General features: G+C 45.3%; 48 protein-coding genes and 1 pseudogene (2 of these 49 running past the window's edge). 46 read left to right on the forward strand and 3 right to left on the reverse strand.

The annotated features are described in order from the left end of the window. The 11 genes and pseudogenes from secA to H0266_RS11855 form a co-directional block, all read left to right on the forward strand. On the forward strand, positions 1 to 943 hold the end of the coding sequence (gene secA, locus H0266_RS11805) for a preprotein translocase subunit SecA (RefSeq protein WP_181472576.1). Its footprint begins 1,571 nt before the window's first position; only the last 943 of its 2,514 coding nucleotides appear in the window; the start codon falls outside the window, past its left edge; the stop codon is at positions 941 to 943. Positions 944 to 1,011: 68 nt separating this feature from the next. Then, positions 1,012 to 2,116 (forward strand): peptide chain release factor 2 gene (gene prfB, locus H0266_RS11810; protein ID WP_181472577.1). Its coding sequence is split into 2 segments (ribosomal slippage): positions 1,012 to 1,083 and positions 1,085 to 2,116, totalling 1,104 coding nucleotides; the frame shifts between segments, so codons are not numbered across the junction. Positions 2,117 to 2,649: 533 nt separating this feature from the next. Beyond that, positions 2,650 to 3,534, forward strand: coding sequence for a UTP--glucose-1-phosphate uridylyltransferase GalU (galU, locus tag H0266_RS11815; protein WP_181472578.1), 885 nt, complete (start codon positions 2,650 to 2,652; stop codon positions 3,532 to 3,534). Positions 3,535 to 3,942: 408 nt separating this feature from the next. Further along, positions 3,943 to 4,782, forward strand: a complete 840-nt coding sequence (locus H0266_RS11820) for a YitT family protein (RefSeq protein ID WP_425484307.1) — start codon at positions 3,943 to 3,945, stop codon at positions 4,780 to 4,782. A 42-nt stretch (positions 4,783 to 4,824) separates the two neighbouring features. Further along, entirely contained in the window at positions 4,825 to 5,241 is a 417-nt protein-coding gene (gene cccB / locus H0266_RS11825) for a cytochrome c551 (RefSeq protein WP_181472579.1), read from the forward strand. Between the two features lie 171 nt (positions 5,242 to 5,412). After that, a complete protein-coding gene (ftsE, locus tag H0266_RS11830) occupies positions 5,413 to 6,099 on the forward strand; it encodes a cell division ATP-binding protein FtsE (protein WP_181472580.1) in 687 nt (228 codons plus the stop codon). Between the two features lie 248 nt (positions 6,100 to 6,347). After that, on the forward strand, positions 6,348 to 7,859 hold the full coding sequence (locus H0266_RS11835; protein ID WP_181472581.1) for a S41 family peptidase: 1,512 nt from the start codon (positions 6,348 to 6,350) through the stop codon (positions 7,857 to 7,859). Positions 7,860 to 7,935: 76 nt separating this feature from the next. Beyond that, positions 7,936 to 9,129, forward strand: a complete 1,194-nt coding sequence (locus H0266_RS11840) for a PDZ domain-containing protein (RefSeq protein WP_246363885.1) — start codon at positions 7,936 to 7,938, stop codon at positions 9,127 to 9,129. Positions 9,130 to 9,687: 558 nt separating this feature from the next. After that, positions 9,688 to 11,001 (forward strand): DUF2254 domain-containing protein, encoded by a 1,314-nt coding sequence (locus H0266_RS11845; protein WP_181472583.1) that lies wholly within the window; start codon positions 9,688 to 9,690, stop codon positions 10,999 to 11,001. 52 nt (positions 11,002 to 11,053) lie between these two features. After that, positions 11,054 to 11,532, forward strand: a pseudogene (locus tag H0266_RS11850) (GNAT family N-acetyltransferase). A gap of 86 nt (positions 11,533 to 11,618) precedes the next feature. Continuing rightward, the gene (locus H0266_RS11855) at positions 11,619 to 11,804 is read left to right on the forward strand and encodes a hypothetical protein (protein ID WP_181472584.1); all 186 of its coding nucleotides are present in this window, start codon (positions 11,619 to 11,621) and stop codon (positions 11,802 to 11,804) included. Between the two features lie 42 nt (positions 11,805 to 11,846). On the opposite strand, the gene H0266_RS11860 is transcribed toward H0266_RS11855, so the two are convergent. Then, positions 11,847 to 12,092, reverse strand: a complete 246-nt coding sequence (locus H0266_RS11860) for a hypothetical protein (RefSeq protein WP_181472585.1) — start codon at positions 12,090 to 12,092, stop codon at positions 11,847 to 11,849. Between the two features lie 190 nt (positions 12,093 to 12,282). On the opposite strand from H0266_RS11860, the gene H0266_RS11865 reads away from it, so the two are divergent. From H0266_RS11865 to H0266_RS11885, 5 genes are all read left to right on the forward strand, one after another. Beyond that, positions 12,283 to 12,432 carry a hypothetical protein gene (locus H0266_RS11865; RefSeq protein WP_181472586.1) on the forward strand — a complete coding sequence of 50 codons (150 nt, stop codon included), beginning with the start codon at positions 12,283 to 12,285 and terminating at the stop codon, positions 12,430 to 12,432. 437 nt (positions 12,433 to 12,869) lie between these two features. Further along, positions 12,870 to 13,511: a methanogen output domain 1-containing protein gene (locus H0266_RS11870; protein ID WP_181472587.1), complete on the forward strand. Its 642-nt coding sequence runs from the start codon at positions 12,870 to 12,872 to the stop codon at positions 13,509 to 13,511. A 77-nt stretch (positions 13,512 to 13,588) separates the two neighbouring features. After that, positions 13,589 to 13,765 (forward strand): hypothetical protein, encoded by a 177-nt coding sequence (locus H0266_RS11875; protein WP_181472588.1) that lies wholly within the window; start codon positions 13,589 to 13,591, stop codon positions 13,763 to 13,765. Between the two features lie 730 nt (positions 13,766 to 14,495). Beyond that, positions 14,496 to 15,332: an ABC transporter ATP-binding protein gene (locus H0266_RS11880; protein ID WP_181472589.1), complete on the forward strand. Its 837-nt coding sequence runs from the start codon at positions 14,496 to 14,498 to the stop codon at positions 15,330 to 15,332. Between the two features lie 357 nt (positions 15,333 to 15,689). Further along, positions 15,690 to 17,756: a sensor domain-containing diguanylate cyclase gene (locus H0266_RS11885; RefSeq protein WP_181472590.1), complete on the forward strand. Its 2,067-nt coding sequence runs from the start codon at positions 15,690 to 15,692 to the stop codon at positions 17,754 to 17,756. 55 nt (positions 17,757 to 17,811) lie between these two features. Here H0266_RS11885 and H0266_RS11890 read toward each other — a convergent pair whose 3' ends face one another. Next, positions 17,812 to 18,471, reverse strand: coding sequence for a haloacid dehalogenase type II (locus H0266_RS11890; protein WP_181472591.1), 660 nt, complete (start codon positions 18,469 to 18,471; stop codon positions 17,812 to 17,814). A 69-nt stretch (positions 18,472 to 18,540) separates the two neighbouring features. Between H0266_RS11890 and H0266_RS11895 the strand changes: the two genes are divergently transcribed. Together H0266_RS11895 and H0266_RS11900 are read left to right on the forward strand one after the other, a co-directional pair. Beyond that, complete coding sequence (locus H0266_RS11895; RefSeq protein ID WP_181472592.1) at positions 18,541 to 19,095, forward strand: zinc dependent phospholipase C family protein; 555 nt, start codon at positions 18,541 to 18,543, stop codon at positions 19,093 to 19,095. 98 nt (positions 19,096 to 19,193) lie between these two features. Beyond that, positions 19,194 to 20,075, forward strand: coding sequence for a COX15/CtaA family protein (locus tag H0266_RS11900; RefSeq protein ID WP_181472593.1), 882 nt, complete (start codon positions 19,194 to 19,196; stop codon positions 20,073 to 20,075). Positions 20,076 to 20,441: 366 nt separating this feature from the next. On the opposite strand, the gene H0266_RS11905 is transcribed toward H0266_RS11900, so the two are convergent. Beyond that, on the reverse strand, positions 20,442 to 23,642 hold the full coding sequence (locus tag H0266_RS11905) for a DEAD/DEAH box helicase (protein ID WP_181472594.1): 3,201 nt from the start codon (positions 23,640 to 23,642) through the stop codon (positions 20,442 to 20,444). A gap of 319 nt (positions 23,643 to 23,961) precedes the next feature. Between H0266_RS11905 and H0266_RS11910 the strand changes: the two genes are divergently transcribed. The 28 genes from H0266_RS11910 to hisF form a co-directional block, all read left to right on the forward strand. Further along, entirely contained in the window at positions 23,962 to 25,545 is a 1,584-nt protein-coding gene (locus H0266_RS11910; protein ID WP_181472595.1) for a peptide chain release factor 3, read from the forward strand. 386 nt (positions 25,546 to 25,931) lie between these two features. Continuing rightward, complete coding sequence (locus H0266_RS11915; RefSeq protein ID WP_181472596.1) at positions 25,932 to 27,569, forward strand: diguanylate cyclase; 1,638 nt, start codon at positions 25,932 to 25,934, stop codon at positions 27,567 to 27,569. Further along, entirely contained in the window at positions 27,566 to 27,925 is a 360-nt protein-coding gene (locus tag H0266_RS11920; RefSeq protein ID WP_181472597.1) for a response regulator, read from the forward strand. The genes H0266_RS11915 and H0266_RS11920 overlap by 4 nt, the downstream gene beginning before the upstream one ends. Beyond that, positions 27,922 to 31,137, forward strand: coding sequence for an ATP-binding protein (locus H0266_RS11925; protein ID WP_181472598.1), 3,216 nt, complete (start codon positions 27,922 to 27,924; stop codon positions 31,135 to 31,137). Before H0266_RS11920 ends, H0266_RS11925 begins: the two co-directional genes overlap by 4 nt. Before the next feature lie 148 nt (positions 31,138 to 31,285). Beyond that, on the forward strand, positions 31,286 to 33,268 hold the full coding sequence (uvrB, locus tag H0266_RS11930) for an excinuclease ABC subunit UvrB (RefSeq protein ID WP_181472599.1): 1,983 nt from the start codon (positions 31,286 to 31,288) through the stop codon (positions 33,266 to 33,268). 7 nt (positions 33,269 to 33,275) lie between these two features. Beyond that, a complete protein-coding gene (uvrA, locus tag H0266_RS11935) occupies positions 33,276 to 36,152 on the forward strand; it encodes an excinuclease ABC subunit UvrA (RefSeq protein ID WP_181472600.1) in 2,877 nt (958 codons plus the stop codon). 80 nt (positions 36,153 to 36,232) lie between these two features. Then, complete coding sequence (locus tag H0266_RS11940; RefSeq protein ID WP_181472601.1) at positions 36,233 to 36,604, forward strand: YojF family protein; 372 nt, start codon at positions 36,233 to 36,235, stop codon at positions 36,602 to 36,604. Next, complete coding sequence (gene bshB2, locus H0266_RS11945) at positions 36,597 to 37,256, forward strand: bacillithiol biosynthesis deacetylase BshB2 (protein ID WP_181472602.1); 660 nt, start codon at positions 36,597 to 36,599, stop codon at positions 37,254 to 37,256. Before H0266_RS11940 ends, bshB2 begins: the two co-directional genes overlap by 8 nt. Positions 37,257 to 37,440: 184 nt before the next feature. Then, the gene (locus tag H0266_RS11950; protein ID WP_181472603.1) at positions 37,441 to 38,463 is read left to right on the forward strand and encodes a DUF4097 family beta strand repeat-containing protein; all 1,023 of its coding nucleotides are present in this window, start codon (positions 37,441 to 37,443) and stop codon (positions 38,461 to 38,463) included. A 22-nt stretch (positions 38,464 to 38,485) separates the two neighbouring features. After that, positions 38,486 to 38,836, forward strand: a complete 351-nt coding sequence (locus H0266_RS11955; protein WP_181472604.1) for a phage holin family protein — start codon at positions 38,486 to 38,488, stop codon at positions 38,834 to 38,836. Between the two features lie 368 nt (positions 38,837 to 39,204). Beyond that, positions 39,205 to 40,137, forward strand: a complete 933-nt coding sequence (hprK, locus tag H0266_RS11960; protein ID WP_181472605.1) for an HPr(Ser) kinase/phosphatase — start codon at positions 39,205 to 39,207, stop codon at positions 40,135 to 40,137. A gap of 14 nt (positions 40,138 to 40,151) precedes the next feature. Beyond that, positions 40,152 to 40,988: a prolipoprotein diacylglyceryl transferase gene (gene lgt, locus H0266_RS11965; RefSeq protein WP_181472606.1), complete on the forward strand. Its 837-nt coding sequence runs from the start codon at positions 40,152 to 40,154 to the stop codon at positions 40,986 to 40,988. Positions 40,989 to 41,123: 135 nt separating this feature from the next. Continuing rightward, positions 41,124 to 42,077: a nucleoside recognition domain-containing protein gene (locus tag H0266_RS11970; RefSeq protein WP_181472607.1), complete on the forward strand. Its 954-nt coding sequence runs from the start codon at positions 41,124 to 41,126 to the stop codon at positions 42,075 to 42,077. Continuing rightward, the gene (ppaX, locus tag H0266_RS11975; RefSeq protein ID WP_181472608.1) at positions 42,052 to 42,690 is read left to right on the forward strand and encodes a pyrophosphatase PpaX; all 639 of its coding nucleotides are present in this window, start codon (positions 42,052 to 42,054) and stop codon (positions 42,688 to 42,690) included. The genes H0266_RS11970 and ppaX overlap by 26 nt, the downstream gene beginning before the upstream one ends. 4 nt (positions 42,691 to 42,694) lie before the next feature. Next, complete coding sequence (locus H0266_RS11980; protein WP_181472609.1) at positions 42,695 to 43,234, forward strand: acyltransferase; 540 nt, start codon at positions 42,695 to 42,697, stop codon at positions 43,232 to 43,234. Continuing rightward, entirely contained in the window at positions 43,231 to 43,776 is a 546-nt protein-coding gene (locus H0266_RS11985) for a glycerol-3-phosphate responsive antiterminator (protein ID WP_181472610.1), read from the forward strand. Before H0266_RS11980 ends, H0266_RS11985 begins: the two co-directional genes overlap by 4 nt. Positions 43,777 to 43,892: 116 nt before the next feature. Continuing rightward, the gene (locus H0266_RS11990; protein ID WP_181472611.1) at positions 43,893 to 44,696 is read left to right on the forward strand and encodes an MIP family channel protein; all 804 of its coding nucleotides are present in this window, start codon (positions 43,893 to 43,895) and stop codon (positions 44,694 to 44,696) included. A 28-nt stretch (positions 44,697 to 44,724) separates the two neighbouring features. Then, positions 44,725 to 46,221, forward strand: a complete 1,497-nt coding sequence (gene glpK, locus H0266_RS11995; protein ID WP_181472612.1) for a glycerol kinase GlpK — start codon at positions 44,725 to 44,727, stop codon at positions 46,219 to 46,221. A 222-nt stretch (positions 46,222 to 46,443) separates the two neighbouring features. Next, the gene (locus H0266_RS12000; RefSeq protein ID WP_181472613.1) at positions 46,444 to 48,111 is read left to right on the forward strand and encodes a glycerol-3-phosphate dehydrogenase/oxidase; all 1,668 of its coding nucleotides are present in this window, start codon (positions 46,444 to 46,446) and stop codon (positions 48,109 to 48,111) included. A 581-nt stretch (positions 48,112 to 48,692) separates the two neighbouring features. Then, positions 48,693 to 49,517, forward strand: coding sequence for a hypothetical protein (locus tag H0266_RS12005; protein WP_181472614.1), 825 nt, complete (start codon positions 48,693 to 48,695; stop codon positions 49,515 to 49,517). A 560-nt stretch (positions 49,518 to 50,077) separates the two neighbouring features. Then, positions 50,078 to 51,736 (forward strand): acyl-CoA dehydrogenase family protein, encoded by a 1,659-nt coding sequence (locus tag H0266_RS12010; protein WP_181472615.1) that lies wholly within the window; start codon positions 50,078 to 50,080, stop codon positions 51,734 to 51,736. A gap of 219 nt (positions 51,737 to 51,955) precedes the next feature. Then, positions 51,956 to 53,137 carry an ATP phosphoribosyltransferase regulatory subunit gene (locus tag H0266_RS12015; RefSeq protein ID WP_181472616.1) on the forward strand — a complete coding sequence of 394 codons (1,182 nt, stop codon included), beginning with the start codon at positions 51,956 to 51,958 and terminating at the stop codon, positions 53,135 to 53,137. Then, the gene (gene hisG / locus H0266_RS12020) at positions 53,134 to 53,772 is read left to right on the forward strand and encodes an ATP phosphoribosyltransferase (RefSeq protein ID WP_181472617.1); all 639 of its coding nucleotides are present in this window, start codon (positions 53,134 to 53,136) and stop codon (positions 53,770 to 53,772) included. Before H0266_RS12015 ends, hisG begins: the two co-directional genes overlap by 4 nt. Further along, positions 53,769 to 55,043 carry a histidinol dehydrogenase gene (hisD, locus tag H0266_RS12025; protein ID WP_181472618.1) on the forward strand — a complete coding sequence of 425 codons (1,275 nt, stop codon included), beginning with the start codon at positions 53,769 to 53,771 and terminating at the stop codon, positions 55,041 to 55,043. The genes hisG and hisD overlap by 4 nt, the downstream gene beginning before the upstream one ends. Next, positions 55,040 to 55,636, forward strand: coding sequence for an imidazoleglycerol-phosphate dehydratase HisB (gene hisB / locus H0266_RS12030; RefSeq protein WP_181472619.1), 597 nt, complete (start codon positions 55,040 to 55,042; stop codon positions 55,634 to 55,636). The genes hisD and hisB overlap by 4 nt, the downstream gene beginning before the upstream one ends. Further along, positions 55,633 to 56,262, forward strand: a complete 630-nt coding sequence (hisH, locus tag H0266_RS12035; RefSeq protein ID WP_181472620.1) for an imidazole glycerol phosphate synthase subunit HisH — start codon at positions 55,633 to 55,635, stop codon at positions 56,260 to 56,262. The genes hisB and hisH overlap by 4 nt, the downstream gene beginning before the upstream one ends. Before the next feature lie 12 nt (positions 56,263 to 56,274). Next, positions 56,275 to 57,006: a 1-(5-phosphoribosyl)-5-[(5-phosphoribosylamino)methylideneamino]imidazole-4-carboxamide isomerase gene (gene hisA, locus H0266_RS12040; protein ID WP_181472621.1), complete on the forward strand. Its 732-nt coding sequence runs from the start codon at positions 56,275 to 56,277 to the stop codon at positions 57,004 to 57,006. After that, on the forward strand, positions 57,006 to 57,671 hold the 5' portion of the coding sequence (gene hisF, locus H0266_RS12045) for an imidazole glycerol phosphate synthase subunit HisF (RefSeq protein WP_181472622.1). 93 nt of this gene lie beyond the right edge of the window; the window shows 666 of its 759 coding nt (coding positions 1-666); it begins with the start codon at positions 57,006 to 57,008; the stop codon falls past the right edge of the window. Before hisA ends, hisF begins: the two co-directional genes overlap by 1 nt.

A 57,671-nucleotide genomic window follows, 5' to 3' on the forward strand; every position in this document is an offset into this window, starting at 1 on the left:
TGGTCGTTCTGGACGTCAAGGGGATCCGGGTATGTCCCAGTTTTACCTGGCGACAGACGATGAACTGATGCGTCGTTTCGCATCCGATAACATTCGCAGCATGATGGATCGTCTCGGCATGGATGACTCTCAGCCGATCGAAAGTAAAATGATATCCCGTGCGGTAGAATCAGCTCAAAAACGTGTCGAGGGAAATAACTTCGATGCACGTAAGACGATTCTTTCCTATGACGATGTACTTCGTCAGCAACGTGAAGTCATTTACAACCAGCGTTACGATGTCCTGACGTCTGAGAATCTTCGTGAAATCATTGAACAGATGATTGAGCGTACTGTACAGAATACGGTTGAAGCCCACACGAATGAGGACGAAGAAGAGAACTGGGAGCTAGAATCCATTGTCAATTACGTGCGTGCGAACCTTTTACAAGAAGAAGATATCTCAGTAGCGGCTCTGAAAGGAAAAGATCCGGAAGAGATGCAAGAGCTTATCTTGGAAAAAGTGAAGATGCGCTATGACGAGAAGGAAGAAGAATTGACGCAAGAACAAATGCGTGAATTCGAGAAAGTCATCCTTCTTCGTACCGTCGACCAGAAGTGGATGGATCACATCGACCAGATGGATCAGCTGCGCCAAGGAATTCACTTGCGTGCATACGGTCAGAACGATCCGCTTCGTGAGTACAACTTCGAAGGCTTCCGCATGTTCGAGCAAATGGTTGCGACGATTGATGAGGAAGTATCCCGCTACGTCATGAAAGCCCAGATCCGCAACAACCTGCAGCGTCAAGAAGTCGCACAAGGTGCGAAGGCAGTATCAGGGGGCGAGGAAAGTAAAGAACCGAAGAAGAAATCCCCGTTCGTAAAAAGTGATAACGTCGGTCGTAATGACCCATGTCCTTGCGGAAGCGGGAAGAAATATAAGAACTGTCACGGCAAATAAGGACGTAAGGCACTCTCTGTCTTTGAGAGTGTCTTCCCTTGTCTATAGAAGAAATAGGAGTGATTGGTATGGATATGGCAGAAATTCGCCATGCATTAGACAATACAGCTACACGTTTAGCGGACTTCAGGGGGTCTCTTTGACGTCGATCAAAAGAAGACCCGCATTGCTGAATTAGAAGAACAGATGACCGAGCCTGGCTTCTGGGATGACCAGCAGACGGCGCAAAAAGTCATCGATGAAGTGAACGGACTGAAAGGGCTTGTGCATACGCTTGAAGAGCATGAAGAAACGCACGAGAACTTAGAAGTGTCCTATGAGCTTGTGAAAGAAGAAGACGATGAAGACCTTCGCGAAGAATTAGTCGAACAAGTGCAACAGCTGAAGTCTTCACTCGACCAATATGAGCTCAACATCTTGTTAAGCGAACCGTATGATAAAAACAATGCGATTTTGGAACTGCACCCAGGTGCTGGAGGTACCGAATCACAGGACTGGGCGAGCATGCTTCTTCGTATGTACACGCGTTGGGCCGAGCGCCGTGGTTTTTCTGTTTCGACGATGGATTACCTTCCGGGTGATGAAGCCGGCGTGAAGAGCGTGACGCTGTTAATCAAAGGTCACAATGCTTACGGCTATTTGAAAGCGGAAAAAGGCGTACACCGTCTCGTTCGTATTTCGCCGTTTGACTCGTCTGGTCGTCGTCACACGTCGTTTGTGTCATGTGAAGTGATGCCTGAATTCAACGATGAAATCGAAATCGATGTGAAGACGGAAGATTTGAAGATCGATACGTACCGCTCCAGTGGTGCCGGTGGACAGCACGTCAACACGACGGACTCGGCCGTTCGTATTACGCACCTGCCGACGAACACGGTCGTGACGTGTCAGTCCGAGCGTTCGCAAATCAAGAACCGTGAGCAAGCGATGAAAATGTTGAAGGCGAAACTCTATCAGCTCGAGATCGAGCGCCAACAGCAACAGCTTGATGATATTCGCGGGGAACAAAAAGAAATCGGCTGGGGAAGCCAGATCCGTTCGTACGTCTTCCACCCGTATTCCATGGTCAAAGACCACCGTACGAATACGGAAATCGGGAACACGCAAGGCGTTATGGACGGCGACTTGGATAAGTTCATCAACGCTTACCTCCGTTCGAAAATGGATCAGTAATAAGAAGGTTCTGTTAGATCATATAAGAATGTCGTGGGATGGAAAACGACTCGCTTTCCTGCGGGGGAGCCGGCAAGCCTCCTCGTTCGTTAACACTCTCTGTGGGGTCTAGCCTAGGTCCTTCTCCCGCGGGAGTCTCCCCGTTTTCCATCCCACTATGCTACAAATAGTGGAAACAGAACCTTGCCAAACATTATGCGTTTATCCATAGCAGTCCTCTTTGTAGGGGATCTCAAGAGGTTCACACTTCCTCTCGCAAGGTGGCGTGGAAACGGCGACACTCCTGCAGGATCCTGAGGCTTGGGTGAGATCCCGCAGGTCGCGAAGCGATTGAGGAAGCTCACCGCCTCCTGCGGAAAGGGAGTCGTTTCCACGCCACCGGCTCCTTCTCTTTTTGGAAGAACCGAAAATGGCTTTCGCGGGCACACTAAGGAGACGCTCACTGCGGTGGGCGTCTCCTTTTTCGCTACCCTAGGCATAAAATCTCTGCTATGATAGAACTACTAAAATATTTCCAAAAGGCGGTGGGTGCGATGAAAGTGAAAAAGGCGATTATCCCGGCGGCGGGACTTGGGACACGCTTTTTGCCAGCGACAAAAGCGATGCCGAAAGAAATGCTGCCGATTGTCGACAAGCCGACGATTCAGTATATTGTCGAAGAAGCGATTGCCTCAGGCATTGAGGACATCATTATCGTGACAGGGAAAGGGAAACGGTCGATCGAGGATCATTTCGACCATGCCTTTGAGCTGGAGGACAACCTTTATAAGAAAGGAAAGTTCGAACTCTTGGACGAAGTGAAGCAGTCGGCGCAAGTGGACATTCACTACATACGTCAAAAAGAACCGAGAGGACTCGGCCATGCGGTCTGGTGTGCCCGCAAGTTCATCGGCAACGAGCCGTTTGCGGTTTTGCTTGGGGATGACATCGTCAGGTCGGATGAGCCTTGTTTGAAACAGTTGATCAATCAGTATGATGAAACGGAATCATCTGTGATCGGCGTAAAACAAGTGCCTCACGAAGAGACGAACCGGTACGGCATCATCGCACCGAAAAATCAAACCGAACGCCGTTATGAAGTCGAGCATTTCGTCGAGAAGCCGGCCGTGGAAGATGCGCCGTCCAACTTGGCGATCATCGGCCGCTACGTCTTCACGCCTGAAATCATGGATTTGCTTGGCACACAAGACATCGGAGCGGGCGGTGAAATACAGCTGACCGATGCGATCGAACGCTTGAACATGTCCCAGCCTGTGTATGGCTATGAATTTAAGGGCGACCGCTATGATGTCGGGGATCAGCTCGGATTTATCAAAACGACGATTGCCCTCGCAATGGAGCGCGAGTCGATGCGCGACGATGTGCTTCATTTAATGGAAGAAGTGCTGAATGAACAGAAGAATACCAAAAAGCAGTGATGAGCTCTCATCGCTGCTTTTTTATCTCCACAGTTTCTAATTTGCAGGTTCCATAAAAGTGTAGTGAGACGCTCTCTCTCAACGGTTTTGCTTGGGATCAGTCAGCAAAACCGCCGTGATCAAGACGATCTCAACCGTATAGGCGAATTTCTTTGGAAGAAAGTGCGGTGAGAGACGCTATCTCGACCGTTTTGAGTCTATACAAGCTCCGAAACGGTCGAGAAACTTTCAAACGTATAAATCCCAGTGCTTGGTAAACGCTAAGCGAAACCAGCTCTTTACCGTATTAATGCGTTATTTTAATCGCATTTACACGGGTATTCCCTAGTGTTATACTCCTTTACGGTTTACATAACAGAGTAGGGAGAGAACAACATGATGATGGCGAAGAAATATAGAAGAGAACCGATGCCGCCGCTTCTCAGGCACGGGATCGAGTATGCATTAGTCATTATAGGTTCGTTTTTTGTGGCGCTTGCCTTTAATATATTTTTACTACCGAACAACATCGCCTCAGGCGGCGTGGCCGGAATCAGTACGATCACAAAAGGCGTATTCGGCTGGGAACCGGGTCTTGTTCAATGGGTGCTGAACATTCCGTTATTCTTTACGGGTTTGTTCATTTTAGGAAAAAACTTCGGGGTGAAGTCACTCGTCGGGACGTTGGTACTCCCGTTGTTTGTAATTCTGACGAGTGATTTTGAACCAGCCACGCCAGACCCTCTTCTCGGGGCGATTTTCGGCGGAATGGGTGTGGGACTTGGGCTTGGGATCGTCTTTCGCGGACGAGCCTCGACCGGGGGAATCGACCTTGCCGCTCAAGTGCTGCATAAGTTCACGCATCTGCCGCTCGGGATCAGCGTCGCGATGCTGGATGGCATGATTGTATTGACATCAGCGATCGTGTTCTCGGTGGAAGAAGGGCTGTATGCGTTGATTGGACTGTTTGCGACAAGCAGGACGATCGATATCGTTCAAGTCGGATTCAATACGTCGAAGAACGTCATGATTGTGACCGAAGAAATCAACGAGGTACGGGATGCCATTTTTTCTGAAATCGACAGAGGTGTGACGGTATTGAGCGGTGCGGGTGGTTACACGGAACGGGAGCGCCGCGTTGTGATGTGCGTCGTGCAGCAGAATGAATTCATTAAATTGACACAAACTGTGAAGCGGGTCGACCCCGGGGCGTTTGTGGTCGCGATGAATGCGACGGAAGTACTTGGGGAAGGTTTTAAGACGACTTGATTGGGTATAATACCTCTATAAACTGTTATAGGGGGTTAACAAATGAAGAAGTGGTTAAGCGCGATGTTTCTCGTACTTATCCTTGTTCTCGGTGCCTGCGGGGGCGGCGGTGGCGATGAAGAGCCGGCCGAAAACGAAGACTCCGGTATGGAGGAAGGCATGGATGAGGAGAATGGCGACACTGGTGGAGACTCTGGTGATATGGAAGGCTCTGAAGAAGGTGGCGACACCGTAGACGCAGAAGCGGCTGAAGCGGTTTATCAAAACAACTGTGCGAGCTGTCATGGTGGCGACATGGGCGGCGGAGTAGGACCAGCTTTACAAGAAGTTGGATCGAAGTACTCAGCTGACGAAATTGTCGACATCATTAAAAATGGTAAAGGCCAGATGCCTGCTCAAGGACAAGTGTCTGATGAAGACGCTCAGTTAGTAGCAAGCTGGTTGGCAACGATGAAATAAGATACTTAGAAAAGTCTAGCGACGGTATGCTAGGCTTTTTTTGTTGCTCAATGATTTCAATGACTTAATAGAACTGTAATATTTTTAGTCTAAAAAAGGGCTGAAATCAATGTTATAATAGAGTTGTTTGCTAAGCTTTCGTTAAACTATAAAAATTAAGGTGAGAGACATATGATTGATATGCAAGGAGTCTATAAAACATACCCGAACGGCGTCACGGCGCTGAATGGATTAGATGTAAAAATCGAGCAAGGGGAATTTGTCTATGTCGTCGGACCAAGTGGTGCCGGAAAATCGACATTTACGAAATTGATCTACCGCGAGGAAAAGCCGACAAAAGGGACGGTCAACGTGATTGACCTTGATATGGCTTCGCTCAAGCAGCGCTCCGTACCGAAGCTGAGACGTCAAATCGGTGTCGTCTATCAGGATTTCCGGCTGCTTCCGACGCTTACGGTATATGAGAACGTGGCGTTTGCGCTTGAAGTGATTGAAGAGAATCCGAAAAATATCCGCCGTCGCGTGATGGACGTGCTCGATCAGGTGCGTCTGAAGAACAAGGCGCGCTTTTTACCGGATGAGCTTTCTGGTGGGGAACAGCAGCGTGTATCGATTGCACGTGCGATTGTGAACTACCCGAAGATTTTGATTGCCGATGAGCCGACGGGGAACTTGGATCCGGATACGTCATGGGAAATCATGCATATCCTAGAAGAGATCAACGAAACCGGCACGACGATCCTGATGGCGACGCATAGCCAAGAAATCGTCAACACGATCCGTAAACGAGTGATCGCGATTGAAGATGGCATGGTCGTGCGTGATGAAGCCCGCGGAGAATACGGATACGAGTATTGATTCAGAAGACTGTCTCATCAACAGGGGGACAGTCTTTTTCGATGCCATTGAAGAACTTTGTACCAAAAATTTGCAGACCGGTACCGGATCCGTGCTAGAATGAAGAAGTATAGCGTGTGAGAAGAAGTTGGGTTAAGTTTCTACTTCTTGGCATAGCTTTACAATAGAGCGAATCTTACGTTTACGGTGAAGGCGCTTATTTGCTAGTATAGAGGCAACGAGAAATCCAATGTAGAAGGGTGAATGCGATGAATGTGAAACCGCGTTATATTGCGCTTCTGATGGCGCTTGCGGTCCTATTGGGAGCAGCCGGCTCTTATATAGGCATAGAGTATTTTGCAAAGGCTGAGCAGAATGACTCGCAAGCTGAACAGTTGGCTACGGCAGATGAAGGCGGCGAGAATTTCGGGAGTTTATCGGAAGAAGAACAGAAGAAGTTCATTGAAGATATGACCGGAAACTCGACAACCGACTTGGAGAAAGTGGAACAAGCCTACAGTATCATTAAAGATAATTATGTAGAAGACGTGGAGCAAAGTGAATTGGTCGAAGGTGCAATCCAAGGCATGCTCGATACGCTCGAGGATCCCTACAGTGTGTACATGGACCAGGAGACGATGAAGCAGTTCAACCAGACGATTGAGTCCTCATTCCAAGGCATCGGTGCTGAGGTCAGCATGGTCAATGATAAGGTGACCATCGTGGCACCCATCAAAGGCTCTCCAGCAGAAGAAGCTGGCTTGAAGCCGAACGACCAGATCTTGAAAGTGGACGGCGAGAGTGTCGAAGGATTGGACCTTTATGACGCGGTATTGAAGATCCGTGGTGAGAAAGGTTCAGAAGTCACCCTTGAAGTCAGTCGCCCCGGTGTGTCTGATCCGCTAAGTATTGATATCGTTCGTGATGATATTCCCTTAGAAACGGTGTATTCAGATACGAAAGAGATCAATGGCAAGAAAGCGGGCGTCATCGAAATCACGTCCTTCTCTGAAAAAACGTCCGATGAGTTCCACGAAGCGTTGACGAAACTTGAGGACGAAGGGATGGAAGGGCTTGTCATCGACGTGCGCGGGAACCCAGGTGGCCTGTTCACCGATGTACAAGAAATCTTGAAGGAATTCATCCCGGATGACAAACCGATTGTGCAAGTCGAAGATCGCAATGGCGAGAAATCACGTTACTTCTCGAATATTCAAGAGAAAAAAGACTATCCGATCACGGTGCTGATGGATGAAGGAAGCGCATCCGCTTCTGAAATCTTGGCTGCAACGATGAATGAAGCGGGCGGTTATGATCTTGTCGGAACGAAGAGTTTCGGTAAGGGAACAGTCCAGCAGGCCATTCCGATGGGGGATGGCAGCACGATCAAGCTGACTTTATTCAAATGGTTGACGCCAGATGGCAACTGGATTCATGAAAAAGGGGTCCAGCCGACCGTGAAAGTCAAGCAGCCGGATTACTTCTATACGAACCCTGTCGATGTTGAAGAGCCGCTTGGCTATAATGACAATAGCGACAAGGTGAAGAATATACAAGAAATGCTGAAAGGCCTTGGCTATGACCCAGGTCGTGCCGACGGTTTTTATAGTGAAAAAACGGTAAAAGCTGTTGAGTCCTTCCAAAGCGATGCGGGCTTAGACGTCACTGGTGAAATCGATGAAAAAACAGGTGGCAAGCTGGAAGAACAAATCGTGGAGGAAGTACGTAAAGAAGAAAACGACAAGCAAATGCAAAAAGCATTGGACGTTCTCTTCAAATAAGCAGGAATTTGCAATTAAATGACGAAATTAAATCCGTAGTCCTACGACTGCGGATTTTTTTCTGAAAGGAGTCACCATGTTGGACGTTTGGATATTGGAATTACTGAAAGGGGCAGGACGCGCGTTCACCCAACCTTTCTTATACATAGCCATCATCATGATTTGGATTTCATCGAGGAATCGAATAAAGAGAGAGCGTGAACAATTCGGGACGCGTGTCTTCCCTGCTTTTTCTGAAATGAAAGGCACATGGGGCGTAGCGCTCAGTGCCGGACTTGTGTTGTCGATTTTTTCAGTAGCGGGAGGTCTTGTCGTCACGTACCCCTTGCTACTCTTGATCGGATTGATTTTCATCCTGGTCAGTCTGCCACTGCGATTCAGTTGGTATTCAGCGGCTTATACGCTCGGGCTGACGTATATCGTCGTCTTGATGCTCCCCTATTTGCCAGACCGTTTCAAGGCGAATCCGTGGGTGGATGTGATTGAACAGACGCCGCTCACATCGATTGCCATACTGTTGAGTGTGTTACTGGTTGTGGAAGCTTTTCTGTTGTTGAAGACGTCTCCTGATGAGACGTTCCCGGAGCGGAAAAAAGGCCGGCGCGGCATGTGGATCGGTCAACACCGTTCGAAGAAAATGGCGGTGGTCCCGTTTATTGCCCTCATGCCTGTCGGAGGAATCACGCCCTTTGCCGATTGGTGGCCCGTCTTGTCCATCGGAGGCGAATCGTTCGGTCTCATTGTCGTTCCCTTACTGACAGGCTTTGAATGGATTGCGCGCGCGCAACCACCAGAGAAAGCGGCTAAAACGATCGGACGTCATGTGTTCGTATTAGGCTTTTTCGTCTTGATTGTATCGATTGCGAGCTATTTTATTTCTATTCTTTCACTAGTAGCGGTCGCGATCAGTTTGCTTGGGCGTGAATGGATCAACATTCGTCATCGCTTAAGGGAAGATCAGCCTCCCTTTTTCACTCCTCAGCCAAAAGGAATACGCATTCTCGGCGTCATTCCAGGAAGCCCCGCTTCCCAAATGGGACTCATTCCTGGCGAGTTAGTAGAAAGAGTGAACAATATGCCAGTAAGGACAGAGAATCAGTTCTATGAAGCCTTGCAAGTCAACGGGGCGTTCAACAAATTAGAAGTGCGGGATGAATGGGGCGAAAATCGTTATGTGCAGCGTGCGATGTATGAAGGGGAACATTATGAGTTAGGTCTTGTATTTGTTGAGCCCCCACCCAAACATGAATCGTCAGTCGGTTTCTTTTAGTATCGTGTTCATATCTTCCTTGCTTTTGAAGTAGTGCAGGGGTGGTTTTGAAACAACTCGCTTTCCTGCGGGGGAACCGGCAAGCCTCCTCGATCGTTTACACGACCTGTGGGGTCTCGCCTGAGTCCTTCTCCCGCGGGAGTCTCGCTGTTTCAAAACCACCCCTTTCGACATTAAAGTGAACGAACCCTCGAATATGGTGGTTGTGTTAGCGGGATAAACAATTCCCTGTTTTAATGAGTAAACATGCCTCACATCCCATATTCCCGGCCCTTCAAACGCTGAACGTTGCAACGGAAACCACCAGCTTTTCTCGAAGTGATGTCTTCCGCAAATGGTAGATGAACTTCTAGGTTAAGCAGCCCACCTATAAGGACTTATTTTTGAAAGAAGATTGAATATGTAGGTTAAATCACTTTTCTCAAGGGTAGGAATTAGAAGTATTACAACTTCTAAGAATAGACGGGTGATCATATGGGGCTCTTTTACTATATAAAGAAATACTTCAAAATGTCGAGACGTCAGCGGAAAAGTGAATTGAAATCAACGCTTTGGTTTATGCCGCTATGGTATATCATCGGAGCGATCGGTTTGTCCATATTCACTTATTACCTTGATTATGTGGTCGATGTGAGTCTATATTTGCCGGCCGCCATCGGCTTCAGTGGACAGACGTTGCAGGTTCTCTTAAGCGCGCTTGTAGGTGGGGTTCTGACCTTGAGTGCCTTTACGATCAACTCCCTGCTCGTCGCATTGACGACGTTCAGCGGGCAGTTTTCTTCCAAGATGCTCGTAAACTTTGTCAGTGATCGAGCGACTCAGCACGTGCTCGGTATATTTAACGGGAGTTTCATTTATGTGCTCTTGAACTTCTTATATGTGACGCATGAAGAAGAAGAATATGTTGTCGCGACACCTGTGTTATCGATTCTTACGGCCATTATGGCGGCTGTGACGTTCATCTATTTTATCAACCATACAACGACCTGGATGCAGGTGCACAATATCAGCTTCAACATGAATGCCAAGTCGAAATCGGTGCAAGCGTCTCTTGAAAAAGAATTGAAGCCACATCATCTTGATAAAGAGGTGGCGATAGAGTCTCTTCCAGATGAATCAGAAGGGAAAGTTATTAAAACAGACCGGTCCGGTTATCTGCAAGTGGCTGATTTTGCAAAACTGATTAAGCAGGCGAGTCGAGATGATGTTCTCTTGAGGTTCGATGTTCGTATTGGAGAGTTTGTCATAGAGGGAACGCCTTTACTTACGTATTGGGAACATGGACAACCTATTAATCCTGACCGCTACTTCAAATCATTGGAGATCGGGAGTAAACAAACGGAAATTCAAGACCTCGAGTATGGGCTGATCAAGCTTGCCGAAGTAGCCATCAAAGCTTTAGGTCACAATGATCCACTTACGGTGACGAACACGATTCACCAAATTGCGGATTTGTTGAAAAGCATCGGGCAGTCTACGAATTTCTCTCCCTACCTTTTCGACCAGCAACAAGAGCTTCGTATCATATTGGATCAAAAGCCTTTTCGCTATTACCTGCATAAGGGGTTCGCCTCGATTCGAGAATATGCAGATCAGAACTCGACTGTGATGACGGAGCTTTTAACGATGGTTTCGCTGTTGAGTAAAACGATGGATCAAGAGGTGCACAATGATCTGTGGGAGTTCGCCCGTCAGACGATTTTAGGGTTTGATAATTATAGTTTGTACGAGAACGATTGTCTCTATATACTAGAGCAATTATCCGAACTTGCCAAAAACACAGGTCATCAGGAAGATTATCTATTCTTGCTTGAATACATGCTACAGCGGGTCAGTTCGAAGAGCGCATCTGAAGTGCCTTCGTCATTATAAAATCGTGTGAATGAATGTGGAATAGCATCTTCTGATCTGTGGGAGGGTCTTCATGGGGCTCAGAAACGTTAGACGTTCAGATTTTGATGTTGTATCGAAATTGATCAATGAGTGGTGGGGGGCAGGGATATGTCATCCATGTTGCCAAGGTTGTTTTTTGAGCACTTCACTACTACCAGCTTCATTGTAGAGGAGGACGAGAAACTGTTGGGGTTTATAATAGGCTTCTTATCACCATCTAACTTAGAGGAAGCCTATATACACTTCGTTGGAGTTCATCCGGATTGCCGAAAGCATAACATCGGTAAACGCCTCTATGAAAAATTCTATCAAGCAGCTCGAAAAGAAAATCGCACGATCGTTAAAGCGATAACCTCACCTGTTAACAAAGTGTCCGTTGCCTATCATACCAAGATGGGCTTCGATATAATGGCTGGCGATAAAGAGGTTGATGGAATATCGGTGTTTTCTGATTATGATGGTCCCGCGCAAGATCGTGTTTTGTTTGTAAAACGACTCTATAATACATAGTAATTTTCTTTATGATTGTACAAAAATATCAAAGAGTAGCATGAAGCGATATCATTCTAAGCGTAGAAAGTAGTGAAGGTTTTATGATGAAACTTATTTTCTTATTATTATCACTTATTGTTGGCGTAGTCTTGTATTGGCGAGGTAATCGGAAAGGTAAGGTCTTCTTAAGAGGTATGGGAGTAGGGGTATTGCTGGCCATCGTGTTTATGGAAGCGCCGAATTTCATACACGGTTTCGTTGAAGGATTCCAAGGCGGTTTCAATAACTGAGGTAGGTCTTCAAGGGAATACTACGGTGACACCTTTGGCTGATTATGAGCCGAAGATGTCACCGTAGTTGTAGGTTTCTCTTTTGGAAACTGAAAAATATTGAAACCAGAAGCGGAATTCATCAAAGAATACATCAGAAGATAATTCAATCGTATCAAAGAAGTCCTCCAACACATCTTCCTCCACTTCATCAAGCAATCCTGTTACGTATAATGGTGTCTTAAAACGTGTGAACAACTCTTTATACCCGTAAGATCCAAATACGTCTTTCATTTGTTCTTCTGTCATCAGGGTAACACTCCTTTTTAATAGGGTGTCTGAATTTCTTGCTTCGTATTCTTTTATTCCCGGTTAATTGTTTTTTATCCACACGGGAGTTGGCCCAAGCAGATATGTCGATGATTTGAATCAGCCGTGTTATATTGGTAACCATCTTCTCTCAAGGGAGATGAAATATTGGAATAGATGAGGTGTTATAATGATTAAATGGATTTTATCAAAGTTTGCTAAGAAAGAGACAGCTCCAAGAAGTAGAACGACCATTCACTCATTACCACCAAAGAATGCCAACAATAAATCAACCCAAGAAGAAGGTTATGTGAAAGACTGTGATTTGGGCTGGTGCTGAGGTCGATGGACTAGAATAATGGAGTTTCAGACACTAATATAAGATATAGCAATGCTAATGAATGGATACGCAAAATCCCGCTTGAATAGACTCAAGACGGATTTTGGGTGTCCATTTTTTTTGGATGTCGCTGTGGATAGGTCATAAAGTTCTCTCCTGTTTAAATTTCTCTACTAATCTGTTCCTCTATTCTCCTTTATTGAAAAGCTTTCATCGCTTATGGTGGAGTATGGATCGTGCTTTCTGTTCTTTTTGGGTGGGATTGATAAGAGACACAGGATGTTTACGACCGAATAGGATAGGTAATTTCCTAGTAAAGGGAACGAACAGGGTGGGGACCACTCTACAATAATGAAATATTCACCAATAATTAATAGGTTTGTTGACCATATTGCATTATAATGGAAAAAAGAAGACAAGAGAGGAAGGTAATTAGAATGCGAGATAAATTATCAGGAACGATTTTTTTGTCTAAACTAATTACTCAATATGCTCACTTGCACAACCGTACACTAGGATCGAAAGCAGAAGGATATATTCAACAACTCGGCATTAAAACAGGGGAATGGATCGAATCCTTTTATGATGAAAAAGGAACCCATTGGACCCCGGATCAATACGCGCGCGTCATCGTTGATTTGAAAAATTCGATTGGTGGCCATTTTCATATAACAGAAGTTCATGAGGATCGCGTTATTGTCAAAGCGGAAGGTTGTCCGTTCGGTGAGGCTGTGAAAGATGCCCCGCATTTATGCATGATGACCTCCAGTGTTTTCGGAGGAATTGCATCAAGAAGAATGGGATACGGCAAAGTCAATTTGCGTAAACGGATTGCCGTTGGTGATGCGGGTTGTGAGGTAGCGATTTATTTCCAACCGACCGATGAAGAAGAAGGAATTGTTTATGAGAACATTCCCATCACACCTGAACAAGGGGACCCATTCATCTGGGAAGAGGAGACCATTAAAGCTCTAGGTGAAGAGTTACGTAAGAGCGATGACATGGTGATGGAATTGGTAGAGGAGCTAGATCGTCTGCGATCGGAAGTAGAAGAGTTGAAAGAAAAATCTTCGATATAATCGGCTGTAATAGGAATATAGACAAGGAATTAGGGAATAGATATAGTGTAAGCCACTAACTCCTAGGAGGTTTAGGTATGGTTTGGCTCATGTTAACGTTTGTCGTGACACTGATTGCTTTTACCGTCTACTTTGACCAGTCGGAAAAACGTAAAGTAAAAGCCAATGTAGCCGTTAAAGACCACAAAGCCTTGGAACAGGAATACTATTCTCGTGGCACAGCCAATGAATCTGCTAAACATGAACATTTTTAAACATACTGGGCAAAAGCTCTCTACATAGCTTTTGCTCTTTTTTTGTGGATTTGATGAGCTTCCATGTTGACTCGTAATTTACTGAAGAAGCGAGCTGTGGTAGTGGGGTCAGGTTCGTTCCCTCCTTGCGTTATATTGGATGAACGGACCTTATTCAGTAAAATTGCTTCCGGTAGAAATCTCTATTCACAGCACGGTAGGGGGCAGCTGATGCTCCTCAGAAATGGAACAGGGAAAAGATTTTTCTGTTTCCGACATCTGTAGTAACTATTCGGACAAGAGCGGCTCGATTTCGGACAACTTCCCTCCCTATCCGGACAAGAGACAAATCATTTCAGACATGCCCTGGCTATTCGGACAATTGATCCACTTTATCGGACATCCTCTCAGGTTTTCCGGACACCCACACCCTAGTCTCTATTTCGAGGAGGACAAGAGCGTCTCACCTTCGAATTTCCAAGATATATGGCAGTAACAGTAATCCTGAATTGTCAGCGTAGAGAATACATAACGTAGGCGTAGCATGCATACATTCGTCTTGTAGGGAAACGGTCCTTCAACTCCTTATACATACCTCTTGAATTTGAGATTTCTCCTTTATGATGCTGAAAATGATTCTCAAATTCATTGACAGATAACTCTGAAGCCCATAAACTTAGAAGTACGGATTATTATGCGAACGTTTTTTGACATATAGTGAGGCGCAGGACATAAAGGAGAGGTCGACAGTATGGATACTTTGTTGGCGAAGGATTTAACATTAGGTTATGGCGATTCTATTATTATCGATTCATTAAATATAACAATTCCTAAAGGCAAAGTGACGGTTCTGATCGGTGGAAACGGGTGCGGTAAATCGACGTTATTGCGTTCGATGGCTCGCTTATTGAAACCGAAGGATGGTGAAGTCGTCTTAGATAGTCAAGACATCTCGAAGATGAAAACAAAAGATGTTGCGAAGAAAATGGCGATTCTACCACAAAGTCCGACGACACCAGAAGGGCTTACCGTTTATCAATTAGTGAAACAGGGACGTTATCCTTACCAAGGCTTGACGAAGCGTTGGTCGAATGATGACGAAGCGGCGGTAACGAAAGCGCTTGAGGATACGAATTTAACCGAGCTCAAAGAGCGTTCTGTTGATTCTTTATCTGGTGGTCAACGTCAACGTGCATGGATTGCCATGACGCTTGCACAAGATACTGATACCCTTCTACTCGATGAGCCGACCACTTACCTGGATATGACGCACCAAATCGAAATTCTCGATTTGCTGTTTGACTTAAACCAGGATCATGGACGTACGGTCGTTATGGTCTTACACGATATCAATTTAGCTTGTCGTTATGCGGATCACTTGATTGCCGTCAAGGATAAAACCGTTTTCGATCAAGGAAAACCGGAAGAAGTCATTACTTGTGATTTGATGCAGCATGTATTCGATATGACATGTGATGTCCGGGAGGATCCGTTGTTCGGAACACCAATGTGTATACCGCACGGGAAAGGGCGTTGTCTAATCAAACAAGCCCAAGCAGAAGCACAGGTTCAAGCTCAAACTTCATAGCATCGAACGCAAAGGATGATGAGTTGTCCTGTTGCGGTAGTAATAGAACACATTAAAAGCCCGCTAATTCGCAAATGGATTAGCGGGCTTTTCTATGTTCTTAAATGGATGTTCCAGTGTGTTTACTATGTCATTTGAGTATTGTCCTTGTAACTCATCGTCTTTCCGAAATAAGAGTGTAAAGAACACGACAATGCGTATAAAACTATTTATTTCCTGTCTTTCCTTACTCTGCAAATATCTCGAGTTAAAAGAATTTTAAGTGTAGAAAAACCGCCAAAAATGTTATGATAGAAGCAATGTGTACACACTTGTTAAGGCTATTCAGACAGATTCTAATAGATGAGGGGATGGACCATGGCTGATCATGTGCGTGATATTTTTGAAAAAGGGATGATCGATACCACAGAACATATGATACCGCTCTTACATATGTTGATGGATGGCATTTCGGACTATATTTTCCTAATGGAAGTCATAGCACCGAATCGTTTCAAATACGTGCTCGTGAATCAGTCTGCGAAAACCCGACATCCTATAGAGGATGTCGAATGGGAAGGTCGTTTTATAGAAGATTTATTGGATAGGGAGAAAGCCGAACCGCTGATTGAACGATATCAGAATGTGTTCGATGAAAATCGTCCACTTACGTACGAGGATGAAATGGAATTAGATGGCACAGTTTTCAGAGGACATACGTCTCTTACTCCATTAAAAAATCAGGGTGGAGATGTCACCTATATTTTAGGTATTACGCGGGATATTACGGATGTCGTGGAAAAAGAACGTGATCTAAATCGAATTAATGCTGTCTATCGCTCTTTGATGGAGAATACAGCGGATGCCATTCTCGTCATTGACACGAATCAGAAGGTTGTCGAAGTCAATTCTGCGCTAGAAAAACTATATGGATACACAAAACAGGAATTGTCAGGGGATGTCTTCCCTTTTATTCCAAAAGAAAAGCAAGAAGAGGCCCAGTCCATTATTGATCGGGCTTTAGAAAATGAAGGGGTATCCGGGTTCCAAACCGTTCGCGAGCGGAAAGATGGGACGCGCATTGACGTGTCCATGACGGTCTCTCCGATTCATAATGAGGTGGGAGAGACAATCGGCATTAGCTCCATCGTTCGCGATATCACTCATATTAAAGAGAATGAACGAAAATTAGCGGCTAGCCGGTCACGCTACCATTCGTTATTCAAACATAATCCACATCCTATTCTGACGTTGAACTTGGACGGGACGGTACAAAATGCAAACCCAGCTAGTTTGAAGATGATGAACAAGTCGGATGAAGAACTGGCAGGGGTTTCTTTATCCGAGCTGTTGCCGGACGAACAGGCGAAATGGGTCGAAGAGTATTGCCAGCATAAGGACCTAGAGGAAGACGTCTGGTTTCAGGCATCTTTGCGAGTGAATCAGGAAGAGCGCATCGCCAATGTGTTTCTAGTCCCGATCATTAATGAAGATGAACGAGTCGGCATGTATGCGATTTTAGATGACATTACTGGTAAGGAGCGTGCTACAGAAGCCTTGAGGCAGAGTGAAGCGAAGTTTAGACTGATAGCGGATCATTCGAATGACTTGATTTGTGTATTCTCACCTTATGGAGAGTTGTATTATGCTTCTCCCTCGCTGACAAAGTTCTTCGGATTCAATCCTGCTGAACTTCCAAACGAACAACTCACTCAAATGATCGAGTTCGATGATCTTATGAGAGTATCAAATGCGTTTAAGCAATGCTTTATAGACGGGCAAGCGTTTACTGTAACGTTGGAATTGACAGGAAAGACGGGAAAAGCCGTTTGGTTCGAATGCAGAGGGACGCCTGTACTTTCTGATGAAGGGATAGTCAATAGGATCGTCGTGGTAGGTCGGGACATTTCTGAACAAAAGAAGTATGAAGATCAGCTTAAGCGGATTGCGTTTTACGATTATTTAACAGGATTACCGAATCGCCGTTTATTCGAAGACCGTTTAGAGCGAGGGATTGTCCAAGCTTCACGTAAGAATCAATCGTTTGCGTTATTGTATTTGGATGGCGATAGTTTCAAACGTATCAATGATGAGTACGGACATGATATGGGAGACGATTTCTTACGCTTAGTCGGCAATCGTATGAAAGAATGCCTGCGAGAAAGTGATTCGATCGGTCGGATCGGTGGAGATGAGTTTGCGATATTACTGAGCGATATTCAGGACACAGGTCATGTGCGTCAGATTTCCAAGCGGATCTTAAATCAGCTGCGTTTACCTTATCAACTGAATGGGGTGAAAGTGGTCTCGTCCTTTTCGATTGGTGTTTCGATGTATCCAGCCGATGGACAATCACTTGATGACTTATTCCGAACGGCTGACCAAGCCTTGTATTATGGGAAGCGAGAAGGAAAAGATCAGATTTGGTTATATGAAGATTTATAAAAAGAAGAGGGAAAGGTACCACGGCTCGTGTAGCCAACGTACCTTTCCCTTTTCTTTATTCTGGGATATTCGTTAAATCGTTAATGATATATGTCGGTTCTATACCGAGTTCCGGCCATTTTTGATCGTTTCGATTCACCCATGCCGTATGGAAACCATAGGATGCGGCGCCTGTAATGTCCCAAGGGTTACTTGAGAAAAAGAGGACATCCTCCTTCTCGAATCCGAGTTTTTCTTCAGCATGCTTATAAGCATCTGGGTGAGGCTTGTACACTTTCGGGTCATCGGCACTAAGCAGCCCGAATGTGTCTGTGAGCTGATTGTTTTCTAGTAATGGTTGAAGCATGGAATGCGTTCCATTTGAGAATATAGTAAACGTATGGTCTGGATATCGGTCATTCAAATCGTTCACTTCAGGGTAAGGTGTCAACTTTTCGTATTGCTTCATCAAGTCTTCTACGATATCCGGTTTCACTTCCACACCACTGTAGGCAAGGGCGTCGAGCAGAGCCCATTGTGTAATGTCGCTGAATGGGCGGTAGCCATTAACCATTTGTCGCACAAGGAAGTAATGGATCTGTCTGGAGCGCCATTCTTGACTGATCGTATCACCATGATCAGGGTAGTGTTGGTGAATTTTTTCCATTACGGAATGAACATCGAACAACGTTCCGTAAGCATCAAAGACGTACCCTTGATAAGTCATATGAATCATCCCTTTCTCAAATATTCGTTTCCCTATCTATAATCATGGTAAACTGGTACGGAAAGTGAGGGGAACTCTATGAACACATTGCATCATGGGTATTGGACCTTTTTTGCAGCAAGAAAACAGAGGCATACAGGCTGGTTCATCTTTGGTAGCATTCTGCCGGATATCGTTTATTATGTAATGTTTATATATTTAGCTATTACACGGAATGCGTTTCAGGTGATCGGCGATGAAAGTCCGATGCGTTCCCTATTCCGCCTTGTACATGATTTATTCGAACACCCTGTCGTTTTTATACTTAGACAAGCTGGACATTCTTTATTTGTTTGGGCCGTGGTCTTTGCGATTGTACTCGTCTGGAAGGGGCGGAAGTTGACGAAGGCGACGGCGCTTATGTATGGGTGGCTCGGTCATGTCATCATCGACATATTGACGCACAATCAAGATGCGGTGCCGATGTTTTATCCCGTCAGTGCTTATACCTTCCACAGCCCTGTCTCGTATTGGGACGATGACCATTATGCGGGGATCTTCTCCTTGATCAACACGACCTTGATTGTTCTGTCGCTCGTCTATTTATTTTATAAAAAATGGAAGAAGAAGCGTGCGTTCACAAAAAGTTCATGACCTCCCCGTCGTTTCCCGTTCTCTAAGCTTTGTATTTCATGGTATGATTTAATGGGAAACTTATGTTTATTGATTTTATATAGAGAAAGGGTAAGGCTATGAAGAAATTTTCAATTCTTACAACGTTCGTCACGTTCCTTGCTCTCATTTTAGGGAATCTAGTTGTAGCGACAGATTCAGGAGATGCTTGTGGAACGTCATGGCCGTTATGTAATGGTCAAGTCATTCCTGATATAACCGACTATCATGTCATTATTGAATATTCGCACCGGTTAATGGTGCCATTATTGATTGTGCTTACGGGGATCAATGCCCTGGGAGCATTGTACAAGCATAAAAAGCGTAAGTCTGTATTGATTTTATCGCTGATGAGCCTTGGAGTATTGGTATTCCAATCAATCATCGGTGGTCTGAATGTCCTTCTCGGGACTCCGCCTGGATTCACGACGCTCGATGTCACGTTCAGTCAGATGTTGCTGGTCGTTCTCGTATTACTAACGTACAGTCTTCATGATAAAAAAGTAGAGCTTTCACGATCAAGCTGGGAGTCGGTTGCGATGAGTTACCGCGCTTTCTTGATCGGGTTCACCGTGTATGTGGCACAAGTCATTCTCGGTGCGTTTTTCAAGCATAGCCGGGCAAGCAATGTCATGCTCGATATTCCGGCGATGGAGTATCTGGTGACAAGCGAGTCCATTGCCAATATGCTTTACTCTCTGCACTGGGTTGCAACGGTCGTGATTCTGGTTGCAGCGGTTTGGTTTGTCATTTATGCGTCTCGATTTAACTACCATGTCCTGCTCTCGTGGTTGTATTTGATTTCACTATTATTGAATGCCGTCGTCGGTTTTGTCATTGTAGTGACAGGCAACGTGGTCGAAGCTTCTTCGGTTCATATGCTTCTTTCAACGGTCACGATGGCGATCGGGGCAAGTATTCTCGGCGGTTACTGGTTCAAGCTACAGAAAAGAACAGCATAAACGAGTAAAGTGGTTTGAAGGGCGGGGAAATGACTCGCTTTCCATGGGCATGTGGTGAGCTTCCTCTGGCTTCGCCCTGCGGGATCTCACCGATCATGTACATCCCATAGGAGTCTCGCCATTTCCCAGCCCTTCCTGCTTTTGTAGAGAGAACGGAAACATTGGATGATCTGTTATATTTTAAGTAAGCGCACTGTTCGATAGGCCGTACGCACGTACGACGTTGAGGGTTCGTGCCTCTTCTTGTTTCAAAACCACCCCTAATCCTAATTTGATTACGAACCCTTTCTGAACTATTACAGTCCATCTAAAAAAGCAGGCTGCAACCTTGATTTGGTTGTGGCCTGCTTTTTTTGTTTTGGATATTTATTTGAATAGTTCCTGGATTTCTTCTTCGCTGAGCGAAGTGATCATGGATTCGCCTGGTTGGATGATTTGGTCGACGAGGTCGCGTTTCTTTTGTTGTAGCTGATAAATCCGCTCCTCGATCGTTCCCTCCGAAATCATCCGGATCACCTGGACCACCCGTTCTTGACCGATGCGGTGTGCACGGCCGGCGGCTTGTTCTTCGATCGCTGGGTTCCACCATAAGTCATACAGGATGACAGTATCGGCTCCGGTTAAGTTCAGTCCGGTTCCTCCTGCTTTTAGTGAAATGAAGAAGGCATCTTTCTCTCCTTCATTGAAACGATCGACCATCTTCATGCGCTGCTCTGATTTGGTGCTGCCGTCCAAGTAGAAGGCGTCAAGGCCGATGTCTCCGAGTTCTTGATGCAAGATCTTCAGCATGCTTGAGAATTGAGAGAAGATCAGTAATCGGTGACCGCCTGCTTTCAATTCTTGGGCAAGTTCCTTCAGTTGCTCAAGTTTCCCAGAGTTACCTTCGTAATTCTCCAAGAACAAGGACGGGTGACAACAGATTTGGCGTAAGCGGGTCAGCCCGGCGAGGATTTCGAGTTTTCCTCGCTGGATCCCTTTCGTTGCGATCGTTTCCTGGATATCGTTTTGAATCCGCTCCAAGTATGCTAGGTAGACTTCTTTTTGCTCTCGCGTCAATTCTGAGTATTGGACTGTATCGATTTTGTCTGGAAGTTCATCGAGTACTTCCGTTTTCATACGTCGTAAAATGAATGGTCGTGTCATGCGTGCTATTTTCTCCGGTTTCATTTGAAGGAACTTTTTCTTACTCGTATAGAAGCCTGGCATGATGGTACGGAAAATGGACCAAAGCTCTGTCAAAGAATTTTCAATCGGCGTCCCGCTCAAGGCGAAACGGTGTTTGGCCCGAATGGTACGGACGGCCGTTGCGGTTTTCGTCGTTTCATTTTTGATCGCTTGAGATTCGTCCAACACCATCGCATGGAACTTTTGATCTTTGTACGTTTCCGAATCTTGGCGAACGAGTGGATACGAAGTAATCCAAACGTCGGCCTCTTGTGCTTCGCTGATCGCCCCTTGTCGTGACACGGGATCACCAGAAATCATTTGCACCTTCAATTGAGGTGCGAATTTCTCGACTTCTTTTTTCCAGTTGTACAAGAGCGATGCAGGCGTGACGATGAGGGCGGGCTGCTTCATTTCTCCAGTTTCTTTTTCGTAAAGCAAGAAGGAGATGGTCTGTATGGTTTTTCCGAGCCCCATATCGTCGGCGAGAATGCCCCCAAGCCCGTAAGTGGCAAGGGTTTTCATCCAGCGAAAACCGGTCAGCTGGTAAGAGCGTAAATCGGCTTCTAATCCAACAGGTGCATCGACGTCCAGAGTCTGAGGGTCCTTCAGACGTTCCACAAGCTGCGTGAAGCGTGCGTCCTGCTCTGTTTCGTTTGGTTGCAAGGCATTCTCGATCTGCAAGCTGCGGGCTTGTGATACTTGGATTCCGTTCTCGTCGACGTCTTTTGCAGAAAGGTCTAGTTCGTCGGCTAAGCGCTGGAAACGTTCAAAGGATTCCGTCGTAAGTGAAAGTAACGCGCCGTCTGATAACCGATAATATTTCTTTCGCTCGATAGCAGCCTTCAGAGCGGCTGAGACATCTTCGTCATTGATGCCGTCAATTTTGAAATTGATATCGAGCCAGCTGCCTTCATTCTCCATCTGAATGGACGGCAGGAGTTCCTGTGAAGATTGCTCCAACAAGGAACGGACAGAGGATGATAGGAAAACATCCGCTTTTTCTTTCAATTTCGGCATGTATTCATAGAGAAATGCTTCTAATTCATCCTCATCTTCGATATAGACCATGTCGCCATCAAACTTGAATTCAGCTGCTTCAATGATCTGCATGATGTTCTGTTCCGTCTGGCTGTCTCGTCTGATAATGGTTTGGGATTGCTCGGTCGCTTTGAATGGATCGATGACGATATCCCCGTAGCGGAATTTGACGTCGATCGTCAGCGTCCAACTTTGAAAGTCTAAGTAAACCTCTGCTTTTAAATCTTCCTGGACGATTTTCTTAGAAGCTGCTTCATCCAAATTCACGTTAGCGATCGTTTCCAGCTCTGGCAGAACATAAGATACGATCCCCTCCATATCAAAATGACTGATCGTATGGTTGCCATTTGAATTGTATGGAAGCACGCTGTAGAGCGTTTCTAAAACGTCTTCCTTTTGGCGATCGATCGCATAGAAGGTGGCATCCTTGTATAACATATGGTACTCCGACAAGTAGTCGTAGTTTTTCAAGTGGTTCATGTGCATATGGAAATGACCACGCTCTTCGGAAATATAAAACGATAATTCAGGGGATTCGGATTGATAGGATAACCGTCCGACCTCTTCGCCTCGTTCGACAACGTGAGCTTCCTTATCTTCTAAAAGAGGAAATAGCTGCTGTGCGAGTAGGGGAGACAGTCGCAATCGTTTCTTATCGGAATAGTTCCATTGTTGCTCATAGAACTGTTCCTGTTCGAAGGCTTCGTAAAGCAACCGGGTAATTTTCGCATCTTGTTCATCGAGGGCATATTCTGCCGGGTCATACGTGAATTTCTTCGTGATCCGGTATGCTTGTTTTTTGTGCATATATTCAAGTAGCTCACGAATATCTTTAATGACGTATAAGTAACTTTCGCCGACCTTCATCTCGACACTTACGCTTTTCGTCCCTAACAAGGTTTGCACGTGGACGTGATACTGGATATTCAAGCGTTTCTTCAAGTCATCTGGCTGAGTACTTTCACGTCTTTCGCGAAAGGTTTCATAGAGTCGCATCGCAAATAAACGGTCGTGATTTGTGGTCGTATTCCGATCGCGGTTGCCTTTCTCAGCCAGTTTCGGAGAAAGTTCTTCCAGCGCTTTTTCACGGATGGCAATGAGAACGGCAGCAATGTGCTTGCATGTGTAATAGCTGTGATAAGCAGGACACTCACAGGTCGCTTCGACGTCATCATCTTCAAAAAAGAAGACGCGCACTTCATAATCATGGGTACCTGCTACAACGGCTCTCCAGGAACGGATTGCGCTATTGTGTGATAGGCCGTAAACCTTCCCTCTGTCGAAATAATTCTTGCCTCTTGAGTAAAATTCTTCGCCTGTAATCTTTTTTATATCTTTTGGTTGTAATAAGTATGTCTGCATAATGGGCATCCTTACTTTAAGTTATTGGTCGTAACAAACCTATATCTCATTTCTAAAATAGTCATCTATCTATTATAACAAATTTGGGAAGGGAAAATGGACCGTTTTTTCCTTGATTTGCAACGCTTTTCGACAGTTCTCAAGAGACGGCCTATATTGATTTTGAGCCGTGGGTATGCTACCTTTCAAAGTATGAATAAAAATCGATAAATCCGCTCGCACGAGGGAGCGGTTTTTCTTAATGGAAGGAAATTGCCGATGTAAAACGTATATCCTTACCAAAAGCATTCGTGAAATATAAAAAATGGAGGATATGACGATGAATATAAAAGATGAAATGAAAAAACGCCGGACATTCGCTATTATTTCCCACCCTGATGCCGGTAAAACGACGATGACGGAAAAAATGCTCTTGTTCGGAAATTTGATCCGGTCAGCGGGTACGGTCAAAGGGAAAAAGTCAGGTAAATTCGCGACGTCTGACTGGATGGAAATCGAGAAGCAACGTGGAATTTCCGTAACCTCCAGTGTGATGAACTTTCCTTATAAGGATTACCAAGTTAACATTCTAGATACACCAGGACACGAAGACTTCAGTGAAGATACGTACCGTACACTGACAGCTGTCGACAGTGTGGTCATGGTCATTGATGGGACAAAAGGAATTGAAGCCCAAACGTTGAAATTGTTCAAAGTTTGTAGAATGCGTGGCATTCCAATTTTCACGTTCATCAACAAGATGGACCGCGAAGGACGCGAGCCTTTTGAATTGATGGAAGAGATTGAAGAGACGTTGAACATCGAAACGTACCCGATGACATGGCCGGCCGGAATGGGCAAACGTTTCCTCGGTGTCTTCGACCGTAATAATGAAGAATTCGTCCAATATACAGGAAATGAAGAAGAGTCCTACATTCCATACAGTGAATTGGATCAGCATCCAGAACTGACGGAAAACCCGACATACAAAGAAGCGGAAGACGAAATGTCTCTTCTTGATGAAGCGGGCGATCAGTTTGATATGGACAAAGTGATGAAAGGAGAGCAAACGCCTGTCTTCTTCGGTAGTGCTTTAGCGCCGTTCGGTGTCGAAACGTTCTTTAACTCGTTTATCGACATGGCCCCAGAGCCTGCTTCTCGTAAATCGACAGAAGGCATCGTATCTCCTGATCACGAGGAATTCTCCGGTTTCATTTTCAAAATCCAGGCGAATATGAACCCGCAGCACCGTGACCGTATTGCGTTCGTGCGTATTTGCTCCGGTAAGTTCGAGCGTGGCATGAACGTTACGCTCTCCCGTACAGGCAAAACGTTCAAACTGGCTCAATCCCAGCAGTTTGTCGCTTCTTCCAGAGGAACGGTTGAAGAAGGATACGCTGGTGATATCATAGGAATTTATGACCCGAACGTGTACCGCATCGGCGACACGATTGTGACAGGAAAATCGAACTTTCAGTATGATGAGCTGCCACAGTTCCCTCCAGAGCTGTTCAAGAAAGTAACGGCGAAGAACGTCATGAAGTCGAAACAGTTCCGTAAAGGGTTAGAGCAACTCGTCCAAGAAGGCGCGATTCAGCTATTCAAACGTTATCGCTTTGAGGACTATATCATTGGTGCGGTCGGTGAACTTCAATATGAAGTATTCGAGTATCGTATGAAGAATGAATATAATGTGGAAGTTGAATTAACGTCAATCGGTGAGCGTATTCCTCGTTGGTTGAAAGAAGATCAAGTGGATGAGTCTCTATTTGATGAGCGTAATATGCTTGTTGAGGATCGTGAAGGCAACCCGCTTGTCTTATTCAAAAATGATTTCTCTCTTCGTTGGTTCGAAGATAAGAACCCTGATGTTGAATTGACCGACTTGTTTGAGGTCAACGAATATAATCAAACAATGGAATAAGATTTCCTAAAACCACTACACACGGCTGTAGTGGTTTTTAGGTTGTGTGAGGGTTCTCGCTTCATGAAGGGCAGGGGTGGTTTTGAAACAACTCACTTTCCTGCGGGGTCTCGCCTAGGTCCTTCTCCCGCGGAGTCTCGCTGTTTCAAAACCATCCCTTTCGACATTGAGGGGAACGAACCCGCAACTAGGTGAGTGCGTCTCATCCATCGAGCGAGGGACAAGCTCGAAAAAATTTACGCACATCCAGCTTTCGTTCGAGTAGAAGTCTTTCAAGAAATTATCACTATAAGTCATAGATAGTAGTATATTTTCTTTTTTCTAGGAATGATGACTTATTTTCCATTATAATGAAAGAAGCGAATAACTTGTTTAGGAGTGGAACTTTGAAGAACTATGAGAAGTATCAGCAATTATTTCTGAAGAACATCTCGAAGCGCTTGGCCGGGTGGCATAAACAAGACGCTATAGAAGAAAAGGACATCTATCAGTTATTACATACGATAAAAGGAACGGCGGCATCAATTGGGTTAGATGATCTTTCAAATGAGGCAGAGTCTATGATGGGATCTATTCGTCCTGAAGCAACGGATCCTTGGGATGAAGAGGCGTGGTCTGAGTTGTTCCAACCGATCTTATTAAACTTCGATTTTGGAGATGGTGACCTAATAGACCATGGTTTTTCTTCGTCTGCCAGCCAACCATTACAAGAGCAACCGACTATTTTGATTCTGGAAGATGACTTGGATTTTTTGCATTATTTCAGAGAGAATATGGAGTCCTATGGATACAACGTGCTTATGGCAACGACCGAGGAACGGGCGTTGACCCTTTTCTATGATGAAAAGCCGGATCTGTTCATCATCGACTATTATTTACAAGGCAAAAATGGATTGCATATCGTCGGGGAAATTGGTACACAGGCGAATAGTATTCTTACCCCCATCATTGTCATTAGTGCAGATCATTCCAAGGAACTTGCCAGACGAGTGTATGAAACGACCGCCATTGATTTCATACCGAAGCCGATTGATTTTGAGATGATGAATGCGATCATTCGCAATCGCTTGTTACACGTGTATTCCCTTAAAAAACAAATAACGACAGATAAATTGACGAAAACCTATAACCGTACATACCTCTATGAGCTATTGGACCGCAAGAAGAAGAGCTATAAGCGGAAGCCTGAACCTTTTTGTTTAGCGATTTTAGACTTAGATGATTTTAAACAAGTGAATGACACCTATGGTCATGTCGTCGGGGATCAAGTATTGAGGAATCTATCAGAAGTGCTCCATACGAAAACGAGACCTGAAGATGTCGTCGTACGCTATGGCGGAGAAGAATTCATTGTCGTCATGCCGAACATTCATAAAGAATTAGCACAAGTGAGACTGCAAGAAGTTCTAGGTCATTTCAAACAAGTTACACATGCGTCGGATAACGATTCCTTTACGCTCAGCTTTACGACTGGAATTGCCGAAATGAATGCCGATATAAAGAAAATGGAAGATTTGATCGTACAAGCTGACACAGCTCTCTATCAAGGAAAACGATCAGGAAAAGGCGTGGTTGTAAATTATGAGGACGGGCTAGAATTGAACGAGATTTTACAAATGGAGAAGCTGGTGCATATATCGATTGTTGATGATGACCAAACGATCAGGGAAATGCTGCAAGATCGATTGTCCGAGTTGTCTTTTTACGATTCGAATGCCCGCGTCGAAACGTACGAGGATGGTGAAAGTTTTCTCGAAGAGACGCACACGACCAAATATAAGCATGTCGTTCTTTTGGATGGTATTTTACCAGGTAAAGATGGACTTGACGTGCTCGATGATTTAAGAGAAAAGGATCAGGACGCTATTGTCATCATGTTGACCGGAAGGCAGCAAGGGGATGATATTATACGGGCGCTTGATCTAGGAGCCGATGATTATATGACCAAGCCATTCAGCATGGACGAATTGGTCGCAAGGATCCGTCGTATTGTACGGAGACATAAAGGGGGAAGAAAAGGATGAAGAGAATCCTTGTAGCTGATGATGAGGACGTTCTACGGATGCTCATCACGGATACGTTAGAAGATGAAGGGTATGAATTGGTCGAAGCGGCTGATGGAGCTGAAGCCTTGTCATTGATAGAAAAACAATCGTTTGACTTGGTCATCCTGGATTACATGATGCCTGAATACACAGGGATTGAAGTGGCCGAACAGTTAAGTGATGAATGGAAACAACAAACACCACTTGTGATGCTTACGGCAAAAACACAGGAGGACGATATTCAGAAGTCGAAGGACGTTGGAATTCGTTACTTCATGGCTAAGCCGTTTAGTCCGATTGAATTGATTCAGATGGTAGAGGAAATTCTCACATGATTCAATTTTTCCAAAAATCGATCAGGAGAAAGTTTTTGCTTGCGATGCTGTCGGTGATTGTCATCACCTGTCTCGCGACTTCTATCTTGTTTTTCGTGCAATTTACAAACAAATCACACCAGCAGGAAGTGACAGAAGAGCTAGCGCAAAAGAGAGACATTCTGAATGACATTACAGAGGCCTACCAGTCGATGGTCTTCGGTGTCAGAGGGTATTTGGCGTTTTCTAATGAAAATGAACTGCAAGCATCAGAACAAGATCGAGTGGTTCTGGAGTCTTTGATAGCAGACGCGAAGCAAATGAGTTGGCGTGCTGATCAATATGAATTGCTGGAGTCGTTAGATGAGTTTGTGAACACCTACTGGGAAGAGCGGTTTCCTCCGGTGCAAGAGTGGCTCATCAATGGAGATTATGAAGCGATTCATGAAGCAGGGATCAGCAGTACGACGAACGAGGTCAATCAACTGATTGATCTGTTGCAACAAATCGAAACGCAAGCACAATCCGACTTGAACGATGTAAACGCGCAATTTCTCAATCGTGTAGAGCTTATTTCCTACCTCATGTTTGGGCTGCTCGTCCTAGTTGTATCTATTCTTGCGGCTGCTTTCCGAATCTTGAGCCGTGGAATCGGCCGTCCGTTAGCTGAATTATCAGAAGCATCAGAGGCCTTGGCTGCAGGCAGTTACGTAGATTTGCCCTCCTCACAAAGCAAAGACGAAATCGGCAAGTTGACCCGCTCGTTTCGTCATATGGCAGAACAGATTTCAGAAAGAGAAGAGAATTTGTCTGCACAAAATGAAGAACTGGTAGCTCAACAGGATATGCTTGAATCTTATGTAAATGACTTAAGGAACAAAGATTTGGCTTTGAATGAGTCGTCAATGGTCGCTCGTTTGGATAAGGGTGGTTGGATCGAGTCTAGTAATGGAAATCTAGCCGATGTTTCGATGTTTCGAGAGCGAGAATTAGAAGGACGACACTTCTTGAGTTTAATAGAAGGAAAAGGGCAGCAGACAGATATCAAGCAAGCTTTCCCGGGTCTAGAACAAGGTCGCGTTTGGAAAGGAGAACTTGCATGCGTCAGGAAAGACGGTCAGCTGTTCTTCGCGGATACAGCTGTTGTTCCTTATATTAGTGAACAGGGAGAACTAGATCAATACATCGTGATTCAGCAAAATATTACGGAACGCAGAAAAACGGCTGAACAATTAAAAGAAGCCCTTGTGGAGACGGAGCGGACGAATAGTACGATTGAGAAGCTGAACACGTTGAATCAGGATTTATCCACCACCATGGATACGTGTCAATTGTTGGACGTCGTCATTCAAAGGCTTGCCGATCTGTATCCGTTCGACCATGGGATCTTCCTTTTACTAGATTCAGAGGAAGCGGCTACAATAGGTATGTCGGAAGACGTGGTGCACCGGTATTCGAAGACATCATTTGGTCATGTGTTGGAAAGACTGGGTCATCAGGCGTCCCACTATTTACGGGAACGCCTGGTGGATGGAGAAGAGCAAGGGCATTTGGATTCGACTGTTCCGGCCTATGATCTTCATGTTCCGTTGTATGACTCCAATCAAAATCGTATTGCGTTACTTGTTGCCACAAGAATCGGGAAAGGATTCGAACAAGATGAAATTGACGGGATCTTCAACATCTTACAGAGGGTCTCTTTATACTTGGAACGAATTGAATCGTATGAACAGACAGAGATCAACCGTCAGTTGAATCAAGACATCATAGATAATATCAATGAAGGGATATTATTTGTCGATGAATCGGGCCGTATTGTGCAGTTGAATGATAACTGGCTGAAGTTTCTCAAGCTTCATTATTATGGTCATGATCAATGGGCGGGGCGTAGCATTGAGCAATGGCTGAACCAGGTGTGCAGTCATATCGCAGATTGTGAGCGTTTCGTCGAGTTTTGCAAAGGAATGATCTTCACGGATCATCATCCTACGAATACGCTTCAGATTGAAGTGGAGAATGGAACGGAGAAGCGGGTCATCGAACTGTACGGGGAACCGATTGTTCATCATGATGAGAAGGAAGGGACGTTATTCGTCTTTCGGGATATCACTTCTGAATATGAAGTGAATGAAATGAAGACGAATCTAGTCAGTACAGTGAGTCATGAGTTGCGCACGCCGCTTGCCAGTGTGCTCGGGTACACTGAATTGATGATCCACCGTGATTTGACGGAAGATCGTCAGAAGAAGTATTTGAATACAATCCATAATGAAGCGAAACGGCTGACGAATTTGATTAATGATTTCCTTGATTTGCAGCGTATGGAAACGGGGAGAGAGAACTTTAAAAAAGAAGTGTTGGATATAAAAGGGATTGCGGAACTTGTCGTTGAAAACTTGCAAGTCAGCAACCAAGAGCACACGATCAACATTCTGGATCAAACGTCGAGTTCACTTGTTCAAGCGGATCGCGGAAAAATCATTCAGCTGTTTACGAACATTATTGGAAACGCTGTGAAGTTTTCGCCAGACGGCGGTGAAGTTGTGGTGGTATTGAATAATGATGAGGAGCAGTTATATATCCATATATCTGATGAAGGGCTCGGCATTCCAGAGCACGAGCTTCCGAAGTTATTTACGAAATTCCATCGGATCGACAATTCCAGTCAGCGTAAAATCGGGGGAACAGGCCTTGGGCTCGCAATCAGTAAGGAAATTGTGGAAACGCATAAAGGGCGGATTGCGGTTCATTCAGAAGTAGGCGTTGGAAGTGTCTTTTCTATTCTTCTACCGTTATATGAAGAGGTGGCAGGCAAAGAGAGACAGAACAATCACCACCCTCAAGTCATCTTGATTGAAGACGATCAGACACTATCGGATTTGATTGTGGATGAGTTGGAAGAAGTGGCCATCAAGGTTTCTCATTATAATGAGGGTGCTACGGTTCTCAAGCATCTTCCGGATTTGCAGCCTGATGCGTTCATTATCGATTTGACGTTGGCGGATCAAGTGACGGGTTGGGATATCATAGAGTCCATTAAAGAACAACCTCATTTATCGGACGTTCCGATTTTCATTTCCAGTGCATTGAACGAGACGGATGAATCTGCAGAAGTTAAGGTGGAAGGCTATCTAGTGAAACCTTATCCGTTACGGAAACTTTCTACAATTATCCTACAGACGATTATACGAGATAAAAAGAATGGACAAATTTTGGTTATGGATGATCAATAAATGGAAACTCCCGGGCTTTAGATGCTCGGGAGTTTTTTCAATAATATAGGAGAAACCTATCCGATACCGAATGTTTGTTCGTTAGAGGTTAGAATGGTAACATAGTGTGGTAAACTAGTGATGAATAGTCTGAACGGAGGTTTTCGTCATGGACCATAAATTTGAATTGCATTCTCAATATTCCCCTCAGGGAGATCAACCGAAAGCCATCAAGGAACTCGTTGATGGGATCAACCGAGGCGACACGCACCAAACGTTACTTGGTGCTACCGGTACAGGTAAGACGTTTACGATGTCGAATGTCATTGAGCAGGTGAATAAGCCGACGCTTATTATTGCACACAATAAAACGTTAGCTGGGCAGTTGTATAGTGAGTTCAAGGAATACTTCCCTAATAACGCGGTCGAGTATTTTGTCAGTTACTATGATTACTACCAGCCAGAAGCCTACGTCCCATCATCGGATACGTTCATTGAAAAAGATGCCAGTATCAACGATGAGATAGATAAGTTACGTCACTCCGCCACATCTGCTTTGTTTGAGCGTAACGATGTCATCATCATTTCCAGCGTATCCTGCATTTATGGTTTAGGTTCTCCGGAAGAGTACGGAAGCCAAGTGTTATCGATCCGTATGGGGATGGAAAAAGATCGTGATGAGCTGTTGCGTAACCTAGTCGATATCCAATATGCGCGCAATGATATCGACTTCCAACGCGGTACGTTCCGTGTACGGGGAGATTCAGTTGAAATCATTCCGGCTTCACGAGAAGAACATGCGATGCGCGTCGAGTTTTTCGGCGATGAAATTGATCGGATCCGTGAAATCGATGTCCTCACTGGAGAGGTTGTCGGAGACCGTGAACACGTTGCGATTTTCCCGGCTTCCCACTTCGTCACACGTGAAGAAAAATTGAAAAAAGCGATCAAAAACATAGAGAAAGAAAAAGATGAACGTGTCAAAGAGTTGAAGGAACAGAATAAATTGTTGGAAGCACAACGTTTGGAACAGCGCACCAATTATGACCTAGAAATGATGAATGAAATGGGTTTTTGTTCTGGTATCGAGAACTACTCCCGTCATTTGACGTTTCGGGAAGAAGGAGCGACGCCTTATACGCTTCTTGACTATTTTCCAGATGACTTCATGATGATGATCGATGAATCGCATGCCACCATTCCGCAAATCCGTGGCATGTACAACGGAGACCGTGCTAGAAAACAAGTACTAGTCGATCATGGTTTCCGCCTACCGTCGGCAATGGACAACCGTCCTTTGCAGTTTCCGGAATTCGAGAAGCACATCAATCAGATTACGTACGTATCTGCAACACCGGGTCCTTACGAAATGGAACACACACCGAAGATGATCGAACAGATCATTCGTCCAACCGGCTTGCTTGATCCTGAGATTGATATTCGTCCGATCCATGGTCAAATTGATGATCTAGTAGGCGAAATCAATAAACGTAAAGAGAAAAATGAGCGCGTGCTTGTGACGACATTGACGAAGAAGATGTCAGAGGATTTAACGGACTACTTGAAGGATTTAGGTGTCAAAGTAGCCTACTTGCACTCTGAGATTAAAACGCTAGAGCGAATTGAAATCATTCGGGACTTGCGGACTGGTAAGTATGATGTCATCGTCGGGATCAACTTATTGCGTGAAGGCTTGGATATCCCGGAGGTATCGCTCGTGACGATTTTGGATGCAGATAAAGAAGGATTCTTACGTTCGGATCGTTCATTGATTCAAACCATCGGACGTGCTGCGCGTAATGAGAACGGTCAGGTCATCATGTATGCGGACAAAGTCACGAAATCGATGCAGTATGCGATCGATGAGACGTACCGGAGAAGAACGAAGCAGATTGAATATAACGAAAAACACGGCATTACACCGAAGACCATCAAGAAAGAAGTGCGTGACGTCATTAAAGCGACAGCGGTCGCTGAAGGGGAAGAGTCGTATGAGTCCGGTGGCAAGCGTCCTTCTGAAATGACGAAGAAAGAACGCGAGGAAACGATCGATCATTTAGAAACCGAAATGAAGCAAGCCGCACGCGATCTCGATTTCGAGAAAGCAGCCGAACTGCGTGACGTCTTACTGGAACTAAAAGCGGAGGGATGATGGTATTATGGCCAGTAAATATATTAGCATCAAGGGCGCACGTGCCCATAACCTAAAAAATGTAGATATCGATATACCGAAAAATAAACTGGTCGTCATGACGGGTCTTTCAGGTTCAGGGAAGTCGTCACTCGCCTTTGATACAATCTATGCAGAGGGCCAACGTCGATATGTCGAGTCGTTAAGTGCTTATGCTCGCCAGTTTCTAGGACAAATGGATAAGCCGGATGTGGATGCCATTGAAGGTTTGTCTCCAGCGATTTCGATCGACCAAAAAACGACCAGTCGAAACCCGAGGTCGACGGTAGGGACGGTCACGGAAATTTACGACTACTTGCGATTGTTGTTTGCTAGAATCGGACGTCCGACATGTCCGAATCATGGTGTTGAGATCAGCTCACAGACTGTTCAGCAAATGGTTGATCGTGTGATGGAGTATCCGGAGCGAACGAAACTTCAAATTTTAGCTCCGGTTGTTTCAGGACGAAAAGGGGAGCATGTAAAGGTATTCCAACAGCTTCAAAAAGAGGGATACATCCGTTTGCGTGTCGATGGTGATATGCGTGAAATTTCCGAGGAAATAAAACTCGACAAAAATAAGAAGCATTCGATAGAAGTTGTTGTCGACCGTATCGTTGTCAAAGACGGCGTCGAAGGACGACTTTCAGATTCAATCGAGACGGCCTTGAACCTTGGCGGAGGACATACGATTGTCGATGTCATCGACGAAGAAGAGTTGATGTTCAGTGAACACCACGCGTGTCCTATTTGTGGTTTCTCTGTCAGTGAACTTGAGCCACGCATGTTTTCTTTCAACAGTCCTTATGGTGCCTGTAACCGATGTGATGGTTTGGGTACGCAGTTAGAAGTGGACATTGATCTCGTAATCCCGGATTGGTCCAGAACTTTAAGAGATCATGCTATTGCCCCGTGGGAACCGACGAGCTCCCAATACTACCCGCAATTGTTGAAAAGTGTAGCGGATCATTATGGCATTGATCTGGATACACCTGTGAAGGATTTGCCAGAAGAGCATATGGAACGTGTCCTTTATGGAAGCGGAGACGAAAAGGTCCACTTCCGTTATGAAAATGATTTCGGTAAAGTTCGAGAAAACGAGATTTACTTCGAAGGGGTCATTCCGAATATCTCCAGACGATACAGGGAGACAAGCTCTGATTATATTCGTGAGCAAATGGAGAAGTATATGGCGCAGAAGCCATGCCCGAAATGTAAGGGGAACCGTTTGAATGAAGAAGCGCTGGCTGTGTTGATCAACGGCAAGCACATCGGATTGACGACGGATTATTCCGTAACAGAAGCGAAAGAGTTCTTTGAAAGTGTCGAGCTGACCGAAAAAGAAGAAGCTATCGCTCGTATGATTTTGAAGGAAATCAGCGAACGCCTGACATTCCTTGCGAACGTGGGACTGGATTACCTAACCTTATCACGCTCGGCAGGAACGCTGTCGGGGGGAGAAGCACAGCGCATTCGTTTGGCGACTCAAATCGGCTCTGCTTTGACAGGTGTATTATATGTACTAGATGAACCGTCCATCGGCTTACACCAGCGCGACAATGATCGTTTGATTAAAACGTTGCAACGCATGAGAGACTTGGATAACACGCTGATCGTCGTCGAGCACGATGAAGACACGATGCTTGCGGCTGATTATTTGATTGATATCGGCCCAGGAGCAGGAGCTCACGGTGGAGAAATTGTCACACAAGGGACACCGAAACAAGTGATGAGAAGTGGCAAATCGTTGACCGGCCAATATTTATCAGGTAAGAAGTTCATCCCACTCCCTGCTGAACGACGGAAAGCGGACGGACGTTATTTGAAAATCAAAAAAGCGGAAGAGAACAATTTGAAGAGTGTGAATGCTGACATTCCACTCGGCTTATTTACGGCGGTAACAGGTGTCTCGGGTTCAGGGAAGAGTACCTTGATCAACGAGATTTTGTATAAGTCGTTATCTATGAAGCTGCACAATGGCAAGCAAAAGCCAGGGAAGCATAAAACCATTGAAGGAATCGATCAACTGGATAAAGTGATTGATATTGATCAATCACCTATCGGACGTACACCTCGTTCGAACCCGGCCACTTATACGGGTGTATTCGACGACATTCGTGATGTGTTTGCCCAAACCAATGAAGCGAAAATTCGTGGCTACAAGAAAGGTCGTTTCAGCTTTAACGTGAAAGGCGGTCGTTGTGAGGCATGCCGCGGTGACGGAATCATCAAGATCGAGATGCATTTCCTTCCTGATGTTTACGTTCCTTGTGAAGTTTGTGATGGGAAGCGATATAACCGCGAAACATTAGAGGTTAAATATAAAGGCAAAAGCATCGCGAATGTCTTAGAGATGACGATTGAAGAGGCGCTCGATTTCTTCGGGAACATTCCGAAAATCAAGCGTAAGCTTCAAACCGTCGCGGACGTCGGACTTGAATACATTAAGCTAGGACAACCGGCCACGACCCTATCAGGTGGTGAAGCGCAACGTGTGAAGTTAGCGAGTGAGCTTCATCGTCGTTCCAACGGGAAATCCTTCTATATCTTAGATGAACCGACCACCGGCTTGCATGTCGACGATATTTCTCGTTTATTGGAAGTTCTCCAACGTCTTGTTGAGAACGGGGATTCCGTATTGATCATCGAACACAATCTAGACGTGATCAAAGAGGCGGATCATATTATAGACCTTGGTCCTGAAGGTGGAGAAAAAGGCGGTCAAATCATCGCAAGTGGTACACCAGAGCAAGTAGCGGAGATGTCGGATTCGTACACAGGTCACTATTTGAAGCCTGTTTTAGAACGTGACCGAAAGCGGATGGATGAGAAGATCAAGACGAAAGAAAAGGTTTCGAATAAGTAGATCCTTTGACGTTTGCAACGGGATTACGTATTCTGTCATTGAATCCAACCGAGATCAGACGCTAAAAGGGGGACGAAGAAATGGAAAAGATAAACCAACAAGCTGTACAAGATAAAATCAATGAATTAGCGAATAAAGACGTCTATATTCATCTAGAAACGACGAATGGTGCTTATGCCAGTCACTTTGATGAAGAAGCCTATAACGTGGGGGCGTTCATTCGAAACGCCCATGTCCGTTATCAACACGGTAAAATCATCAGCACAGGCGGATCATACCGTGTAGGGTTGAAACTCGACATCGGTTGGGTCTATGCCGAAGGAGTTTCCGACTTCGAAATTGATGACAAAGACCGTCTGCTCATGGCCGGGCATGACCGTGAAGGACGTCTGATGGTCGCTCTTGAAATCAGTGAAACACCGTTTTCTTACGAGGCTGATATCGATGAGTAAAAATCACGTCGTTGTCATTTTCCCCCACCCTGATGATGAATCATTCGGGGCATCGGGGACCATCACGAAGTTCAGAAAAGAGGGAACCCCTGTTACCTATCTCTGTGGAACGCTTGGAGAGATGGGGCGCAATATGGGAAATCCCGTGTTCGCAAATCGTGAAACTTTATCCACTTTTCGCAAAGACGAATTGAACGAAGCAGCGAAACAGCTGGATATCGATGTCGAATATTTAGGTTACCGCGACAAGACCTTAGAATTCGAACCGCGTGAGCAAATAGCGAAACACCTGAAAGACAGAATCAGCGCTCTTGAAGCCAGTGTAATCATTACGCATTATCCTGGTTACGCGGTTCACCCTGATCACGATGCTCTCGGTGCTGCGGTCGTGGAAGCTGTCCGGTTGATGGATGAGCAAGATCGTCCGGAAATATGGATGCATGCCATTTCCAATGATTCTGAAAAAGATCTAGGGCAACCGGACGTTGTCTATGACGTTACGCCTTTTTGGGATGAAAAGCTGGCGGCGATTCAAGCACATTTATCACAGGCAGATGGAATGATGAGTCTCATCAAAAGCCAAGATCAGCAGTCTGAACAATTGGAACGACTCAAAACAGAACGATTCTACAAGTACTCGTTCACTTCATAACCTAAAGACATCTTGGGAAACGGCACGGGCCTTTTTCAAGATGTCTTTTTTTACTTACAAATACTTCTCTTGCTTGGTCGAATAGATAGAGAGAATCAAATCAAAGGAAATGACTTGGTTGGCCGTTTCTAATGGAAGCATGAAGGGAATATTGTATATAGGAAGATAAGGAGGTTTGCCATAGATGAGTGAAGAACGGATGAAAATATTGAAGATGATTGAAGAAGGCATTATCTCAGCAGAAGAGGGTGCAGAATTGCTGAAGGCAAGCTCTGAATTCGAAGAGCACCGCAATAGTGAAAGAAGGAAATACGGCATTCTCGATTTTCTTGATGATGCTTATGAGAAAATTAAAAATGTGGATTTGGACTTTTCCTTTGGGGAATATGTAGAGTTCGATCATACTATTTCTCTCGACCAGGCTCCGATTACCGATCTTGATTTATTGATCACAAACGGATCATTAGATATTAAGACATGGGAAGAGGACTATGTGAAAGCGGACTTTGGTGTGAAAGTCTACCAAGTAAACACAAAAGAACAAGCGAGGCAGCGTTTCCTTGAGGATGGAGAGTTTACATTGAGTGGTGGATTGCTTCGCTTAGCAAGTCCATCGAAGCAAGTGAAGACCGATGTTTCTTTAACCGTACCGTCACAAAGCTATGAATTTGTGAAAGCATATTTAGCTAATGGTCATATGGAATTGGCTTCACTAAGGAGTAACCATTTTCATTTGAAAACGGCAAACGGTAAGGTTGCTTTGAATAAAATCAAAGGGGATTCCTGCCAAGTGGAGACAGGTCATGGAGCTATTTCCGTCGTTGAATCTGACTTGGAAACATGCAAAGCCGAAACGGTGCATGGAGAAATTACATTAGAAGGAAACTATGGGAAGAGTGAAGCTTCCGCAATCAGCGGACTAGTGACGGTGGACCACTCAGGCTCGCGAGCGTATAGCGGTTTTTATAAAACGACGACAGGTCATGTTCAAGTGACCCTTCCACAAGAGAAGCGTGTGAACGGTGTGCTTCGTTCTCATCTAGGATCGATCGAGTGTCCTTTAGAAAACAAAACGATTTTGAAGCAACAGAAGGAGTTCATGAATAAGATAGAAGAGTTTGAAGCTTTCCCTGAACATGAGGATTCGTTCCATATCGAAGCGGAAGCGAAGACGGGGTCTGTTACGATCAAAGCAAACCGTAAGTAGTAGAAAAAGGTAGGTGAACGTCATGAAAAGTTGGTTGTTACACATCGTGGTGAACGCGATTGCGATTATTGCTGTCGGTGCATTGTTTGAAGGCATTATGATTTCGGGAGTCGGTGGTGCGCTTCTAGCGGCTTTCATCTTATCGATATTGAATGCAATTGTACGTCCGATTCTCGTTGTATTAACATTGCCGATCACTATTTTGTCCCTAGGATTATTCCTGTTCGTCATTAATGCCATCACCCTCGGCCTTACGGATTTACTGCTGGGCAGTACATTTGAAATGAGCAGCTTTGGGATGGCTATTGTGGCTGCGATTATCATTTCCATCATTAACCTCGTTTTAAACAGTTTAATCAAAGACCTTAAGTAACATTTATCGTATAAGCTCCGGCTTATACGATTTTTTTTGGATTTTTTTAGGGGGAGGTGGGGTGGATTCGGACATTTAGTTGAGCTAATCGGACTTGAGGTGTACGAATTCGGACATCCATCCTGCTAATTCAGACAAGTAACGTGATATATCGGACAAACGCTGTTCATTCGGACATTTGGGCAGGCGATTCGGACAAAGACCCTGTTTTTTCGGACACCCGCCCCACCCTAGACCACATTCTGAGAAGGACCGGATCGTATCAATTCTGCAGTCTTCGCATCTTTGAAATTTTGTCAAAGGTTGTTATTTGAAAATGTGCTACAATAGGGGCTAGTGAATGAACGAAGATCAAGGAGGTCAAAAAGATGAGCAAGGTGCGTACGGAAGATCTATTAGAGCAATTCCAACTCGAATTGGTGGCGGGCGAGGGCGGCGTCCACCGTGAAATACATACGAGTGATATATCAAGACCTGGAGTAGAAATGACAGGTTATTTCAAGTTCTATCCGAAAGAGCGTTTGCAACTTCTCGGCAAAACGGAAATGTCTTACTTTAATGAATTGACGAAAGAACAGCGTCAAGAGCGAGCACAAAGACTATGTACGGATGTGACACCAGGGATTGTCATTACCCGGGGGATGGATATTCCGGAAGAGCTCCGGGATGCTGCACAAGAGGCCGGCGTTCCGCTGATGCTATCCCCTTTCAAAACGACAAGGGTCATTAGTCGACTTACCAATTTTCTTGAAACGAAATTTGCTCCTTTTACAGCGATTCATGGTGTACTTGTCGATATTTACGGTATTGGGGTGCTCATTACCGGACAAAGTGGCGTCGGTAAAAGTGAGACCGCACTTGAGTTGGTCAAGCGAGGCCACCGTTTAGTTGCGGATGACAGTGTCGAAATTCGTCAAGAAGACTATGATACTTTAATTGGAAACAGTCCTCCATTAATTGAACACCTTCTCGAAATTCGTGGTCTTGGCATCATCAATGTGATGACTTTATTCGGTGCGGGTGCCGTTCGTAGTTATAAACGGATCACTCTAGTGATCAACCTAGAATTATGGGAAAAGAACAAGCAATATGACCGTCTTGGATTAGAAGAAGAGACGATGAAAATCATGGATGTCGAAGTTCCTCAGGCTACGATTCCGGTAAGACCTGGACGTAACTTAGCGGTCATTATTGAAGTTGCGGCTATGAACTTCCGATTGAAGCGGATGGGCGTCAACGCAGCGGAGGAATTTTCTGAGCGTTTAACAAAAGTGATCGATCAAGATCAGCAGAATTCATAAGGGGGGACTGACGTATGTCCTGTGAAGTTGAAGCCTTAGACCGGGTTTTTCTACAGCTAGGTCCGATTTCGATTTATTGGTACGGACTGATTATTGCGACAGGTGCATTTCTTGGCTTGTTGATTGCTACTAGAGAAACCGAGCGTCTTGGACTTAAAAAAGATTATATGATTGATATTGTCGTTTATGCGATTCCGGCGGCGATTCTATTTGCCCGTTTGTATTATGTGCTATTTGAGTGGGACCGCTACATTGGCGAAGGGCCATGGTGGGATATTTTTGCCGTTTGGCAAGGTGGTATCGCCATACATGGGGCTTTGATCGGTTCTGTGTTGACTGCGGTGATTTATACACGTGTCCGTAAGATCTCCTTCTGGCAGATTGCAGATATTGCAGCACCAAGTATTATTCTAGGACAGGCCATTGGACGTTGGGGAAACTTTATGAACCAAGAAGCTCACGGTGGACCTGTATCGGAAGCCTTTTATAACAACTTCATGCAATATCTGCCTGGTTTCATCAATCAGCAGATGTGTATCGGTGGAACGCTTTATCACCCGACCTTCTTATATGAGTCCGTGTGGAACATTGCAGGTTTTGTGTTTTTACTGATCCTGCGTCACAAGTTCAATCCGCGTCGTGGTGATGTATTCTTAAGCTATGTCATCTGGTATTCTGTCGGCCGTTTCTTCATCGAAGGCATGCGTACAGACAGCTTGTACTTATTTGGTGAGATTCGTACGGCTCAGTTCATTTCGATTGTACTTGTCGTCTTATCGGTTGCCCTTATGTACTACCTTCGCAAGTCAGGGATTTCGAATCGATATTATAACGGAAAAAAAGTGAAGTAATGTGAAACGGACCACCTGTTGGAGAAAGAACAACTGATAGTTATGGAAGCAATCGGTCCTTTGCAAGCCGTTTTCCCCCTAAGGACCAAAGGGTGGGACAACGGCATGTGAAGGCGGATAAAGGGGAATATTTTCATGAAAGGGATTATACTAAGAGGAGGGAAAAAAGGATTGGAGTTGACGTGGACATTAGGAAAAGTGATCTTTCCTGTCACGTTAATTGTCACCATCCTTCAATTCACTCCTATCTTACCGTGGATTATGGACCGTTTGGAGCCGCTGATGAGCTGGATCGGATTATCCGGTGAAGCAGCGGTACCTCTCGTTCTCGGGAATTTTCTGAATTTATATGCCGGTATCGCCGCGATCATTTCTTTTGAGTTTACCGTAAAAGAAGTATTCATAATGGCCATCATGATGTCGTTTTCCCACAACTTATTGATTGAATCGACGGTCGCTAAGCGAGTCGGAGTGAGCTGGTGGTTTGTTGCAGGTGTTCGTCTAAGTCTCGCTTTTTTGTCTGCCTTTTTAATCAATGTATTTTGGAAAGGTGGAGGGGAAATAGCTAAATATGGACTGGCACCCGAGCGCTCAGCTGATCCACAAGGTTGGTTCGCTATCATTGGGCAAGGGTTAGAGACTGCCATTCTAGGGATTGTACAGCTTGCCCTTATCGTGATTCCACTAATGGTCGTGATGCAGTATTTGCGGGAAAAAGGATGGCTGGACCGCTTTTCTGGCTGGGTTGCACCTGCTACGAAATTCTTAGGCATGGAGCGGAATACGTCGATGACGCTCGTAGCGGGATTGACGATCGGACTTGCTTACGGGGCAGGGTTGATGATTCAAGCCGTCGAGGAAGACGGAGTGTCTCGAAAAGATATGTATTTAGCAATTCTGTTTCTCGTCTCATGCCACGCCGTTGTAGAAGATACGTTGATTTTTATCCCTCTTGGAATACCCGTTTGGCCGCTTCTGTTAATTCGATTAACGACAGCGATCGTCCTGACCGCCATTGTTGGTTTTGTCTGGAATAGATTACAACAAAGAAAGGAAACTTCAGATGAGCATTCGTACCATTCTCTTTGATTTAGATGGAACACTGATCGATACGAACGAGCTGATTATTGCTTCGTTCCAACATACGATTGAACAATATGGATCGCGTGAGTACAAACGAGAGGAAATTCTAGATTTTATCGGTCCACCATTAAAGGAAAGTCTGGCTAAAATTAACCCCGATCAAGTCGAGGCTATGGTGGATACGTACCGGAAGCATAACATCGAAAACCACAATCAATATGTGAAAGCCTATGACGGGGTTGTGGAGACGATTCAAAAACTGAAATCTGCTGGTTTCCGTTTAGGAATTGTGACGACGAAAATGCGTCATACGGTTACAATGGGGCTTGAACTGACCAATCTTGACGGGCTGTTTGAAACCGTTGTGACGTTAGATGATGTGACTCATGCCAAGCCACATCCAGAGCCCGTCCAACAAGCGCTGAAAACTCTTGATACGGCTCCTTCTGAAGCGATAATGGTTGGAGATAACACGCATGATATCGAGGCAGGTCAGAATGCCGGCACGAAAACGGCCGGAGTGGCTTGGACTGTGAAGGGGCGCGAGGTTCTCGATCGTTTACATCCAGATTATATGCTTGAACATATGAGTGAGCTTCTCGACATTACAGGAGGCTGATGGAATGAGGAAAACGGAGCGGTTTCCAGTCAAAGGCGCCAATTCACTCTGGCACATCTATAAAACAGTTCCCTTTCTCAAGGTCGTCAAAAATTTCATCATTATCCAGATTGCCCGGTACACACCGTCTTTGAAAGTGAAGAATTGGTTGTATCGAACGTTCTTGCGAATGAATGTGGGAAATGAAACCGCGTTTGCCTTAATGGTGATGGTCGATATTATGTTCCCTGAACGTATCAGTATCGGACGGAACTCTGTGATCGGCTATAATACGACCATTCTTGCCCATGAATATTTAATAAAAGAATATCGTTTAGGCGATGTGAAGATCGGCGATGAGGTTTTAATCGGTGCCAACACGACGATTCTACCCGGCGTTACCATAGGCGATGGAGCAGTGGTTTCAGCTGGGACGCTCGTGCATAAGGATGTGCCTGAGGGTGTATTCGTCGGAGGAAATCCGATGAGAACGATTTATACGAAGCAAGAGATGGAGGAAAGAAATAAGGTTGATCAACATCTTCGAGAGGAGGGAGAGGCGTGATCATTCAGCAATCCGTCCTGCCTGCCGTTAAATCTATAAAAGAGTTTGAGTCATTGCTTGCTCGAAACACCGAGGTCATCATTTTGCTAGAAACTAGACTGGGCTTGTTGAGGAAATTAGTGAAGGTTGGTCAGCGGGAAGGCAAAAAGATCTTTATTCATATTGATTTAGTTCAAGGGCTGAAAGCGGACGAATACGGGATGGAATACATTGCCCAGGAAGTGAAGCCAGACGGTATCATTTCCACTAGAGCCCATGTAATCAAGCAAGCAAAAAAATATCAAATCTTATCTGTCCAACGGCTTTTCTTGATAGACAGTCAAGCGATTGAGCACAACGTGAAAATCATACAGAAGACAGAACCCGATTTTGTTGAAGTTTTACCAGGCGTATTGCCGGGAATGATAACTGAGATAAAGGATCGAGTGAGCGCGCCTGTCATTGCGGGTGGTTTAGTCCGTACCGATGACGATGTACAAAGAGCGCTCAAGTCTGGGGCTTCTGCTATATCGACTTCACGTTCAGATTTATGGCCATTCTAAGCCGTCGCTACATAAAAATCGAATGTGAGAATACAGAAGCCGCACAGGAATTCTTTAAGAGACCTGTGTGGTTTTTTTGTCCCTAAGATCCGTACAGGAAAGGAGTCACCTGAACAGTGACGGAATTCATGGGTGAATTAATTGGAACAATGATTCTTATCATCCTTGGTGGTGGAGTCATCGCTGGAGCAAACTTGAAGGCGACGAAAGCGGAAGGAAACTGGGTATTGATTACCGTCGCCTGGGGTCTGGCCGTTGCTATGGGTGTGTACGCTGTCGGTCAGATTACCGGAGCACATATTAACCCAGCGGTTACGCTTGGTCTTGCCACTGTTGGCGATTTTGCATGGGCAAAAGTCCCCATGTACATTCTAGCTCAGATGATTGGTGCATTTGTCGGAGCGACGATTGTGTTTTTTCATTATTTACCTCATTGGAAAGACACAGAAGATCAGTTGGCGATCAAATCCATCTTTTGTACTGACCCAGCGATCCGCAGCCCCATTTCAAACTTGGTGAGTGAAATCATCGGAACATTCGTCTTAGTCATGGGTATTCTCTTTATAGGTGCCAACGATTTTACAGAGGGGTTGAATCCGTTGATCGTCGGCTTACTCATTGTGGCAATCGGTATGTCGCTTGGCGCTACGACGGGATATGCCATTAACCCAGCCCGTGATTTAGGCCCGAGGATCGCTCATGCGGTATTGCCGATACCCGGAAAAGGAGGATCCGACTGGAGCTATTCCTGGATCCCGGTTTTAGGTCCGGTGATCGGTGGTGTCTATGGTGGATTATTTTATCAAGCCATTTTCAAAGCTAGTCCGAATATTTGGTTTTGGATTGCGACCATACTTGTACTTGCGATTCTATTTGCTTCTATGAGAGTTGAATTACGAAAAGCGAGTGTTTCAGCTTAAAAGATAAATAAAGGAGAGGAAGAGAATTATGGGAAAGTATATTTTATCAATTGACCAAGGTACCACGAGTTCGAGAGCGATTTTGTTCAATCATAATGGTGAAATTGTAGAAACGGGTCAGAAGGAATTCGAGCAGTACTTCCCGAAACCGGGTTGGGTAGAGCATGATGCCAATGAAATTTGGACGTCGGTTCTCGCGTGTATTGCTGATGTTTTACGCAAAGCGGACATCGAAGCAGGGCAGGTTGAAGGAATCGGCATTACGAACCAACGTGAAACGACGGTTGTATGGGACAAAAACACGGGCAAACCAGTGTACAAGGCTATCGTTTGGCAGTCCCGCCAAACTCAGGAAATCTGTAATGAATTGCGAGAGCAAGGATACAACGATACGTTCCGCGACAAAACGGGACTATTGCTTGACCCTTATTTCGCAGGAACGAAAGTGAAGTGGATCTTAGATAATGTAGACGGTGCTCGTGAGAAAGCGGAAAATGGAGATTTGATGTTTGGAACGATTGATACGTGGCTTGTGTACAAGTTGTCTGGTCAAAAAGCACATGTTACGGATTACTCCAATGCGTCTCGTACATTGATGTATAATATATTCGATCTGAAATGGGATCAGGAGCTGCTTGATATTCTAGGTGTACCGGAGAGTATGCTACCAGAAGTGAAGCCATCATCTGAAGTGTATGCCAAAACGGTGGACTATCACTTCTTCGGAAAAGAAGTTCCGATTGCCGGTATCGCGGGTGACCAACAAGCCGCACTATTCGGTCAAGCTTGCTTTGAAAAAGGAATGGCTAAAAACACGTACGGTACAGGTGGCTTTATGTTGATGAATACAGGTGAGGAAGCTGTGAAGTCGAATAACGGATTATTGACAACCTTAGCTTGGGGCGTTGATGGAAAAGTCGAGTATGCCCTCGAAGGTAGCATTTTCGTCTCAGGATCTGCCATTCAATGGTTACGTGACGGGTTAGAAATGATCAAGAGTGCGCCTCAAAGTGAAGAGATTGCGGGAGAGGTGAACACGACGGATGGCGTCTATGTGGTCCCTGCCTTCGTCGGCCTCGGAACTCCTTATTGGGATAGTGATGCCAGAGGAGCTGTTTTTGGGTTAACACGCGGAACGAAGAAGGCCCATTTCGTAAGAGCGACACTCGAGTCTCTGGCTTACCAGACAAAAGATGTAGTTGATTCGATGGTTGAGGATTCTGGAATCGAATTGAAAACGCTCCGTGTTGATGGTGGAGCCGTCAAGAACAACTTGCTTATGCAATTCCAAAGTGACTTGCTTGATGTAAATGTTGAACGTCCGGAGGTCAACGAAACGACAGCATTAGGTGCTGCGTACCTTGCTGGCTTAGCCGTAGGGTTCTGGGAAGATCGCCGAGACATTGAAAAGCAATGGAATATCGAGAGGGAGTTCGAACCTTCCATGAATAAAGAGAAAAGTGCAAGCTTGTATAAAGGCTGGCAGAAGGCTGTTGAAGCGACAAGAGTTTTCAAGCAGTCATAACCTTTTGACAATCCCTTGTTCTTTTGTATAATGGAATTAAGTTAATAGCTGGTCGGAGATACGGAGAGACTACGAGCCTTTATGCCTATGGCATGAAGAAGTTCGTGGTCTCTTTTTTTAATTCCTGAAGTAAATAAAGCATTCGGAGACATACTTATATGTGATTCGGGGAATAACCGTATTAGACTAGTTAGAAGTAAATCTGATTAAGGAGAGATTTGTATGAAACGGTTCTCTAGTTACGATAGACAAAAACAATTTGAAAAATTGACACAGGAAGAATGGGATGTACTCGTGATCGGTGGAGGCATCACGGGCTCAGGGATCGCCTTGGATGCGGCAAGTCGCGGCATGAAGACAGCGGTTGTTGAAATGCAAGACTTTGCTGCCGGAACGTCCAGTCGGTCCACAAAACTCGTCCACGGTGGCTTGCGCTATTTGGCTCAATTTGAAGTGAAGATGGTCGCAGAGGTCGGGAAAGAACGCGAAATCGTATATGAGAATGGCCCCCATGTAACGACGCCGGAATGGATGATGCTCCCATTTCATGAAGGTGGTAACTTCGGTCCGCTTCAAACAAATGTCGGCCTTCGTGTCTACGATTACTTGGCAGGAGTTAAGAAATCAGAACGCCGGAAGATGATGTCACCAGAGGAAGCGATTGAGCGTGAACCTCTAGTGAGACGTGACGGGCTTAAAGGCGCAGGGTATTATGTAGAATACAAAACCGATGATGCACGCCTGACGCTTGAAGTAATGAAGAAGGCAGTCGAATACGGCGCAACCTCTACAAACTATGCAAAAGTCGTTGACTTCATTTACGATGAAAGTGGCTCGCTTACTGGCGCGAAGATTGAAGATACAGTTTCGGGTGAACAGTATCACGTGAAAGCGAAGAAAATCGTCAACGCTGGTGGTCCATGGGTTGATGACCTTCGAGAAATCGATGGCTCGAAGAAAGGTAAAACGCTTCAGTTGACGAAAGGTGTGCACCTTGTCTTCGACCAAAGCGTATTCCCATTGAAACAAGCCATTTATTTCGACAGTCCTGATGGTCGGATGATCTTTGCTATTCCAAGAGACGGTAAAACGTATGTCGGTACAACGGACACAACATACGAAGACAACATTGCCCATCCAACAATGACGGAGGCTGATCGCGACTACATTTTAGATGCGATTCATATGATGTTCCCATCGGTAGAAGTGACAGCTGATGATGTCGAGTCAAGCTGGGCCGGTGTTCGTCCGTTGATTCATGAAGACGGAAAGGATCCTTCTGAAATTTCAAGGAAAGATGAGATCTTCATTTCAGATTCCGGACTGATCTCTATGGCTGGTGGTAAACTTACGGGGTACCGCAAAATGTCACAGCAGGCAGTCGATATCGTCCGTGATCAACTGATGGAAGAATACGGCATCCGTTTCTCAGATTCAGAAACGAAGCACATGCCGATTTCAGGTGGAGAAGTAGATGGTTCGAAAGGGTTCAAGCAATTCAAGAAAGAGCGCGTTGAATTGGGTACCTCAATCGGAATCGATGAACAAACGGCATCTCAACTTGTTCAATTGTATGGAGCGAACGTCGATGCAGTCTTCCACGTGTACAAAAATCGTAAAGAAGACGCAGAAAAGGAAAACATCGATCCAATCGTATTTGCTCAGTTAGTGTATGGAATGGAAGCGGAGCTGACGTACAAGCCAGTGGACTTCTTCATTCGTCGTACAGCTGCCTTGTTCTTTAACATTCAATATGTTCGTGATCATAAAGACTCTGTCATTGACTATATGGCTAAAGAATTAAACTATAGTGATGAACAGAAGAAAGAATATACAGAAGAGCTAGAAAAGCTGATGGAAGAAGCTGTGAAGCCAATAGAACATGTGTAAGAAACAGAGACCTTTCCCTTTTTGGGAAGGGTCTTTTCATGCTGTTGAAGAAGTGGCGAGGTTCTGTTCAATCATATAAGAATACCGTGGGAGGGAAAACGACTCGCTTTCCACGGGGAAACGCCAAGCCTCCTCGCGCCTTCCAGTCGCTGCGGGGTCTTGCCTTGTTTCTTTTTCCCGTAGGAGTCTCCCCGTTTTCCCTCCCACTATGCTACAAATAGTTGGAACAGAACCTTGCCGAACATTCTGCGGTTATCGATAGCACTCCTCTTTGTAGGGGCGAGCTCTAGAGGTTCACACTTTTTTATCGCAAGGTGGCGTGGACACGGCGACACTCTTGCAGGATCATGAGGCTTGGGTGAGATCCCGCAGGTCGCGAAGCGAGCGAGGAAGCTCACCGCCTCCTGCGGAAAGGGAGTCGTTTCCACGCCACCGGCCCCTTCTCACCTTTGAAGAACCGAAAGTGGCTCTCTCAACACACTGAAAGACCTTTCTCTTCTTGGGAAGGGTCTTTCTTTAAGGGCGATTTATGAAACTTCTCTCATGTGTCATCCGTAGATGTTTTTAGAAGGAGGGAAGATATGGAACCTGTACATACAATGATTCACGCAGATGGACGAAAGCAATTGATCACAGGTAGCCTTTTTCTGGCGCTTGCCGCTGCTTTCACGATCGGATTGCTTATGGTGGAAATATCGCTCAATTCTCTATACATGATCATATTTACTGCGGCCATGGTATTTAGTGGTACGAGCCTGATCAGAACGGGTTTTCACGATTTAGAAAAATCAAAGACACCGAATCCTTTCTCAAGTGATGAAACGGAAAAGTGGACGGAATCTTTGCCGCCTAGAATGTACCTTGGAACTAAACTTTCTAAGCAATTTGAAGCCGATTTATATGATTTGGATGGCCTGTCCCACGGAAGGGCTATAGAGAAGGCGACTAAACTGGATCACTGGTTTGCCCGTATCGAATCCATTCTCCTGAGCGGATCTGTTCGTCCAGCTCAGTACATCGTTCAACAAGTAGATGGCACCCCGCTTTATCAAATTGAGAGAAAAGGTGGGTTCACATGGCGGAGTTACGTAAAACGATATGAGGGAGATTATGTTGCTTATACCGTTCGAGAAAAGAACAAAACGACAGGACAAACGGTTTTCAGGTATAAAGGGGGAACGGACTCGGAATGGAGAGCAGAAGGAGACAGTGTGATTGGTCACTTCACTGTCCAGGATCAGAACGGAGAAACTTGGGCTGTTATAAAGCGGGGAGCACTTATGAAAGATGCACCTGAACACTTTGGTCAAATGCCTGGGTTCCTGATTGAATGGAAAAAGAAGGACGAGATTCCATCTTCACTGATCGCTTTCCTCTTCATCATCCAATCACGAGACTTCATGTAGATTGGGATAGATGGCCTTTTGGTGGTTTCCGTTGCAATGTCTACCTTTTGAAGGGGCCGGAAATCAATCGCTTTCTGAGGGCATGTGGTGAGCTTCCTCAGGCTTCGCCTTGCGGGATCTCACCGATCATGTACAACCCACAGGAGTCTGCCGATTTCCCGCCCCTTCTTGCTGGTTTAAAGAGAACGGAAACATTGGATGAGTTCACATCACAAGAAATTAATATGTGGATTTTTCCTCACTGTCACATTGTTCGATAGGTCAGAGGCACCCACCACGTTGAGGGTTCGTTCCTCCCTGTGTCGCTAGGGGTGGTTTTGAAACAGCGAGACTCCCGCGGGAGAAGGACTCAGGCGAGACCCCACAGGGAGTGTAAACGACCGAGGAGGCTTGCCGGCTCCCCCGCAGGAAAGCGAATTGTTTCAAAAATACCCCTACACCAAATACGAAAACGAACCTTAGTCCATTTGAACAAAAACCACAAAGTAGTGTAAAATTAATGTTAGAATTTTCAAACATAATGATTCATATCAACACTTTTCCCTAAGGGAGTGGACGAAATGAATTTTTTTGAAAGCGATTCAAATCTTCAATCGATCATGAAGGAAAAATTCGATTCAAAGTTCTGGGCTTGGGCGGAGGAAGAACTCGATTCGTTTGGGGAGCTTTGTGCAACGGATATTGATGAACGAGCGGTTCATACCGATCGAGAAGGACGCCCCCGGTTAATTAAATACGATAAGATGGGCAACGATATTTCAGAGGTTTGGTTGAACGAAGGATATAAGCGAACCATTGCAGAGACATACGGGAAAGGGATCGTCGGCTATATACATAAAGAAATCCCGGCCCTTTCTCACAAAGGGAACTACACCTATTCTTTTGCTCAAGGTTACTTATTGTCTCAAGCAGAAGCGGGGTTCTATTGCCCAGTAACGTTGACGATGGCAACCGCTTATTTAATCGACCATTATGCGAGTGATGAGCTGAAAGAAAAGTATCTTCCTCATGTCTTATCGACCGGAGAAGTGGAACTTTATGAAGGTGCAACCTTTTTGACAGAACGTCAGGGAGGATCGGATGTCGGAGCGAACGAAGTGAAGGCTGCTCCAGAAGAGAATCACTACCGGATTTATGGGGAAAAATATTTTGCTAGTAATGCGGGGGCTTGTGGAGTAGCGATGGTTCTTGCGCGTATAGAAGGTGCTCCTGAAGGAACGAAAGGGTTAAGTCTATTTCTTGTTCCTTGGAGAGGTGGCGACGGCGGGTTGAACGGCATACGAATCCGGCGTTTGAAGGATAAACTGGGGGTAAGGGCCGTACCATCGGCAGAGGTGGAGTTTGATGGCTCCAAAGCATTCTTAGTTGGAGAGGCTGATCAAGGCATTTATTACATGTTGGAAGCCCTGAATTTATCAAGAGTGTGCAATGCGGTGGCATCGGTTGGAATTATGCGACGTGCTTATAACGAAGCGTATGCTTACGCTACAAAACGTGAGGCTTTTGGTCAGCCATTGGTCCATTATCCGATGATCAAAGAAACGCTCGTTCATATGAAAGTCAAACAAGAAATCGAAACGAGGACCGTTTTTGATGTCATTGAACAGTTCGATTCGATTATCGAAAAAGCTGAAGATAAAGGTTCAGAAGATAGATTGCTGCTTCGCTTGAGAATCGCTTTGATCAAAAAGGAAACAGCTGAACAGGCGGTACACTTCAGTCATGAAGCGATTGAAATGCATGGTGGGAATGGGTATATTGAGGACTTTGTCACACCAAGATTGTTGCGTGACGCACAAGTATTGACGGTTTGGGAAGGGACTGCAAATATTGTGGGCTTGGAAGTAATCCGTCTGTTGAACAAGTTTGAAGCGCATCTACTGTTCTTCCAAGACTTGCGAGAGCGTTTAAATCATGTGGATGGAATGGAAGAAGAGGTAACTCTCATCCACAATGAGTTGCAGGGATTATCCTTGTGGATCGATGATATCTTGATACAAACGCATGATACCCAAACGTACTATAGTAAAAAGATCGCTGAGCGAATGGTTCTTTGCTACGAAGCGACGGTCGCCCTAGAAGCGGCTGCACTCGGGGAAAAATACGTTCAACAGGCGAAGGTTTTTGTGCAAAGTTTATATGGTGAGGAACCTGTCGGGGGACAACCGCTCGTACTACAATTTGCAGATGAATTATTAGGCTTATCCACTGTTCAATAGTGTTCAGAAATAAGAGGCCATCTCGTTTTGTTAGAACCGATAGTGCTTCATCAACAAGCTGGTAAAAAAGCGGCATTTGCCGCTTTTTTTACGTACATAGCGTCTTGTTTCCTGCAAAAGAAAACAGGGAATCATAGAGATAGATAAGATGATTGACGATATACCTTTATTTTGTTAGCATATTAGCAAGCTAAAGGATTCTTAGGAGGATGATGGTCGATGGGTAAACGGTTAATGTTCGAAAAACCTTTAGGGATGCGGGATACGCTTCCTTTTTTCTATAATCAAAAGGCAAAAGCCAGAAAGCAATTATCTGATGCAATCTTGTCGTACGGATACTCTTTCATGGATACGCCATTGATGGAGTATCACGAGACGGTCGGAAAAGTAAGTGCGACGTTAGATCAGCAGCTGTTCAAATTGTTAGATCAACAAGGTCATACGCTTGTACTGAGGCCAGACATGACAGCACCTATCGCGCGTGTCGCCGCTTCACAATTGAAGAACTCTGAATTCCCTCTACGCCTAGCCTACGAAGGCCCGGTATTCCGTGCTCAACAAACGGAAGGTGGTAAACCGGCTCAATTCGAACAAGTCGGAACGGAACTTATCGGGGACCACTCTTCGTACGGGGATGCGGAAGTCATTGCATTATTGGTAGAGTCATTGAAAAATGCGGGATTGAACGATTTTGTCATTACCGTTGGACATATCGGGTTTGTGAAAGCCTTTTTCCGTGATGTACTTGGTGAAGATGAAGAAACAATTGAAACGCTTCTTCAATTCTTATACAGAAAGAACTATGTTGGGTATCGAGAGGCTGTCAAAGCACTTCCAATCAGCGAGGATAAACAAACGGCGCTTCTGCAACTTCTGACGCTTCGTGGCGGTGAGGAGGTCTTTGAAGCCGGACGCTCTCTTGCGCGTAATCAGACATGTATGCAGGCAGTCAACGAATTGAAACAACTTTACCGTCTGTTGAAAGAATACGGTGTTGAACAATCGATATACTTTGATTTGAATTTAATCAGCCACATGGATTATTACACGGGTGTGTTATTTGAAGGGTATGCACCGAATTTAGGCGCTTTGCTATGTAATGGTGGACGATATGACACCTTGCTTCCTTCCTTTCAATTGAATGCTTCGGCTACTGGATTTGCGGTTCATTTGGAAAGGCTTGTCGAGGCGTTGAACGTACAGGAAGATGAAGATCAGCGGATTGGGATCATTGTAGATAATGATTCCTATGCGAGAGGCATCAAGCAAGCGAAGAATAAGAGAGCGGAAGGATATGCCGTTCTTTTGCAGCACCGAGACCAAATAGCCGATGTGGAAGCTTTTCGTTCTCAACTGTCCGAAACGATCGACCTAACAAACGAAGGAGGTGCTAAGGGATGAGTAACCGTTTGACGATTGCTATGCCTAAAGGCCGAATTTATGAAGAAGCTGCTGAGTTGATGAAGCAAGCAGGCTACGACTTAGGAGCGGATTTAGATGAATCAAGGAAGCTCATCTTAGACTTTCCTGAACAGAACATCCGGATTATGATGGCGAAACCGATGGATGTCGTCACATACGTAGAGTATGGGGCAGCTGATATCGGAATTGCTGGAAAAGATGTATTGTTAGAGCAGGACCGGGATGTATATGAAGTGCTCGATTTGAAAATCAGTCCTTGTTATGTCGCCGTCGCAGGCGTCCCGGATCAACCGTTGAGCCGTATTGCACCGAAAATTGCAACAAAATACCCGAAAGTTGCGTCAGATTATTTCCGTGAGCAAGGGGAGCAAATCGAAATCATCCCTCTGAACGGATCGATCGAGTTAGCCCCGTTGATCGGGTTGGCTGATCGAATTGTCGATATCGTTTCCTCAGGAAGGACGCTCAAAGAGAACGGACTCGTGGAATATGAAAAAATTGCGGATATTACGTCCCGTTTGATCGTAAATCCTGTGAGTTATCGGATGAAGAGTAATGAGATTGACCAAATGGTATCCAAGCTTAGTAATGTCATGGAGGAGGCCTCGTCATGAAAATCGTCAATCAAAATGAACGCGCGTCGTTACGCAGGCGTGTCGATCAAGGGACAGAAGACCAACGAAAGTCGGTCCAATCCATCATCGAAGATGTAAAAAATGATGGGGACCAGGCGGTACTTCGCTATACGGAACAGTTTGATCGAGTATCTCTTCCGGATTATAAAGTAACAACAGAAGAATTTGAACAAGCGTATGATTCGCTGGATGGGGAATTCGTAACGATTTTAGAGGAAGCGGCTGCCAACATCCGCGCTTTTCATGAGAAGCAACTTTCCACTTCTTGGTTCGATACATCTCCTGATGGAACGATCCTCGGTCAAAAAATCACTCCGATTGATGCTGTCGGTGTATATGTACCAGGTGGCACAGCCGCCTACCCGTCATCGGTCTTCATGAACGTGATTCCCGCTCAAGTCGCAGGGGTTGAACGGATTGCGATGGTTACACCTCCAGGCAGTGACGGATCCGTGCCAGCGGGCGTGCTTATCGCTGCACACATTCTAGGTATTCAAGACGTATATAAAGTCGGAGGTGCCCAAGCCATCGCCGCTTTAGCATATGGTACCGAAACCGTTCCGGCTGTTGATAAAATTACGGGGCCAGGCAACGTCTATGTCGCTTTAGCTAAACGTGAAGTGTTTGGAGATGTCGATATCGATATGATTGCAGGACCTAGTGAGATTGCGATCTTAGCCGATGAGACGGCTCGTGCGAACGAAGTGGCTGCCGATCTCCTTTCTCAGGCCGAGCACGATGCAAGGTCGTCGAGTGTACTTGTTACGACAAGCCGTGAGTTAGCAGAAGGTGTACAATTAGAAGTTCAAGAGCAGCTGAAAGAATTGCCTCGTCAAGATATAGCTCGTCAAAGTGTCGAAGACTATGGGATGATTCTTCTATGTGAAACATGGGATGAAGCGGTAGATACGATTAACGAAATCGCCCCGGAACATTTGGAGGTCATAACAGAAGACCCATTCCAACACCTCGCGAAAATTAAACACGCAGGAGCGATTTTCTTGGGTCCTTATAGTAGTGAACCTGTCGGCGATTATTTCGCTGGACCAAATCACGTATTACCAACGAATGGAACGGCCAGATTTTCAAGTCCACTTAATGTCGATGATTTTGTGAAAAAATCTAGTGTGATTTCATATAGTCAACAAGCTTTACAACAAAATGGAGACAAAATTGCCCGGTTTGCTCGTCTTGAAGGACTGGAAGCCCACGCAAGAGCTGTCGAAACGCGTAAGGAGCGATGGAAATGACGGAAGAACGAAAAGCACAACGATCAAGAAAGACAAGAGAAACCGATATAGAGTTGACTTTCGCTGTTGATGGACAGGGGACGGCGGACTTAGATGTCCAAGTTCCTTTCCTTCAGCATATGCTCGAGTTGTTTACCAAACATGGATTGTTTGATTTACAAGTGAAAGGTTATGGCGATGTTGAAGTCGACGACCACCACTTGACGGAGGATATCGGGATTGTGCTTGGACAAGCGCTCAGAGAAGCAGTCGGTGATAAGTACGGGATGAAACGATATGGTTCCATGACATTACCTATGGATGAAACACTCGTCACGGTGGCCGTTGACCTTGGTGATCGTCCGCATTTAGAATGGCGCGCTGAACTACCGAAAGACCGTTTGGGTACATTTGATACGGAAAATGTACATGAATTCTTTTGGAAGTTAGCCGTCGAAGCACGAATGAATTTACATATCGTTCTTCATCATGGCCACAATACCCACCACATTGTTGAAGCGATGTTTAAAGCCTTTGCCCGAGCCCTTGATGAGGCAACGCAAATCGATCCTCGCGTCCAAGGAGTTCCGAGTACGAAAGGAAGTTTATCATGATCGGAATCATTGATTATGGCATGGGGAATTTGTTCAGTGTATCCAAGGCGCTTGAGCGGTTAGACGTACCCTACAAGCTTGGTGATCGTCCTGAGGAGCTCCAAGATTGCGACGGGTATATCCTACCTGGCGTCGGTGCGTTTCCTGATGCAATGAAAGCCTTGGATGATCATGGCTTCATCCCATTCATCAAACAAAAAGTGGAGGAAGGGTATCCACTATACGGGATTTGTCTCGGGATGCAATTGTTGTTTGAGTCCTCAGAAGAAGGGGGCGACACGAAAGGTCTTGGTTTATTCCCAGGCAAAATCGTCAAGTTTCCTGGAGTGGATGATGGAGGAAAACCATACAAAGTACCGCACATGGGATGGAATCAGCTAGACGTGCGTCAACCTGAACTTCCTTTAATGACTGATGTCGGGAAAGAGTACGTTTATTTCGTCCACTCTTACGTTGCTCAAACATCTGATGAATCGATTTTATATGCAACGGCTGATTATCACTTGGATGTCCCGGCTGTTATTGGTCGCGATCACGTTGTGGCGAGTCAATTCCACCCAGAGAAAAGCGGGAATCCTGGTATGCAGCTATTAGAGAATTTTTGCAAAGTCATGGTCAAACAGTGAGGAGGGTTCGATATGTCATTTACGATTTATCCAGCGATTGATATGCGTGCGGGCAAGTGTGTCCGCTTGGAACAAGGCGATTTCAATAAAGAAACCATTTATGGAGATAGCCCTTTCGATGTAGCGAAAGAATTTTATGAAGCCGGTGCTTCATGGATTCATATGGTCGATTTAGATGGCGCGAAAGAAGGATCGAAACAAAACGCTGAACATGTGCTGCGGGTGGCAGAAGAACTTGGCAGTCGTGTGCAAATTGGCGGGGGGATTCGCACAGAAGAGGATGTCCGCTTTTATTTAGACCGTGGCGTAGATCGTGTCATTATCGGTTCTCTTGCCGTTCGTAATCCCCAAAAAACGAAGGAATTGCTTTCGAAGTATGGAGAGCGTATCGTGATCGGACTCGATGCCAGAGATGGATATGTGTCGACAGAGGGATGGCTAGAATCATCCGAGGTTACAGCGGTCGATCTCGGTCGTGAGCTCGCACAAGCCGGGGCGAAAACGTTCATTTATACGGACATTGCGAAAGACGGCATGCTCGAGGGGCCGAATGTGAAGGAAATTGTCCGATTGGCAGAAGAGACGAAGGTGGACGTCATCGCTTCTGGTGGAATCAAAGGTCTTGAGGATTTGAATGAGTTGAAGAAATACCAAACCGAACACGTCATCGGTTCGATTGTCGGAAAAGCGTTGTATGCTAATCGCTTTACGTTACGAGAAGCGTTAGAAGTGGAGGAAGACTGATGCTATCGAAAAGAATCATTCCATGTTTGGATGTGAAAGAAGGACGTGTCGTCAAAGGCATCCAGTTTGTCGATATTCGTGATGCAGGCGATCCAGTCGAACTGGCTAAGGTCTATGATGAACAAGGGGCAGATGAGTTGGTGTTCCTTGATATCTCCGCGACTCACGAAGGAAAGAAAACGATGATAGACGTTGTCCGCAAAGTCGCATCAGAGTTAGCGATTCCTTTCACTGTTGGAGGGGGTATTCGCACACTTGAAGATATCAAGGAAACGTTGCGTAATGGAGCGGATAAGGTATCGTTGAATTCATCCGCAGTGAACAGACCTGAACTGATTACAGAAGGAGCGAATTATTTCGGTAGTCAATGTATCGTCGTAGCGATCGACGCCCGGTATGATGAGGAAAAGGGCACGTGGATCGTGTACACACACGGAGGACGGAAGCCGACGGAATGGACGGTCGTCGACTGGGCGAAAGAAGCGGTACGCCTGGGAGCCGGCGAGATTTTGTTGACGTCCATGAATCAGGACGGAGAGAAGTCTGGATTTGACTTACCATTATTAGAAGCCGTACAAGACGTCGTTCAAGTACCGGTCATCGCTTCAGGCGGAGCAGGGTCAAGTGAGCATTTTTACGACGTTTTCACTGAAGTGAATGCGGAT

This window comes from Halobacillus locisalis, assembly GCF_013694105.1.
In the GTDB taxonomy this organism is placed as follows: domain Bacteria; phylum Bacillota; class Bacilli; order Bacillales; family Halobacillaceae; genus Halobacillus; species Halobacillus locisalis.

Coding starts and splice junctions, on each gene's coding strand:
- H0266_RS11880 (WP_181472589.1), top strand. CDS start 14,496: ATGGATACTTTGTTGGCGAAGGATTTAACATTAGGTTATGGCGATTCT.
- glpK (WP_181472612.1), top strand. CDS start 44,725: ATGGGAAAGTATATTTTATCAATTGACCAAGGTACCACGAGTTCGAGA.
- H0266_RS11910 (WP_181472595.1), top strand. CDS start 23,962: ATGAATATAAAAGATGAAATGAAAAAACGCCGGACATTCGCTATTATT.
- uvrA (WP_181472600.1), top strand. CDS start 33,276: ATGGCCAGTAAATATATTAGCATCAAGGGCGCACGTGCCCATAACCTA.
- H0266_RS11900 (WP_181472593.1), top strand. CDS start 19,194: ATGAAGAAATTTTCAATTCTTACAACGTTCGTCACGTTCCTTGCTCTC.
- bshB2 (WP_181472602.1), top strand. CDS start 36,597: ATGAGTAAAAATCACGTCGTTGTCATTTTCCCCCACCCTGATGATGAA.
- H0266_RS11970 (WP_181472607.1), top strand. CDS start 41,124: ATGAAAGGGATTATACTAAGAGGAGGGAAAAAAGGATTGGAGTTGACG.
- H0266_RS11860 (WP_181472585.1), bottom strand. CDS start 12,092: ATGACAGAAGAACAAATGAAAGACGTATTTGGATCTTACGGGTATAAA.
- hisH (WP_181472620.1), top strand. CDS start 55,633: ATGATCGGAATCATTGATTATGGCATGGGGAATTTGTTCAGTGTATCC.
- H0266_RS11905 (WP_181472594.1), bottom strand. CDS start 23,642: ATGCAGACATACTTATTACAACCAAAAGATATAAAAAAGATTACAGGC.
- H0266_RS11865 (WP_181472586.1), top strand. CDS start 12,283: ATGATTAAATGGATTTTATCAAAGTTTGCTAAGAAAGAGACAGCTCCA.
- H0266_RS12000 (WP_181472613.1), top strand. CDS start 46,444: ATGAAACGGTTCTCTAGTTACGATAGACAAAAACAATTTGAAAAATTG.
- galU (WP_181472578.1), top strand. CDS start 2,650: ATGAAAGTGAAAAAGGCGATTATCCCGGCGGCGGGACTTGGGACACGC.
- H0266_RS11885 (WP_181472590.1), top strand. CDS start 15,690: ATGGCTGATCATGTGCGTGATATTTTTGAAAAAGGGATGATCGATACC.
- H0266_RS11955 (WP_181472604.1), top strand. CDS start 38,486: ATGAAAAGTTGGTTGTTACACATCGTGGTGAACGCGATTGCGATTATT.
- H0266_RS11890 (WP_181472591.1), bottom strand. CDS start 18,471: ATGATTCATATGACTTATCAAGGGTACGTCTTTGATGCTTACGGAACG.
- H0266_RS11980 (WP_181472609.1), top strand. CDS start 42,695: ATGAGGAAAACGGAGCGGTTTCCAGTCAAAGGCGCCAATTCACTCTGG.
- H0266_RS11820 (WP_425484307.1), top strand. CDS start 3,943: ATGCCGCCGCTTCTCAGGCACGGGATCGAGTATGCATTAGTCATTATA.
- hisA (WP_181472621.1), top strand. CDS start 56,275: ATGTCATTTACGATTTATCCAGCGATTGATATGCGTGCGGGCAAGTGT.
- H0266_RS11835 (WP_181472581.1), top strand. CDS start 6,348: ATGAATGTGAAACCGCGTTATATTGCGCTTCTGATGGCGCTTGCGGTC.
- H0266_RS11895 (WP_181472592.1), top strand. CDS start 18,541: ATGAACACATTGCATCATGGGTATTGGACCTTTTTTGCAGCAAGAAAA.
- cccB (WP_181472579.1), top strand. CDS start 4,825: ATGAAGAAGTGGTTAAGCGCGATGTTTCTCGTACTTATCCTTGTTCTC.
- H0266_RS12015 (WP_181472616.1), top strand. CDS start 51,956: ATGGGTAAACGGTTAATGTTCGAAAAACCTTTAGGGATGCGGGATACG.
- H0266_RS11940 (WP_181472601.1), top strand. CDS start 36,233: ATGGAAAAGATAAACCAACAAGCTGTACAAGATAAAATCAATGAATTA.
- hisD (WP_181472618.1), top strand. CDS start 53,769: ATGAAAATCGTCAATCAAAATGAACGCGCGTCGTTACGCAGGCGTGTC.
- H0266_RS12005 (WP_181472614.1), top strand. CDS start 48,693: ATGGAACCTGTACATACAATGATTCACGCAGATGGACGAAAGCAATTG.
- H0266_RS12010 (WP_181472615.1), top strand. CDS start 50,078: ATGAATTTTTTTGAAAGCGATTCAAATCTTCAATCGATCATGAAGGAA.
- ppaX (WP_181472608.1), top strand. CDS start 42,052: ATGAGCATTCGTACCATTCTCTTTGATTTAGATGGAACACTGATCGAT.
- H0266_RS11855 (WP_181472584.1), top strand. CDS start 11,619: ATGAAACTTATTTTCTTATTATTATCACTTATTGTTGGCGTAGTCTTG.
- ftsE (WP_181472580.1), top strand. CDS start 5,413: ATGATTGATATGCAAGGAGTCTATAAAACATACCCGAACGGCGTCACG.
- H0266_RS11845 (WP_181472583.1), top strand. CDS start 9,688: ATGCCGCTATGGTATATCATCGGAGCGATCGGTTTGTCCATATTCACT.
- H0266_RS11875 (WP_181472588.1), top strand. CDS start 13,589: ATGGTTTGGCTCATGTTAACGTTTGTCGTGACACTGATTGCTTTTACC.
- hisG (WP_181472617.1), top strand. CDS start 53,134: ATGAGTAACCGTTTGACGATTGCTATGCCTAAAGGCCGAATTTATGAA.
- H0266_RS11925 (WP_181472598.1), top strand. CDS start 27,922: ATGATTCAATTTTTCCAAAAATCGATCAGGAGAAAGTTTTTGCTTGCG.
- H0266_RS11840 (WP_246363885.1), top strand. CDS start 7,936: ATGTTGGACGTTTGGATATTGGAATTACTGAAAGGGGCAGGACGCGCG.
- H0266_RS11920 (WP_181472597.1), top strand. CDS start 27,566: ATGAAGAGAATCCTTGTAGCTGATGATGAGGACGTTCTACGGATGCTC.
- H0266_RS11950 (WP_181472603.1), top strand. CDS start 37,441: ATGAGTGAAGAACGGATGAAAATATTGAAGATGATTGAAGAAGGCATT.
- uvrB (WP_181472599.1), top strand. CDS start 31,286: ATGGACCATAAATTTGAATTGCATTCTCAATATTCCCCTCAGGGAGAT.
- hprK (WP_181472605.1), top strand. CDS start 39,205: ATGAGCAAGGTGCGTACGGAAGATCTATTAGAGCAATTCCAACTCGAA.
- hisB (WP_181472619.1), top strand. CDS start 55,040: ATGACGGAAGAACGAAAAGCACAACGATCAAGAAAGACAAGAGAAACC.
- lgt (WP_181472606.1), top strand. CDS start 40,152: ATGTCCTGTGAAGTTGAAGCCTTAGACCGGGTTTTTCTACAGCTAGGT.
- H0266_RS11870 (WP_181472587.1), top strand. CDS start 12,870: ATGCGAGATAAATTATCAGGAACGATTTTTTTGTCTAAACTAATTACT.